49 protein-coding genes and 1 tRNA gene (1 of these 50 running past the window's edge) are annotated in these 57,671 nt (G+C 56.8%); 26 read left to right on the top strand and 24 right to left on the bottom strand.

The genetic code is table 11. The features are described 5' to 3' along the window. Window positions 1–206: 206 nt before the first annotated feature. Window positions 207–1,406 carry an HhoA/HhoB/HtrA family serine endopeptidase gene (locus ACWIUF_RS13420; protein WP_448572938.1) on the bottom strand — a complete coding sequence of 400 codons (1,200 nt, stop codon included), beginning with the start codon at window positions 1,404–1,406 and terminating at the stop codon, window positions 207–209. A 126-nt stretch (window positions 1,407–1,532) separates the two neighbouring features. Between ACWIUF_RS13420 and ACWIUF_RS13425 the strand changes: the two genes are divergently transcribed. Both ACWIUF_RS13425 and ACWIUF_RS13430 read left to right on the top strand, forming a co-directional pair. Further along, window positions 1,533–2,450, top strand: a complete 918-nt coding sequence (locus ACWIUF_RS13425; RefSeq protein WP_448572939.1) for a LysM peptidoglycan-binding domain-containing M23 family metallopeptidase — start codon at window positions 1,533–1,535, stop codon at window positions 2,448–2,450. A gap of 63 nt (window positions 2,451–2,513) precedes the next feature. Then, window positions 2,514–3,392, top strand: coding sequence for an NAD(P)-dependent oxidoreductase (locus tag ACWIUF_RS13430; protein ID WP_448572940.1), 879 nt, complete (start codon window positions 2,514–2,516; stop codon window positions 3,390–3,392). A gap of 335 nt (window positions 3,393–3,727) precedes the next feature. Here ACWIUF_RS13430 and ACWIUF_RS13435 read toward each other — a convergent pair whose 3' ends face one another. Beyond that, complete coding sequence (locus ACWIUF_RS13435; RefSeq protein WP_448572941.1) at window positions 3,728–4,978, bottom strand: MFS transporter; 1,251 nt, start codon at window positions 4,976–4,978, stop codon at window positions 3,728–3,730. Window positions 4,979–5,567: 589 nt separating this feature from the next. Here ACWIUF_RS13435 and ACWIUF_RS13440 point away from each other — a divergent pair. Then, window positions 5,568–6,848, top strand: a complete 1,281-nt coding sequence (locus ACWIUF_RS13440) for an aminotransferase class I/II-fold pyridoxal phosphate-dependent enzyme (RefSeq protein WP_448572943.1) — start codon at window positions 5,568–5,570, stop codon at window positions 6,846–6,848. Window positions 6,849–7,045: 197 nt separating this feature from the next. Here ACWIUF_RS13440 and ACWIUF_RS13445 read toward each other — a convergent pair whose 3' ends face one another. Together ACWIUF_RS13445 and ACWIUF_RS13450 are read right to left on the bottom strand one after the other, a co-directional pair. Continuing rightward, a complete protein-coding gene (locus ACWIUF_RS13445) occupies window positions 7,046–7,660 on the bottom strand; it encodes a rhomboid family intramembrane serine protease (protein WP_448572944.1) in 615 nt (204 codons plus the stop codon). Between the two features lie 245 nt (window positions 7,661–7,905). After that, window positions 7,906–8,139: a hypothetical protein gene (locus ACWIUF_RS13450; protein ID WP_448572945.1), complete on the bottom strand. Its 234-nt coding sequence runs from the start codon at window positions 8,137–8,139 to the stop codon at window positions 7,906–7,908. A gap of 137 nt (window positions 8,140–8,276) precedes the next feature. On the opposite strand from ACWIUF_RS13450, the gene ACWIUF_RS13455 reads away from it, so the two are divergent. The 6 genes from ACWIUF_RS13455 (at window position 8,277) to ACWIUF_RS13480 (ending at window position 16,404) form a co-directional block, all read left to right on the top strand. Continuing rightward, window positions 8,277–8,738: a tRNA (cytidine(34)-2'-O)-methyltransferase gene (locus ACWIUF_RS13455; protein ID WP_448572947.1), complete on the top strand. Its 462-nt coding sequence runs from the start codon at window positions 8,277–8,279 to the stop codon at window positions 8,736–8,738. Window positions 8,739–9,507: 769 nt separating this feature from the next. Continuing rightward, window positions 9,508–12,096, top strand: a complete 2,589-nt coding sequence (locus ACWIUF_RS13460) for a LysM peptidoglycan-binding domain-containing protein (protein WP_448572948.1) — start codon at window positions 9,508–9,510, stop codon at window positions 12,094–12,096. A gap of 126 nt (window positions 12,097–12,222) precedes the next feature. Beyond that, complete coding sequence (locus ACWIUF_RS13465) at window positions 12,223–13,161, top strand: histone deacetylase family protein (RefSeq protein WP_448572949.1); 939 nt, start codon at window positions 12,223–12,225, stop codon at window positions 13,159–13,161. Between the two features lie 231 nt (window positions 13,162–13,392). Then, window positions 13,393–15,054 carry a DUF3352 domain-containing protein gene (locus ACWIUF_RS13470; protein ID WP_448572950.1) on the top strand — a complete coding sequence of 554 codons (1,662 nt, stop codon included), beginning with the start codon at window positions 13,393–13,395 and terminating at the stop codon, window positions 15,052–15,054. Between the two features lie 18 nt (window positions 15,055–15,072). Further along, entirely contained in the window at window positions 15,073–16,044 is a 972-nt protein-coding gene (locus tag ACWIUF_RS13475; protein ID WP_448572951.1) for an ABC transporter permease, read from the top strand. Window positions 16,045–16,203: 159 nt separating this feature from the next. After that, window positions 16,204–16,404, top strand: coding sequence for a hypothetical protein (locus ACWIUF_RS13480; protein WP_448572952.1), 201 nt, complete (start codon window positions 16,204–16,206; stop codon window positions 16,402–16,404). A gap of 322 nt (window positions 16,405–16,726) precedes the next feature. Here the strand turns inward: ACWIUF_RS13480 and ACWIUF_RS13485 are convergent, their stop codons facing one another. Next, complete coding sequence (locus ACWIUF_RS13485; protein WP_448572953.1) at window positions 16,727–17,146, bottom strand: slr1601 family putative cell division protein; 420 nt, start codon at window positions 17,144–17,146, stop codon at window positions 16,727–16,729. Between the two features lie 511 nt (window positions 17,147–17,657). Between ACWIUF_RS13485 and ACWIUF_RS13490 the strand changes: the two genes are divergently transcribed. Then, entirely contained in the window at window positions 17,658–18,671 is a 1,014-nt protein-coding gene (locus tag ACWIUF_RS13490; protein ID WP_448572954.1) for an HD-GYP domain-containing protein, read from the top strand. 184 nt (window positions 18,672–18,855) lie between these two features. On the opposite strand, the gene ACWIUF_RS13495 is transcribed toward ACWIUF_RS13490, so the two are convergent. Genes ACWIUF_RS13495 through ACWIUF_RS13505 form a run of 3 tightly spaced genes read right to left on the bottom strand, consistent with a single transcriptional unit; the run spans window position 18,856 to window position 20,597 of the window. Continuing rightward, on the bottom strand, window positions 18,856–19,839 hold the full coding sequence (locus tag ACWIUF_RS13495; RefSeq protein WP_448572955.1) for a carbohydrate kinase family protein: 984 nt from the start codon (window positions 19,837–19,839) through the stop codon (window positions 18,856–18,858). Between the two features lie 48 nt (window positions 19,840–19,887). Next, window positions 19,888–20,292, bottom strand: a complete 405-nt coding sequence (locus tag ACWIUF_RS13500; protein ID WP_448572956.1) for a DUF3593 domain-containing protein — start codon at window positions 20,290–20,292, stop codon at window positions 19,888–19,890. Further along, window positions 20,289–20,597 carry a DUF2499 domain-containing protein gene (locus tag ACWIUF_RS13505; protein ID WP_448572957.1) on the bottom strand — a complete coding sequence of 103 codons (309 nt, stop codon included), beginning with the start codon at window positions 20,595–20,597 and terminating at the stop codon, window positions 20,289–20,291. The genes ACWIUF_RS13500 and ACWIUF_RS13505 overlap by 4 nt, the downstream gene beginning before the upstream one ends. 147 nt (window positions 20,598–20,744) lie before the next feature. Between ACWIUF_RS13505 and ACWIUF_RS13510 the strand changes: the two genes are divergently transcribed. Beyond that, entirely contained in the window at window positions 20,745–20,882 is a 138-nt protein-coding gene (locus tag ACWIUF_RS13510) for a hypothetical protein (protein WP_448572958.1), read from the top strand. A gap of 112 nt (window positions 20,883–20,994) precedes the next feature. Then, entirely contained in the window at window positions 20,995–21,702 is a 708-nt protein-coding gene (gene rpiA, locus ACWIUF_RS13515) for a ribose-5-phosphate isomerase RpiA (protein ID WP_448572959.1), read from the top strand. A 512-nt stretch (window positions 21,703–22,214) separates the two neighbouring features. Here the strand turns inward: rpiA and ACWIUF_RS13520 are convergent. The 3 genes from ACWIUF_RS13520 to argJ form a co-directional block, all read right to left on the bottom strand. Then, window positions 22,215–22,850 carry a peroxiredoxin gene (locus ACWIUF_RS13520; RefSeq protein ID WP_448572960.1) on the bottom strand — a complete coding sequence of 212 codons (636 nt, stop codon included), beginning with the start codon at window positions 22,848–22,850 and terminating at the stop codon, window positions 22,215–22,217. A gap of 111 nt (window positions 22,851–22,961) precedes the next feature. Next, the gene (locus ACWIUF_RS13525) at window positions 22,962–23,429 is read right to left on the bottom strand and encodes an HD domain-containing protein (protein ID WP_448572961.1); all 468 of its coding nucleotides are present in this window, start codon (window positions 23,427–23,429) and stop codon (window positions 22,962–22,964) included. A gap of 139 nt (window positions 23,430–23,568) precedes the next feature. Continuing rightward, the gene (gene argJ / locus ACWIUF_RS13530) at window positions 23,569–24,810 is read right to left on the bottom strand and encodes a bifunctional ornithine acetyltransferase/N-acetylglutamate synthase (RefSeq protein ID WP_448572963.1); all 1,242 of its coding nucleotides are present in this window, start codon (window positions 24,808–24,810) and stop codon (window positions 23,569–23,571) included. A gap of 636 nt (window positions 24,811–25,446) precedes the next feature. Between argJ and ACWIUF_RS13535 the strand changes: the two genes are divergently transcribed. The 4 genes from ACWIUF_RS13535 to grxD all read left to right on the top strand — a co-directional run bounded on the left by ACWIUF_RS13535 (window position 25,447) and on the right by grxD (window position 28,924). Next, complete coding sequence (locus tag ACWIUF_RS13535; RefSeq protein WP_448572964.1) at window positions 25,447–26,556, top strand: hypothetical protein; 1,110 nt, start codon at window positions 25,447–25,449, stop codon at window positions 26,554–26,556. A gap of 446 nt (window positions 26,557–27,002) precedes the next feature. After that, complete coding sequence (locus tag ACWIUF_RS13540) at window positions 27,003–28,043, top strand: hypothetical protein (RefSeq protein WP_448572965.1); 1,041 nt, start codon at window positions 27,003–27,005, stop codon at window positions 28,041–28,043. Window positions 28,044–28,134: 91 nt separating this feature from the next. After that, window positions 28,135–28,395 carry a BolA family protein gene (locus ACWIUF_RS13545; protein ID WP_448572966.1) on the top strand — a complete coding sequence of 87 codons (261 nt, stop codon included), beginning with the start codon at window positions 28,135–28,137 and terminating at the stop codon, window positions 28,393–28,395. Between the two features lie 205 nt (window positions 28,396–28,600). Continuing rightward, window positions 28,601–28,924 carry a Grx4 family monothiol glutaredoxin gene (gene grxD / locus ACWIUF_RS13550; RefSeq protein WP_448572967.1) on the top strand — a complete coding sequence of 108 codons (324 nt, stop codon included), beginning with the start codon at window positions 28,601–28,603 and terminating at the stop codon, window positions 28,922–28,924. A 16-nt stretch (window positions 28,925–28,940) separates the two neighbouring features. Here grxD and ACWIUF_RS13555 read toward each other — a convergent pair whose 3' ends face one another. Both ACWIUF_RS13555 and ACWIUF_RS13560 read right to left on the bottom strand, forming a co-directional pair. Further along, on the bottom strand, window positions 28,941–30,359 hold the full coding sequence (locus ACWIUF_RS13555; protein ID WP_448572968.1) for an AtzE family amidohydrolase: 1,419 nt from the start codon (window positions 30,357–30,359) through the stop codon (window positions 28,941–28,943). Beyond that, window positions 30,356–30,616 carry a DUF4089 domain-containing protein gene (locus tag ACWIUF_RS13560; protein WP_448572969.1) on the bottom strand — a complete coding sequence of 87 codons (261 nt, stop codon included), beginning with the start codon at window positions 30,614–30,616 and terminating at the stop codon, window positions 30,356–30,358. The genes ACWIUF_RS13555 and ACWIUF_RS13560 overlap by 4 nt, the downstream gene beginning before the upstream one ends. Before the next feature lie 333 nt (window positions 30,617–30,949). Here ACWIUF_RS13560 and ACWIUF_RS13565 point away from each other — a divergent pair, with 333 nt between their 5' ends. Then, a complete protein-coding gene (locus ACWIUF_RS13565; RefSeq protein WP_448572970.1) occupies window positions 30,950–35,860 on the top strand; it encodes a translocation/assembly module TamB domain-containing protein in 4,911 nt (1,636 codons plus the stop codon). A 143-nt stretch (window positions 35,861–36,003) separates the two neighbouring features. Here ACWIUF_RS13565 and ACWIUF_RS13570 read toward each other — a convergent pair whose 3' ends face one another. Next, complete coding sequence (locus ACWIUF_RS13570) at window positions 36,004–38,451, bottom strand: GAF domain-containing protein (RefSeq protein WP_448572971.1); 2,448 nt, start codon at window positions 38,449–38,451, stop codon at window positions 36,004–36,006. 641 nt (window positions 38,452–39,092) lie between these two features. Between ACWIUF_RS13570 and ACWIUF_RS13575 the strand changes: the two genes are divergently transcribed. Together ACWIUF_RS13575 and ACWIUF_RS13580 are read left to right on the top strand one after the other, a co-directional pair. Further along, complete coding sequence (locus ACWIUF_RS13575; protein WP_448572972.1) at window positions 39,093–39,662, top strand: NYN domain-containing protein; 570 nt, start codon at window positions 39,093–39,095, stop codon at window positions 39,660–39,662. Window positions 39,663–39,825: 163 nt separating this feature from the next. After that, window positions 39,826–39,897, top strand: a tRNA-Asn gene (locus tag ACWIUF_RS13580). A gap of 241 nt (window positions 39,898–40,138) precedes the next feature. Here the strand turns inward: ACWIUF_RS13580 and ACWIUF_RS13585 are convergent. Beyond that, window positions 40,139–40,879 carry a response regulator transcription factor gene (locus ACWIUF_RS13585; protein WP_448572973.1) on the bottom strand — a complete coding sequence of 247 codons (741 nt, stop codon included), beginning with the start codon at window positions 40,877–40,879 and terminating at the stop codon, window positions 40,139–40,141. Between the two features lie 245 nt (window positions 40,880–41,124). Between ACWIUF_RS13585 and ACWIUF_RS13590 the strand changes: the two genes are divergently transcribed. After that, on the top strand, window positions 41,125–41,250 hold the full coding sequence (locus ACWIUF_RS13590; RefSeq protein WP_448572974.1) for a hypothetical protein: 126 nt from the start codon (window positions 41,125–41,127) through the stop codon (window positions 41,248–41,250). A 17-nt stretch (window positions 41,251–41,267) separates the two neighbouring features. On the opposite strand, the gene ACWIUF_RS13595 is transcribed toward ACWIUF_RS13590, so the two are convergent. The 4 genes from ACWIUF_RS13595 to serA form a co-directional block, all read right to left on the bottom strand. Beyond that, complete coding sequence (locus tag ACWIUF_RS13595; protein WP_448572975.1) at window positions 41,268–42,380, bottom strand: YheT family hydrolase; 1,113 nt, start codon at window positions 42,378–42,380, stop codon at window positions 41,268–41,270. A 76-nt stretch (window positions 42,381–42,456) separates the two neighbouring features. Then, on the bottom strand, window positions 42,457–42,942 hold the full coding sequence (locus ACWIUF_RS13600) for a plastocyanin/azurin family copper-binding protein (RefSeq protein ID WP_448572976.1): 486 nt from the start codon (window positions 42,940–42,942) through the stop codon (window positions 42,457–42,459). Window positions 42,943–43,071: 129 nt separating this feature from the next. Beyond that, window positions 43,072–43,887, bottom strand: coding sequence for an MOSC domain-containing protein (locus ACWIUF_RS13605; RefSeq protein WP_448572977.1), 816 nt, complete (start codon window positions 43,885–43,887; stop codon window positions 43,072–43,074). Between the two features lie 12 nt (window positions 43,888–43,899). Beyond that, window positions 43,900–45,483, bottom strand: a complete 1,584-nt coding sequence (serA, locus tag ACWIUF_RS13610) for a phosphoglycerate dehydrogenase (protein WP_448572978.1) — start codon at window positions 45,481–45,483, stop codon at window positions 43,900–43,902. A 208-nt stretch (window positions 45,484–45,691) separates the two neighbouring features. On the opposite strand from serA, the gene dprA reads away from it, so the two are divergent. Continuing rightward, window positions 45,692–46,912: a DNA-processing protein DprA gene (gene dprA / locus ACWIUF_RS13615; protein ID WP_448572979.1), complete on the top strand. Its 1,221-nt coding sequence runs from the start codon at window positions 45,692–45,694 to the stop codon at window positions 46,910–46,912. Between the two features lie 3 nt (window positions 46,913–46,915). On the opposite strand, the gene ACWIUF_RS13620 is transcribed toward dprA, so the two are convergent. Continuing rightward, window positions 46,916–47,440: a peptidylprolyl isomerase gene (locus tag ACWIUF_RS13620; RefSeq protein ID WP_448572981.1), complete on the bottom strand. Its 525-nt coding sequence runs from the start codon at window positions 47,438–47,440 to the stop codon at window positions 46,916–46,918. Between the two features lie 346 nt (window positions 47,441–47,786). Here ACWIUF_RS13620 and ACWIUF_RS13625 point away from each other — a divergent pair, with 346 nt between their 5' ends. After that, window positions 47,787–48,965, top strand: a complete 1,179-nt coding sequence (locus ACWIUF_RS13625; protein ID WP_448572982.1) for a histidine kinase — start codon at window positions 47,787–47,789, stop codon at window positions 48,963–48,965. Window positions 48,966–49,022: 57 nt separating this feature from the next. Next, window positions 49,023–49,754, top strand: coding sequence for a M15 family metallopeptidase (locus ACWIUF_RS13630; RefSeq protein WP_448572983.1), 732 nt, complete (start codon window positions 49,023–49,025; stop codon window positions 49,752–49,754). Between the two features lie 268 nt (window positions 49,755–50,022). On the opposite strand, the gene ACWIUF_RS13635 is transcribed toward ACWIUF_RS13630, so the two are convergent. Together ACWIUF_RS13635 and ACWIUF_RS13640 are read right to left on the bottom strand one after the other, a co-directional pair. Further along, window positions 50,023–50,313, bottom strand: coding sequence for a small RNA NsiR4-regulated ssr1528 family protein (locus ACWIUF_RS13635; RefSeq protein ID WP_448572984.1), 291 nt, complete (start codon window positions 50,311–50,313; stop codon window positions 50,023–50,025). Window positions 50,314–50,432: 119 nt separating this feature from the next. Continuing rightward, on the bottom strand, window positions 50,433–50,732 hold the full coding sequence (locus ACWIUF_RS13640) for a YggT family protein (protein ID WP_448572985.1): 300 nt from the start codon (window positions 50,730–50,732) through the stop codon (window positions 50,433–50,435). A gap of 371 nt (window positions 50,733–51,103) precedes the next feature. Here ACWIUF_RS13640 and rfbB point away from each other — a divergent pair, with 371 nt between their 5' ends. The 3 genes from rfbB to ACWIUF_RS13655 all read left to right on the top strand — a co-directional run bounded on the left by rfbB (window position 51,104) and on the right by ACWIUF_RS13655 (window position 55,115). Continuing rightward, window positions 51,104–52,183 (top strand): dTDP-glucose 4,6-dehydratase, encoded by a 1,080-nt coding sequence (rfbB, locus tag ACWIUF_RS13645; RefSeq protein ID WP_448572986.1) that lies wholly within the window; start codon window positions 51,104–51,106, stop codon window positions 52,181–52,183. Window positions 52,184–52,398: 215 nt separating this feature from the next. Then, on the top strand, window positions 52,399–53,436 hold the full coding sequence (gene glpX, locus ACWIUF_RS13650; RefSeq protein WP_448572987.1) for a class II fructose-bisphosphatase: 1,038 nt from the start codon (window positions 52,399–52,401) through the stop codon (window positions 53,434–53,436). A gap of 323 nt (window positions 53,437–53,759) precedes the next feature. After that, window positions 53,760–55,115, top strand: a complete 1,356-nt coding sequence (locus tag ACWIUF_RS13655; RefSeq protein ID WP_448572988.1) for a glutamyl-tRNA reductase — start codon at window positions 53,760–53,762, stop codon at window positions 55,113–55,115. Between the two features lie 257 nt (window positions 55,116–55,372). On the opposite strand, the gene ACWIUF_RS13660 is transcribed toward ACWIUF_RS13655, so the two are convergent. Both ACWIUF_RS13660 and atpA read right to left on the bottom strand, forming a co-directional pair. Beyond that, window positions 55,373–56,323, bottom strand: coding sequence for a F0F1 ATP synthase subunit gamma (locus tag ACWIUF_RS13660; RefSeq protein WP_448572989.1), 951 nt, complete (start codon window positions 56,321–56,323; stop codon window positions 55,373–55,375). Between the two features lie 263 nt (window positions 56,324–56,586). Next, window positions 56,587–57,671, bottom strand: partial view of a F0F1 ATP synthase subunit alpha gene (gene atpA, locus ACWIUF_RS13665; protein ID WP_448572991.1) — the 3' portion only. The gene runs 433 nt beyond the window's last position; 1,085 of the gene's 1,518 nt are visible here — the last part of the coding sequence; its start codon lies off the right edge, out of view; it ends in the stop codon at window positions 56,587–56,589.

Below are 57,671 nucleotides of genomic sequence, written 5' to 3' on the forward strand. Positions count from 1 at the left end.
CGGGATGTAGCAGCGGCTCAGGTAGTGAGGCAGCGCGGGATTGCAGCGGTGGGGCACATCGTCAAGAAGCTTGGTGAGGGCAATGTCTAAGACACCCTGTGAGCCAAGAATCCCCGCGCCTTTAGGCCGGGGAGTTGTCAACCAACCCAAATGTCCTTAGGGATGCTTGGGTTTATTTTTGGGACGCTGGGGAGTAGGCCAGACCCTTAGGGCGCGATCGGATAGGCCCCCGGCTTAACTCGCAGTTCGTGAACTTTGCCTTGGCGGTTGACTTCCACTAGTAAGGTACTGCCAACCCTACTTCCCTCAACAATTGCCTGAACTTCTGCAGCGGAAGCTACGGGGTTTCCCTCCAGCCGCTGAATAATATCCCCTGCCCGTAATCCAGCCTGGGCGGCGGGCGATGGGGTGAGGACTTGCACAATCAATACGCCCCGATCTTGCCCGATCGTCACCCCCAGATCCCCGTCCTTGTTCAATTCCTTGCGGAGTTCCGGGGTCAGATCCACCATCTGGATACCCAGGAAGGGATGCTCTACCCGGCCTTTGTTGAACAGTTGTTCCGCAATGCGCTCGGCGGTTTCGATCGGGATGGCAAAACCCAGTCCCTGGGCATTGGCACGGATGGCGGTGTTGATGCCAATCACCTCCCCGCGATCGTTGAGTAACGGTCCCCCCGAATTGCCGGGATTAATGGCGGCATCGGTTTGGATGAAGCTCACCCGTTTTTCGGGAATGCCCACCTGGGAACTCGATCGTCCGATCGCGCTAATAATCCCCGCCGTCACCGTGCTATCTAACCCCAAGGGATTGCCGATGGCGATCGCCCACTGGCCGGGCGCGAGGTTATCCGATCGGCCTAGGGGAGCCACGGGTAACTCTCTAGCGTCGATGCGAATGACGGCAATATCGGTGACGGGATCTGTCCCAATCACCCGCCCCTCAAACTGGCGACCATCTTTCAACGAAACCCGCACGGTTTTGGCCCCATCGACAACGTGGGCATTGGTAATCAGCCGCCCATCGGCGCTTAGGATAAACCCAGAGCCAGTCCCCCGTTCCACTCGCTCACCAGAGGGCGGCAGCATATTGCCAAAGAAGCGGCGCAGGAGCGGATCATTGAGCGCTTCGGGGAGGTCGCTGGCCACTTGCCGGGTGGCATCAATCCGGACCACGGTTGGCCCCACCCGCTCCACCGCCTCTGCAATAAAATTAGGGTTATTGCGCTCGATCACCCGCACCTCGCGTTCTGCTGGTTGGGCCATTGGCAGCGATTGCAATACGACCGGGATCGTGTGTGCGGCAGGCGGGGTTGCGGGCCAAAAGCGACTTACCCCTACCCCCACCCCCCCGCCGATCAGCAAGAGGGTTACATAAATCCCCAGTTGTCCGATTGATCGCCCCATAGTTCCCTAGCCCAATCTATAACGGCATCATCCAGTGCTACTGTTCCCACTGTAATCAAAAAAACTTCCGGATTTGTGCCCCTTGCGTCTCAAAACTTGACCGAAAACCTTGCGAAATGTAAACCCATGCGATCGCGTTCCCCTAACATCGACTTCTACTTTTGCCGCCCGTGGTTATTGGGCCTGCTGACGCTAGGCACCGTGGGGTGGGGGGCAGGCGGGGCTGCTCAACCGGCCTCACCCTGTCCACCCGCCGCCCTGGATCGGTTAAGCTTGCATCGAGTGGTACCGGGGGAGACGATCGCCAGTCTGGCCCAGCAGTATCAACTCAGGCCGGAAACCTTGCTTGGTCTGAACCCCGGTCTACGACAGGGGGGGGCGATCGTAGGGCAGGAGATTGTCATTCCCCCCCATGATGGGGTTCGGATTGCCGTTGCCCCTGGGACAACCTGGCAACAACTGGCGCAAACCTATACGATCCGGGCAGATGTGTTGTTTGAAGCTAATGGCTGTGTGGCCACCCCCACGGTTGTCTTTATCCCAGGGGTCACCTGGTCACCGGCATTGGCGACATCGGCGGAGGTATCCCCCCGCCCGCTGGTGGCAGAGACACAACTGTTTAGCGTCCTGACCCACTATCCCTTACCCAATAATCCCGCCACGGTGTTGACCCCCTATGGTTGGCAACGGTCACCGGGAACGGCAACCCCCAAATTTCAGAGTGGGGTGCAACTGCGGGCGGCTCCCGCAACCCCCATTGCAGCGGCGGGGGCCGGGACGGTTGCCTTTGCTGGCCGGGAAGCGGGCTATGGTAATCTCGTCGTGATCAACCATGTCCTGGGGTTACAAACCCGCTATGCCTCCCTGGGGACGATCGTGGTGACAGCCGGTCAAGCGGTCCAGGCGGGGGAAATCCTTGGTTACTTAAGTCCACTGATAGATCTGAACGAACCGTCGGCGCTCCTGTTTGAAGTGCGTCGGAATTTGGCAGCGGGCTGGGTAGCTCAGGACCCCATGCCATACCTGGCTGAGACCGTTCGCTAGCCTCAGCATCCTGGCTCAAGTCTACACACAGTCACCCAATGATTTCTAGGGAAGGCAAATGCGATGAAGGTGGGTTTTATTGGCCTGGGGACAATGGGGGCACCGATGGCGCTCAACTTGCTCAAGGCAGGGCATACCGTAACGGTCCACAACCGTACCCGCGATCGCGAACTCGCCGTCGCTGCTGCTGGGGCGAACCGCGCCGCTTCTCCCAGTGAGGCGGCCAGAGGCGCCGAGGTGATCATTACCTGTGTCAGCGATAGTCCCGATGTGGAAGCCGTCATTCTGGGGGAAAACGGTGTGATTCATGGCGCACAACCGGGCGCGATCGTGATTGATATGTCCACGATTAGCCCGATCGTCACCCGTGCCATTGCCGCCCAATTGGCTACTCAGGGGATCAAAATGCTGGATGCGCCCGTGTCCGGTGGGTCGGAAGGGGCACAAAACGGCACACTGTCCATCATGATTGGGGGCGATGCCGAAACCGTGGCCCAAGCCCTACCCGCACTCCAGGCAATGGGCAAAACCATTACCCATGTTGGCGGCCTCGGGGCCGGACAGCTCACCAAGGCGATCAACCAGGTGATTGTCGCTGGCACCTATTTAGCGGTCGCGGAAGGGATGGCCCTAGGGCTGAAGGCGGGGCTGGATCTGGAGCAGGTGGTGCAGGCGGTGGGCAGTGGGGCGGCAGGCTCGTGGGGGCTAACCCACCGCTCGCAGAATATGATCACCAATACCTATCCCCTGGGTTTCCGAGTACGCTTGCATCACAAGGATCTGAAAATTGCCCTGGAAGCGGCGCGGGAATTGGGGGTGGTATTGCCCGTGGCGGCCTATGTGGATCAAATTGAAACGGGACTCATTGCCCGTGGCTATGGCGATGAGGATGTGTCCGCGATCGCCCGCAGTATTCGGGAACAGTCAGGCATCGCGGGATAGCCGACAATTAGACCGGGTCGGCGCATGATGACCATGCCCGTGTTTGAGGACAACGAAAACACCCGCTCAACCCATTCGCTAAACAGGGTATCCATAAATTTCATGTGAGGACAGCAATTATTATCAGTACCCGCAACATGAGCAAGACGGAATGCCCAGCCGATGGATGCCAATACAGTCGTTCCCTTGCTAATGAAGTGCTGTCAAGCCTAGCGAACAAGGGGCTTAAGCCCCTTGTCTGGACCTTACCGAGTAGGGAAGTGCTGTAACCTCAGGAGCATCGCCAAGGCAAATATGTAAGTCCGACAGCGTGGCGTGCAAGTAGAAACGATTCGTCACCCTTTGGTTACGACAGAAGCTGACTTGGGCGGTCCCCCAGGCGGCTGGGCACGGTGGGATAACCCACTCAAAAGGGCGATCGCGATCGCGACGCCGCCCCCCACATAGAACACCGCCGTCCCCGCCTGTTGCCAAACTGGCCCCAACAGGAGTGGTGAGATAAATTGGCCCAGGGAAGAGCAGCCAGTGCCGATCGCCAATACCCCCGCCCGTTGCCGATCGGGGGCCAGATCTGACAGCCGACTATAGAGGTTCGGCATGATAATGCCAAAGCCTACCCCAAACAGCAGGGCGGTTAGCAAAATCCAGGGCACGATGGTCAAGGCCGGAATCGTCACCAGGGTGAGAGCCATCAGGGCAAAGCCAAGGGCGATCGCCTTTGTGGACCCCACACGACTGGCCAACCGACTTGCCCCCACCCCCGAGATCACCGCTGCGCCGACCGCCCGTGACGCCAGGATCAGACCATTGAGCAACGTATCCGCCCCGATCGCGGCCCTGAAATGGAGGGGCGCATAAATAATCACGATGTAAAACAGGACCGAAGCCAAACCCAGCCCTAGGAATAGAACCAGCACCTCCGGTCGTTGCAAGGTTTGCCACAATTCCTGGGTTTGACCTAAACGCACCGCTGCCGCTTGGGGTTCCTCCGGTTCTCGCAGGATCAATAACGCAGCTACCGCCACTGGAATCCCCAACCCGTAGAGGGCGAAGGCCCACTGCCAGCCCCAGGTGCGCCCGATCCCACCGCTTAAGATCGGGAAAATAATCGTCGCCACCGACAGGACACTGGTGGCATAGCCCATCAGCTTGGTGCGGGACTCGCCCTCATAAAGACTGCCCAACACCCCAATACTGGCCGCTGCAATCCCGGCACTGGCCATTCCCACCAAGGCACGCGATAACAGCAAACCGGCAAAATCGGTCATATAGGCCCCAATCGCGCCAAACAGGGCATAGGCCAATAGGGCGGGCACCAACACCTTCACCTTGCCAATACGATCGGCCAGAATCCCCCAGACCGGGCTAAACAGGGCCGTGGTGAGCGTGTGCATACTGACGAGCAGCCCAGCCCAGCGGGGGTCCACCTGGAGGGTTGCCACAATCTCCGGAAAGAGGGGAGCGACGATCGTGCCCGTAACACTGGTCAAACCACCCGCCGCCAGCATTAGGAGGAGGATTGGGCGCTGTTCCGGTTTAATAAAATCGAAAGGTCCCTGGGGACGAAGCGTTCTAGGATCTGTCATACAGGTGTGTGTCAAGGACCGGGCAAATGGCTCTGCGCAGGAACTGTCTGCGACTATACCTTAGCGGCTGCTGAGGTCGCCCGTTTTGATCAGAGCGCGCTCAACCGTCACCGGGGATGCCGGGAGGCATTGATGCAAGGTGGGGTCCCCAGCGCGTGGGCATTGAGTCGGACAGGGAACTTGGACAGGGAACAAAGTGACACCCCGCACCATCTCAATTGACGACCCGTCCCGCTATTGGCAATGCTCGCCACCTTGAGAGTGGGAGAGTGCCCCCTGCGCCATTGCAAGGGATGACCGGCCCCCCTGATCACAGCCGCCCTAGCAGGGCTATCGGCACAATACCGGATGGGTGTGCCCGTTATCCTGGTTAGGGTTGCCAACGAACTTGCAGACCGATACAGCGCCCCCTAACGACGCTACGGGGTGACTAACCCGGCGATCTTTGCCTTGCAGCGGGTAATAATCGGGCAATACGAACAGTTTATGCAACAATCTAAACAGTTTGCGGCACCGCCAAACGGGAGTACTGAGGGACACCATCCTGTCGCTGAATCGGCTGTCTAAACATCGGTCAATGGAGTAGATCGTGGAAGTAATCAAGGAGTACATGCAGGCCATCTATAAGCATGGTCTCTATCCGGACGAATACATTTGTCACCACAAGCAGGGGAGTTGGGTTGAGATTGAGGCTGTCCCTGGTGGGCAGCGTTCTAAGGTTTTAAGCTTTTGCAGCAACGACGTTTTAGGACTGGTGCAATCAGATGCCGTCAAACAAGCCGCGATCGCGGCCATTCTCCAATATGGCACCTCGAATAGCTCCTGTTCCTCCCTCAGTGGCCGCATTGACCTGCACCGGCAACTAGAACAAGAAATTTCCGCCTTTAAGCATCTACCCCATACCCAACTGTTCCTCAACGCTTGGATGGCTATGCAGGCCCTCATTGATGCCTACTGCCACCTAGCTATCCCCGTTCCTGGCTTCCAAAATACCCGCGAAGCCCTGATTATGACGGATGTGCTTAACCACGGCTGCATTGTCTCGGCGGTGGCTAATGCGGATAACCGATCGGGCAAAATGTTCAGCCATAGCCCCAATGTGCGGGTGAAAGCCTATCGCCACTGTGATGTGGAAGACCTCAGCCGGAAGCTGCGGCGCTATGCCAAGCCCAACGATCGCATCCTGGTGGTGTCCGACGCTGTGTTCTCAATGGATGGCGATTTGGCTCCGCTACCGCAAATGGTGGAGGTGTTGGAGCATTATCCCGGCAGTGTGTTGGTGATGGATGAGGCCCACGCCAGTGGTGCGATTGGCCCCAATGGGGGGGGAATTTATGAACATTTCGGTATGACCCCCCAACAGGTCCTCGATCGCGGCGTTGTACCGTTGATTATGACCACCTTCTCCAAGTTTGCGGCCTCAGCCGGGGCGGCAATTAGTAGCCACCTGCCAGAGTTAATCGATCTGCTGGAAGCTTCGCCCACCTCGATCGGGACCATTTCCCTGCCGCCGCCCACCACTGCCGCTGCCCTGGAAAGCATTCGCCAGGTCCGCCAACACCCGGAACTGGTACAAACCCTCCAGGCCAATACCCAATACCTGCGATCGCGGCTGGTGGAGCAGGGGTTTAACGCGATCGGTGAGACAAATGTCATCCCGGTCTTGCTGCCCCCGGAACTTGCCCCCAAGCCCTTTGCCCGTCACTTGTTGGAGCATCATGGGATTTGGATCTCGCCGATTTGGTTTATTGCCAAACCGCGCCTACGGATTACCGCAACCGCCCTCCATACCCAGGCCGAGATAGAGCAATTGGTGGAAGGGATGGTGGCAACCCGTGAAGCCTTTTATAAGTCAATGATTAGTGCCTAACGATTGCAGGGGATGCAAACGATTGATAGATACGGCGGCTGGCACGATATCGATCAACGGTCAGCCCACGATTCCCTCTGGACCCGCGAACGATTCCCTCTGGACCCGCGATAAGGCGATCGGTATCCCCCAGCAGCCCTGGCCGTGAGCGATCGCTCACCCAAGCGCAGATGCCCGGAGTATCTGGCCACCGATCGCTACGATCGCCGTCGAGACGATCGCGGACTCAACACATAGGCCGCAATGCCCCCGCCAATCAAACCAAAGAGGTGACCCTGCCAGGAAACCCCATAGCTCAGGGGCAAAATCCCCCAGAGCATCCCGCCATAGAGGACAATCACCACCACGGAAAAGGCGATCGCGGGCAGACTGCGATCGAAATATCCCCGCATAATCAAATAACCCAGATAGCCAAACACCAGACCACTGGCCCCAATATGAATCGACGTTGGCGCACCGATCAGCCAGGTGCCGAGGCCGCTGACAATCCAAATAATGAAGGTTACAGGCCAAAAATCACGGGTTTCCCGCCACATGACCAACCAGCCAAGGGTCATGACCAACCAGCCAAGGGTGAGGAAGGGGAGAGTATTCGAGATCAGATGCAGCAAGCTCCCATGTAAAAAGGGGGCAAAAATAATCCCCCGTAATCCCGCCAGATGATGGGGGTGAATACCGAGGAGATTCAGACGTCCGCCAAAGAAGAGCCAGTTGGCAAAAAAAACGAGCCACATCAAACCAACAAACCCCCCCAGGATCAAGCCTTGTACCTTCAGCTCTCGCCATAGGGCCTGTGTTTCATTTTGCGTCATAGTCAGTACCGCTCAATAACCAGCATCGGCTCAGGCAGGGATGCCTAGGCTCCAAGGATCACGGCTACTGCGGTTGGGCTGGATGCCGTTGGCGATCAGGTCATTGCCCAGAGCCAGGGGAACCCAACCTCCCCCGCAATCCCGCCCTGTCCCCTGCCGCCCCCTAGGGCTTAGGGGAGTTCAGGATTGCTGCCTTGAAGGTCTATGTTGATATCTGTTGATATCTATATATCAAGGATAGTCATTCAGACCCGACATAGGGAGTCGGCGAGGACGGGTTTGGCTTCGCCGGTTTGACATCCGCCTATGCCATCTGACGCATCACGATTAACTAGCCCGATGTTGGGCAACATCCCATTCATGGGCATAGCCTGCAGCGCCGTGTCTTGAGAAATCGCCCGCAAAATCTTGCCCGCAAAGCCACGTAGCCCAGTACTGCTGAGGATATCAGCGCCTGCAAGATAGGGCAGGGTTAACACGTCTATCCGGATCTGTCCCTAAAAGTTTAAAATATTTAATTGTTCCGCGTCCTGGGGGAATAATTAAAAAACAATATCAGTGGCGCTCCCAATCCCCCCTAGAATACTGACTGGCTAATTTTGCAGAAACTGGCGCTATGCCTCAGGTTGCTCTGATTTATCCCCAGATTCCCCCCAATACCGGTAATATTGCCCGCACCTGTGCAGCAACGAAGACCGCCCTGCATTTGGTTGGCCCCCTTGGCTTTGAGATCAGCGATCGCACCTTAAAGCGGGCCGGCCTGGACTACTGGCCCTACGTCGAAGTCCATTACCACGAAAGCCTTGCAGCCTTTCAAGCCTGCCATGCCCAACAGGGTGGACGCTGGATTGGCTTTGCCACCCAAGGGCAACACAACTATACCCACTTCCGCTTTCAGGCCGATGACTGGCTGCTGTTTGGCAGCGAGACGGCAGGTCTGCCCACGGCTGTCCTCGCTGCCTGTCAGGCGACCGTGTATATCCCCATGTCCCAAACACAGGTCCGTAGTCTCAACCTCTCCGTAAGTGCGGCCTTAGGGTTGTTTGAAGCACGTCGCCAACTGGGGTATTTAGATTAGCCGATTGGGCAATAAGGTCCGAGCCAAGTTGCGGCGACTTTAGGGGGGCGATCGGTCGGATGGCGTCTATCCGGTCCTCGCAACCCTGAGGCCACTTGTCCGAAAATATGAGCCACCGATCGCCGAAATACAGATAGCTAGGCTACAAAAATGATCCTTTCTAATAAGAGATTCCTATAGCTAAAGCCGCAACTCAGGCATTCGCTATCGATAGATTTTTGTCATTATCCTTCCCGTTTCTGTCCGGACGTTCCCGATTGAGGGTGAATAGTTTTGGCACGGGTGGCTGCTGAATCCCAGCTATAGCAACTATTAGCAGGCGATCGTCCAGAGCGTTGTGGCGACGATCAACCACGAGAGGGTGTGCACCAATGGGGATATCGGCAGGGATTAATACGGATGCAATTTTGCCCGACTTGCCTTAGAGTTCGCCTTTACAAGGGTGATCTGCCCGCTTTTGAGCTACAGAAATCAGCAGAGAACAGCGATTTCTCAGGCAATCTGGCTGTCATTAAACAGTCCAATCAGATTTTGATAAGTTTCTGAATCTTGTCTAAATCAGAAAAGCAGGGTAAGCTTTCGTGAGTGTAATTACCGTCAATGACGCTGATCGCTAACTGGTTGTGATCTTTGTCATTGATCTGCAACTGCCCGAAGTACCCGAATTCAGTCCGAAGTACCCAAGACAGTTCATGCTGGTCGTTTAGGAGGTCGTTCCTTGACACGAGGATTTTCAGAAGGGGTTAAGCCGTTATGCGTCCCTGCCGCTATGCCCAGCGCAGCAGCGGGGCACGTAGATCAGGCGAACACGGTGGACCGTGCCACTGTGCTCCCCGACGTAAACTCTAAAGGGGAAGTTTCGGCCCTTGAGCAACTCAAGCAGGCACTCCCCGACCTTGGCCGCAATCGTCGTGCCCACACATCTGCCGCGATGCTCGGGCTAGCGCTTTCCGTCGGGATTTCTGACTTTTTGCTCCATTCCCAACGGGGTCAAGCCCTCGCCGTTGAGCCAAATTCTGCTACTACGAGTGAGGCCGCTGTTCCCGTCCTGCCGACCGCTGCCGACTTGGCGGCTACTGTCTCTGAGGTTGAGCCAAGCGAAGCCCCGATCACGACTTTCTCCTCTGAGACTGAGGTTAAAGCCACTGTCCTGGAGCATATTGTTCAGGAAGGTCAGACGCTTTGGGATATTGCACGGCTCTATCGGGTTGATGCGGCGGCGATCGCGGCTTCTAACCATTTGCCCCCGGAAACTGTCCTACGGGTGGGCCAAATTCTGCGCATTCCCTCGATCAACGGGATTGTGCATGAATTGCAGGCTGGTGAAACCCTGGAGGCTGTCTCCCGGACCTATCAGGTTGCACCCCAGCAATTGGCTGCCCCAGGTGAAGGCCAAGGGACCCCAAACCCCGTTGTGGTGCCGGGGAACGTCAATGACCTGCTCAAGGCCAAGCAAGAGGTGGCCCTTAACCGCCTGAAAGAGAAGCGGGAATCCCTCAAGCAGAGCTTAGAAACCCTGCAAACAGCCCCTGCGCCGGAGACAACCGCACCGGAGACAACCGCGCCAGCGTCTCCCTTGACGGTGAGTGCAGCCCTGGAGTCGAGCCAGCCTTTTCCAACCCCAACTGCTCTAGCCGAAAGGGCGGGTACTGGGGCCGCTAGTAGCGCGGCAACGCCCCCAACCGCCGTGCCTACGGTTCCTCCCCTGCTGCAAGCGGGGGTTTCCCAAGATAAGCCCCTACAGATTGCTGCAATTCCCAACCTGCGTACGGTGCCTTATCAAGTGCAGGTAGGCGATACCCTCAACGAAATTGCCAATCGCTATGGTACTTCCCAGGCGGAATTGATTAACCTCAATCGACTGCGTGATCCCAATGTGCTTTGGGCGGGTCAAACGCTCCAAGTTCCCCACGCTGCTGCCCAGATGGCAGATCAAGCCGCCGTTGTCGCGCTCCGGCTAGAAGACACGGAGGTGCGATCGGAGGTAGAACTACCATCGCCTTTGAGTACCCCCCCGGCAGCCGCCTCTCCGGCGGCGCCCCAAGCCGTCGCCAGTATTACCCCAGGGGGCAATACGTATCGGGTGAATCCTGGGGATACCTTGGATGGGATTGCCCGGAATTATGGGGTTTCGCGTGACCTCTTGGTGGCGGTTAACCAAATCAGTGACCCCAACCGCATTGAGGTTGATCAGGTACTGCGTATCCCCCAGGCGAATCGTAGCCCGGTGGCAGCTATGGGTGGTGGACTGCCTGTGGTGACGGGTGTGCCAGTGGAGACCCGCAATTTCCCAGCGACCTCGCCAATGGCGTCTAACCCGACGGTATTCCCTAACCTCGTGAGTCCTGCTGGGACTACGACTGTACCCACTACCAGTGGTCCGAACTCGGATATTCCGGTGATCACAGGTATACCAGTCCCAGAGGTGGATCAGGCGTCGGCGATTGCCTTTGCGCCGATTGGTACCCGGCAACCCCAAGCCCCACCCGTTGAAGCCGCGCCTAGCTTTGAGCCGCAACGACAGTACAGTCCCTATGTGGAGCGGCTGAAGGCTGAGGTTATGCAACTGCGATCGCGCTATTCCAGTTGGACCCCTAGCCAGACAACGGCCACCAGCCCAACCCCAGTCACGGCGGATGAAGCCGTGGCCGCGACGATCGCTCCGACGCTTAGCCCGACGGCGATTGCCCCAGCCACCTCGGCGGCCCCAACGCGATCGGGTGCCCGTGTGAATCCTGACTGGCAAGGGGTCGAAAACTACAACGCGGGGATTTACCGTCGCTGGCAATCGGGCCAAACGGCTCGTGTGGAAGCCCCCAAGGTAGCTCCAGTCCCCAGTGAACAATTGATTGCGGCAGCTCCCTTGACCTCTGAGGCCTATGACCCGATTATTCAGCAATCCCTAGGTCGGACGGTTTCTCCGGATCTCCCGGCCCTATCCAATCCCGATTCCTATCTCCCCGACGCGGCCCCGGTCTTTAACGGCTATAGTTGGCCTGCACGTGGGGTGCTGACCTCTGGGTTTGGTTGGCGCTGGGGTCGGATGCACAAGGGGATTGACATCGCCGCGCCGATCGGGACGCCGATCGTGGCCGCCGCCGGTGGCGTGGTGGTGACGGCGGGTTGGAATTCCGGTGGCTATGGTAATCTGGTGGAGATTCAGCACCCCGACGGTAGCCTGACCCTCTATGCCCATAACAACCGCATTCTGGTCCGTCCGGGGCAGCAGGTGGAGCAAGGTCAGCAAATTGCTGAGATGGGCAGTACGGGCTTTAGTACGGGTCCACACCTCCACTTTGAGATCCATCCGGCAGGTCGGGGAGCCGTTAACCCGATCGCGTTCCTGCCGAGTCGTTAAGGGATCTCGCGCTTAACCATTTCATTTTTTGTTTCTCCGCTAGTCTAATTCGCTACAAATTGTGTGGGGGAGCCGATTGGCTCCCTTTTTTCATGCGATGATGCAGAGGAGAGGTGCGCTTAGGCTATGTTCCCAGTTATCTACTCAGACGCGTTTCTTGAGCACAAAACGGGGCGGTTGCATCCTGAATCGCCCGATCGTCTGGTGGCAATTGTGGCGGGTCTACGGGCAGCCCCCTGGGCGGATCAGCTCCAGTGGCGATCGCCCACGCCGATCGCTGAGCGTGACCTGAGTGTGATTCAGAAAGTTCATACCCGTTCCTATCTAGAACGGTTGAGCCAATTGGCGGCGATGGGGGGGGGGCTGTTAGACAGTGATACGGTGGTTTCTCCCCGCAGTTATGACGTGGCCCAACTGGCGGTGAGTGCCTGGTTGGATGGGGTGGATGGGGTGCTTGCAACGGGTGAACCCGCTTTTGCGTTAGTCCGTCCGCCGGGGCATCATGCCCTCTGGAATCAGGGGATGGGGTTTTGTTTATTGGCCAATGCGGCGATCGCGGCCTACTATGCGCTGCAACAACCGGGTGTGGCGCGGGTGGCGATTCTGGATTGGGATGTTCATCACGGCAATGGCACCCAAGCGATCGTGGAAGATCACCCCCAAATTGCCTATTGTTCTCTGCACCAGTTTCCCTGCTATCCGGGAACAGGCAAAGCCACCGATCGGGGAAAATACCAAAATGTCTTGAATATCCCCTTGCCGCCGGGGAGTACGATCGCCGATTATTTGCCCCCCCTCCAACAGCAGGCAATCCCATTTTTACAAGCCTTTCAGCCGGATTTGCTGCTGGTCAGTGCCGGATATGACGCCAACCATCATGATCCCCTGGCAAGCCTGTGCCTACAACCGGCTGACTTTGGGGGATTGACCCATGATTGCCTGCAAGTGACCCGGCGGATTTTATTTGGTTTGGAGGGGGGCTATGATTTGGACACACTAACCGCCTCGGTATTGGCCACAATCGCGGCGTGTCTACCGTTGGCGACGCCCCCTTCTGGGGGGTAAGCCGAGCGTTGACCCGTTGACCCACAACTATTGGGGGTCCAAAACAGGACATCCGTTTCACGGGGTATATTGGCAGAAAGACTGGCCTGCCTGGACAGTGGTCATCGAACACTTTGGGGCTGAAACCCCGTCCTGCTAGGACGGCTTTACGTCTCACAGCCTAGCGAGTATAACGTGAGCGATGTCAATGGCTGACCACACCGGCGTGCATATCCCATCCCCAGAAATCTCATGGATAGACCGAAACGGAAAAAACAGCCCCCCCTGATTCTGACCTTGGGTACGCCGTTGCTGCTCATTGTGGGTGGCATCACCGCTTACTGGGCCTTGGCAAGCCGCCAAACGCATCTGGCTGCTGTTCCCGTGGGGGCTAATGTGATTCCACGATCGGCCCCCCTCACGGTTACCCTTAGCACTGATCCGGCTCAGTGGCAGCCATTTCAGGAATTTGGGACGCCCCGCTCCCGTGCATTGGTCCAGGATGCCCTGAGGCAGTGGCGCGATCGCTGGCTGACCCGTAATGGCTACACCTACGAACGGGATATCCAACCCTGGCTGGGGGATGCCTTTACCCTAGCGGTGCTGCCCCGGACTGCGCCGGTCCTGAGTGCGAGCCAGCCCAGTCCCGCCTACTCCTTTTTAGCCGTGTTACCGATCGCCGATCCAGCCTTAGCCAAACAGGTGTTGAGCAAACCCCAGTCCCCCGCGAATCGTCCTTGGGTGGAGCGTGCCTATCGGGGCTTTGCGATCTTTGAAACCCCCGGTGACCCAGCCCAAACCCTCTCGCTCACGGTTCTGGATAACCGCTATGTGGTAATTACCACCGATCCGAAGGTGACGGAGCGGGCGATCGATGCCTATCGGGGCGATCATAGCCTCACCCAGACGCCGGGGTATCGACGAGCCTTTGCCAGCATTGAGGTAGACAAGCCCTTCGCCCAGCTTTACCTCAACGTGCCGGAGGCTGCCACCCTCAGCCTCAGTCAGGCTCCCAAGTCCTTCCCCTCCCAAGCCTTAACCCAATTACAGCAGCAACAGGGGATGGCTGTGACAGCCCAGTGGCGGGATAACGGCATGGCACTCCAGGGTATCTCCTGGCTCAAACCCGATAGCAGCGTTAAAAAACGGGTCACCAATACCGGTAACAACATGGCTGCTCGCCTGCCCGACAGTACGTTCATGATGCTCACGGGGGGTAATCTGCAACACCTCTGGCAGGACTACATCCAGGCGGCAGAGGCCAACCCCAACTCTCCGATCAACCCCGATAGCCTGCGGGTTGGGGTCAAATCGATTACGGGTATGGATCTGGAGCAGGATTGGCTGCGCTGGATGGGCGGGGAATTTGCCCTCGCCTTACTCAGACCCCCAACCAGCGATCGCCCCCAATTTGCGGCAGGCTTAACCCTGATGGTACAGGCCAGCGATCGTCGAGCGGCGGAGACCGCCCTGCAAACCCTCGATCGTCAGGTTCAGGAGCGCTATCGCTTTCGGGTTGAAACCGTCGAAGTCAACCGTCAACCCGTCACCCAGTGGACACCGCCCGTTGCTGTCAGCGGTCTTACCGTCACCCACGGTTGGCTAGAGGGCAACACGGTCTTTTTGACCCTGGGTCCCCAATTGGCCAGTCAATTGGTCCCCCGCCCCACCCAACCCCTCAGCCAATCGGAAGCCTATCAGAGCACCGTTCCCATGCAGCTCAATCCCAGTAACGGCCATTTCTACTTGAACCTCAGCCCACCCGTGCCTACCCGGTCCCTCTCCCTACCCTGGGCCAGTGATCGCCAACCCTTGCTAGAGGGCTTGCAGGCGATCGGTGTCACTGCTGCTGTCAATGACCAACGCACCACCCGTTACGATATTTTTGTCAAACTGAATCGGGGAACACCTTAGCCACGCTAGCGAGGAGAGATGGGACCGGAACTGATCACAATTCTGGCGACAGCGATCGCCACGTCAACGCCCCTAATTTTTGCTTGTATGGGGGAAACCCTGACAGAGCGGGCGGGGGTGATCAACCTCTCCCTGGAGGGGACGATGCTCCTGAGTGCCATGACGGGTTTTGCGATTGCCAAATACAGTCATAGCCTCCTGTTGGGATTTCTGGGGGCGGCGATCGTGGGGATGCTGGTCGCTTTAGTGGTTGCCTATGGGGCCATTACCCTGCACCAGTCTCAGGTGGCGATCGGCTTTGTGTTGACCTTGCTGTGCGGCGACTTGTCTTCCTTCCTGGGGAACCCTGTAGTGCGAGTTCCCGGTCCCACCGTACCGCACTTTCCCCTACCGGGCTTGCAACAGCTTCCGATCGTCGGCCCTCTGTTTTTCCAAGCCGATCTGTTGGTCTATAGCAGCTATCTGCTGATCGGTTTTTGCTGGTTTTATCTATATCGCACCCGCAGTGGGTTAACCCTACGGGCGATCGGGGAACAACCAGCAGCAGCATTTGCCCGGGGGATACCCGTCATCCGCTGGCGCTATGTCTATACCCTGCTGGGTGGTGCCCTGGTCGGTATTGCTGGGGCAGCGTTTTCCCTGGATTTCAAAGCTGGCTGGAGCCATCGCCATACGGCGGGCTATGGCTGGATTGCCCTAGCGATCGTGATCTTTGGCGGGTGGCAGCCCCTACGCGTGGCCCTCGGTGCCTACCTCTTTGGCATCCTACAATCCTTGGCCAGCGTTGCCCAGGCCATCATGACTGGTGTGCCCACCCAAGTCTTTAGTGTGGCTCCCTTCGTTTTAATGATTGTGGCCTTAGTCGTAACGTCTGGAAATTGGCTCGATCGTCTCTCAAACCGGTTACCCACTGCCCTCAGACACTCCCTAGGCCAGCTCCTACCAATGAATCCGCCCGCCGCCCTCGGTAAAATATTTGAGCCAGACTGAAGGATTCAGAACTTTACAATAACCATTACCAAACATGTCAAACCGCAACATTTCATTGCAGAATATCACTAACTCTCTGGACCCTGAACTTTCCTGGAAAGAACTTTTTATACTGGTGGGATAACTGATCTGTACTTGCCTCTAGGAGGGGCTGGTCCAATGGTTCACACCTACGAAGTCTTCGTTGACATGAAGGAATATCTCGAACAAGCCTGCAACCATTCACGGTTGATGTCTGCACGTTACGAGGTGGATGCAGAATCACGGGAGCAGGCTGATCGCATGGCGCGGGGACAGGCCACTGGCGACTATCCCAAAGCTACGGAATATGATGTACGGGTAACCCGTTTACTTCTCTAGAAATTGACCCACTCGCTACACGAATTTTGGCAACCTACCGCTCTATCTAGGTAGTTTTCCATTATCAAGCTCAGCAACAAACTTCGATATTGCTGTCTACTTGGCTCAGTTTAGCCCTGTTCTGGATAAGGCTTAATGATACCACTCAGATAAGAGGGGCTAAGTGCCCAGCCGCGTGACTGCCCGCCAGAAAATCGATGTGACTGAAATTTTCTGAATTTAAGCTATTAAACCTCAATCCACTAGACAACTAACGCGATCGCAGGGCGCAGAGCGCCCTATTTTTTGCGTCCAATCCTGTACCCGCATTACGGCAAACGCCTTAATTGAGGGGCAGCGGTGACTCCTCAGGCATTGGCGAGGGTTTGGGTTCAAGAAACACAACGCGACGTTGGCTGGGGTCAACCCGGTGTCCCTGCTCCTGCATCACACTCTTGGCTTGTTGGGGATCAAAGTAGCGATCGAAGTCTGCTTGCAAATGCTCAACGCGGGTCTTGGTCAATGTGGCTTCTGCCTGAATTTCCTGCAATTCCCGTTGTTGGTTCCGAATTTGGGGTAGCAGGTGCAGCAACGCCGCTACGCATCCCAAAATGAATAGTGCATTCATGCCAAATTTGATCGCGACCTCGATCGTCTGTGGACGATAGGCGGGGTGGAATGCGTGGGCGCGACGGCGGCGATCGGCCCGCCGACTCAGGCGATCAGACGGGGCAATTGCCGTTGGCGATGGAGGGGCAAACATGGGGAGTTAATTCAGCAGGTCAGTGTAGAACAATGAAAATAGGCAATTGGATTGTAGGCGATCGCTCCGTTTACGGCTAGATCTTCGCCGATGATTCCCGAATCTGCGGCTAGCCACCGCTCTTCCCCCCCAGCGCACCTTGCCCCCCTGCCTCATCCATGATCAGCCTGATCAGAGAGGGCGTACTGGGGGTGAGATAACCCCAATGAGACATCCGTGAAAAGACGGTTTTACCAATCCGCTAAAATTGAAGATACTAATAGGCAAGCAAGGATGATCATCCTGCTCATCAACCCGTCTTAGGATGACAGCAATGTCGGCCTGCATGAACGAACGACTCAATAGCAATGGGTTGAGTTTGGCTGTTAAGGGTTGCCCATAATCCACCCAGACTAGGGCAGGGATCTGAATCAGGGGCAGTGAGGCTACGGTGTCCAATGGGTCCAGTTCAATGGGTATCTCTAGTCCGTAACTTTTCACTCAATATCGTAGGGAGTAAGCAAGTCCCCCCATGAATGCTTCTGTCTCTGACACACCTAAAATTTTAGTCGTTGATGATAATCCCTATGGACGGGCAACGGCTGCGGCCCTGTTGTCGGTGGAAGGGTATGAGGTGTTTGAAGCCGAAGATGGGATCGCTGCCCTAGAGCAGACGACAGCGGTCAATCCCGATCTCATCCTGTTGGATATTATGATGCCCGGTCTGGACGGCTTTGAAGTGTGCTCCCGGCTGAAGGGAGATGAACATACCCGTCTAATTCCCGTGATCATCATTACCGCCCTGAATGATCAGAACTCTCGCCTCCGGGGTATTGAAGCGGGCGCTGACGATTTTCTTAATAAGCCCTTCGATCGCTTGGAGTTGTCGGCACGGGTGAAGTCCCTGATCCGCCAAAAGCGCCTGAATGAGGATTTGGAACATGCCGAGCAGGTTCTGTTCTCGATCGCCCGCACGGTCGAAAGTCGTGATCCGGGTACGGGCGACCACTGCGAACGGTTGGTAGACCTGGGTGAAGCATTTGGTGAATTCCTGGGTCTGACGCGGGCTGAAATCCGTGATCTTGCCTGGGGCGGGTATTTGCATGACATTGGCAAGGTGGGTATCCCCGATGCGGTTTTACTGAAGAAGGGCAAACTAACCGACGAGGAATGGCAGATTATGAGACAGCATGTCCTCATTGGCGAGAAGATCTGCCAACCGCTGCGGACAATGCGGGGGGTTCTGCCCATTATCCGCCACCACCACGAGCGTTGGGATGGTACGGGGTACCCGGATGGCCTCGTGGGGAATGAGATTCCCTTCCTGGCGCAGATCTTTCAGATGATCGATATCTACGACGCCCTGGTGAGTGAGCGTCCCTACAAACCGGCCTTTACCCCGGAACAAGCCCTAGAAATTTTTGCGCAGGAAACGGAGCGGGGCTGGCGCAATCCCGAATTAGTGGCCAAGTTTGCTGAGTTTATTCGGCAGACAACCGCCAACAGCTTACCCCACTTGGGGCCTACTGCGACGGCAGTCAGTTAGCAGCGGACGGGGCTGGCACCAGCCTAGATGGTTTAGGTTGGTTGCTTAAGAGCCTATTTGCAGCGTCTAGAGGCGGTTGCCTTGACGACTAAAGTTGTCACTACGAACAACGCAGCCCCTGGTCGAAGGGACCGAAGCTCAGGTCTTGTCGTGGTGCTATTAGCGGGGACTTCCCTTTAAACTTCTAAGGCGCAACCTGTTGCCGCAGGAAGGCTTGCACCGCGATCGCCGTTGGCTGGGCGGCAATGGCACCAGCCTGGGTGGTCGTCAGGGCACCCACACTATTGGCATAGGCGACTGTGGCCCGGATATCCTCAGCGGTGGTCAGGCATTGGCCCTGGCTTTGGTAAAGTTGGTGGATAAACCCGGCCACAAAGCCATCCCCCGCCCCGGTGGTATCGACTACGGGGACGCTGAAAGCCGGATAGTCATCCTGGTGGCCGTGAATCCAGTACCGACACCCCTGCTCCCCCTGGGTGAGCAAAACCCCCTGTAGATTTGGCAATTGCTCGGCGATCGCGGCGGGATTGTCGGTTTGGTATAACCAAGCCGCCTCTTCCTCCGCTAGCTTCAGGAAGGTTACTTGGGCGATTGCGGCGCGGATGAGGGGCACGGCGGCTTGGGGGTTGGGCCAAAACTGGGGTCGCCAATTGACGTCCATCAGCACCGTTAGCTGGTGCGCTTGGGCGAGTTCCAGGGCACGCAGAACTGCTTGGCGACTGTCGGGATAGGCCAGCATGAGGGTTCCCAGGACCAGGTATTGCGCCTGAGCAAAAAGGGACACGGGCAGGGACTCCGCTTGTAGGGCCGTATCCGCAAAGTCTGTGGTCGCGTAAGCGTCGCCAAACCCCGCAAATTGACGATCGCCCGCCTGCGATCGCAGGACATACACCTGACGCGTGGGTCGAGTGGGGTGACGCTGGACTCCGGTTAGATCCACCCCGGCGGTGGTCAGGATTTGCACTAAAACTTCCCCACCCACATCGGCACCAATACAGCCCACAAAACCAGCGGGCGTTCCCAACTTGACTAAACCAGAGGCCACATTCGCCGGTGCGCCCCCCGCATAGGCCGTCCAGCTTGTCACCGCCGACAGGGCCACACCGGGCTGATCAGCCAGGTAATCAAAGAGCACTTCACCCAGACAAAGAACGGGGGGATAGGACAAAACCAGCTTACTCCTGCGGGGAAGATCAGGGGGAAGGGGGGCTAGCGCTTAGGAGGTTTCTCGGTTGTGGGCACGTTGAGCCAGAACGGCCTGACGAAACCCCAACACGATCAGAATATTAGCCAGGGTGAGAAAGACCTCAGCACTGCCATGTAACCAGTCTACGTTCGCCAGGGCTTGCTGGTAGACCACCCTGGCGTAAATCCCCGCCGGAATGGTCACGCCGACAAAAACCAGTGTGGTATAAAACCCAATTAACGCTAAACGGGGAGCCTGTCGCGATCGGGTCAAAAACCAGAGAAATCCCAGGTAGGGAAACAGGGAAAGGGCAAATAAAGTGTCCTTAGAAGGCAGGGATATGTGGGCAAGGAGTAAGCTCCCAGACCAGGAGACCAGGGGCAGGGGATCTGGCAGCAGCCCAGGGCTGATCAGGTTTGGGACCACGACGGTCATGGTTTTAACTCCGGCTGACGATTTTTCCAGAGAACCCAAGCCGCCACCATGAGGGCCACATTCCCTAGGACGGTGGTGCTGGCCTGGAGGGTAACCAACCATTCCAGGGTAGGGGTATTGTCAAAAAAATGCCAGGTACAGGCACACATTGCACTCACAAGCGCAGGCAGCATGGCCAGGGACAGGAGTCGCCAAGCCCGATTGCCGCTGAGGTCGGCGTATAACCAAATGAGCCAGATGGCGGCAGTCCATTCAATCACGCTTGAGATATGAATAATCCAAGTGGGGATGGAAAGTACATGCATAAGCACACAATAACCACACGATTGGGATGCTAGAGGCAATCTTCCCAGTGTATCGCTAGGGTGTTAGGGTTGTGCAAATCCCTGCACTGGGTCGGCGCTTTTTAGACGGATTGACTAGGAATTGACGCACGCTGGAGTATTTCCTAGATGCCTATCCCCATCGGCAAGCGTGGGGGCAACCATTTGGAGCAGCAGGACAGTTGGCGGGCTACAACACCGTCACCCAAGGTTATAGCGAGGGCATTACCCAACCTGAAAAAAATCCTGGCCCTGCGCTTGGGGTAAGATGATTCGCCCAACGCCCGTGGTAGAGTCTCTGGGTGGCTGCGCCTTCTGGACGATCGCGCAGTCTGGATAATGACTCAATAAGAGACGACGCATTTTAGAGAGGTGCAACATGACGACGACTGACCCTGTGGTCTTAATGAAACAAGCCGTGGGTAAAGCCGCTGCCGATCGTGTCCAGTCGGGCATGGTGGTGGGGTTGGGCACGGGTTCGACGACCGCCTACGCCATTCAATACATTGGTGAGCGTTTGCGGGGGGGGGATCTCCAGGATATTAAAGGCATTCCCACCTCTTTCCAGGCGATCGTATTGGCAAAACAATACGGTATCCCCCTGACAACCTTGGATGAGGTGGACAAAATTGATCTGGCGATCGATGGGGCGGATGAGGTCGATCCCAACAAAAACCTGATCAAGGGGGGCGGGGCGGCCCATACCCGCGAAAAGATTGTTGATGCCCTAGCGGAGTATTTTATTGTGGTGGTGGACAGCACTAAGATTGTCGATCGCCTGGGTTCCACCTTCCTGCTGCCCGTGGAAGTGTTACCCCTCGCCATGACCCCCGTGATGCGGGCGATTACCCAATTGGGGGGCAAGCCAGAACTGCGGATGGGGGTGAAGAAGGCTGGCCCCGTAATTACTGATCAGGGGAACTTTGTCATTGATGTTAAGTTCGATCGTATTGATGACCCGGCGGCCCTGGAAAAGGCGTTAAACAATATCCCTGGGGTATTAGAAAATGGCTTGTTTGTGGGCGTGACTGACCTGGTGTTAATTGGTGAGGTCAAAGACGGCCAACCGATCGTGCGAGAAATGTAATCGCCGCGTCAATCAAAAGGGACAGGTTGACCGAAAAGACGGGATACAAGCCCCGTCCTTGACCCTGCCTGTGGCCACACAGACATCTCGGTGAACCTGTCCCCACAGGGAAGGCGTTGTTTTTGGGTATAACCCACAGATACAAGCTAGTGCAGCCCATCATTACATAATTAACGATGCAACGTTTGTCGTTCAGGCTTTAGCCTGCAATGCCTCAAGTCGTGACACCAACGTTGCAAAAGTTTATGTTGACTGTACTACAGCACTTCCATACTTGGTGAGGTACAGACAAGGGGCTTAAGCCCCTTGTTTACAAGGCTTGACCGTACTTCATGAGAGAGGGAACGGCTGTAGTGCTCTGCCATGCCTAAAGTGATGGGTTGCAGATAGGTTCCAAGACCCTTCGATAGACTCAGGATAAACAGGACTTATCCGTTTTCCCTAGGGAGACGCTACGCGAACGGACTGAGCCGGTCGTAGCCCTAATCTTCAGCTTGATGCGGCCCTCGGCCCTACTTGTTGGGTTGGGGTGTCATCCGCAGATAGGGCTTGATTTCCGTTACGCCCTTCGGGAACTTCTGCTTGGCCTCATCCGTGGGAATCGACGGAGCCACCACGACATCGTCGCCATCCTTCCAATTCACCGGTGTTGCAACGCTGTACTTATCCGTCAGTTGTAGCGAATCAATCACCCGCAGGATTTCCTCAAAGTTACGACCCGTGCTGGGAGGATAGGTAATCGTCAGGCGCAGCTTGTGTTCAGGATCAATCACAAATACCGTCCGCACCGTCAGCTTGGCATTCGCATTGGGATGGATCATGCCATACAGGTCAGAAACCTTCTTATCCGCATCCGCCAGGATGGGGTAATTCACCGTGGTGTTTTGGGTTTCGTTGATGTCGCCAATCCAGCCCTTGTGCGACTCGACATCATCCACACTGAGGGCGATGACCTTGACATTCCGCTTCTCGAATTCCGGCATCAACTTGGCTACTTCGCCCAATTCGGTGGTGCAAACGGGGGTATAGTCCGCCGGGTGTGAAAAGAGGACGACCCAGCTATCGCCTGCCCAGTCGTAGAGGTTGATTTCGCCAACATTAGAAGCTTGGGTGAAGTTGGGAACAACGTCACCGAGTTGAAGAGCCATAGTTGTTTTCCTACTAAATACTTCAGAGTTCAATCGAGTCTACCTAGCCATCTTGCCACATACCCCAGTTTCCCCGTCGGATTTTAGATGTTTCTTAATGCGGACTTCCCCCTACCCCCTAACTCGGTGATTGCCCCCGTTGGTCAGCCTGCGCCACGCCCGGTGGTATTTCTCCAGCCGCTCTAAATCCTTGGGGTTGAGTTGGCCCAGCCGCTGGAGATTCATATTGTCTTCCAGGTCGGCGATCTTCACTTGCCGCGCGATCGGGTTTTGGCTGATCCGATCGATGAAGGCATCGTAGCTTTCTAGCGATCGGCGGGTTAGGCAGTCAACCGCCGCCAACACCGCTTCCGGGAAACCCGCGTCCCGTAACTGTTCTAGGGTCCAACCCGTATCCTCAACTACGTCATGCAGGACGGCAGCCATCATCGCCGTCTCCGAGTCCATCCCCAGCAGTAGCCGCAGGGGATGGAGCAGGTAGGGCGCCCCCGCCTTATCGTGTTGGTCCCGGTGGGCCAGGGCCGCGATCGCGACGGCATCCGCCAGGGTGGCGATTTTTTGGGGGGGTGTTTGAGTCATCGTCATGAGGCATCGTCATGAGGTCGGTTTCCCCTTGCGCGCGATCGCCCTCCAGCGTCAGGGATGGGCCATGCGGAACGGGGGGCTATTGAATATCTGGTGAATATTATTGAATATCTGGTGAATATCTGGAAGCGCGTCAGGTGGTGTATTCAGCGTTGATTTTCACGTAGTCATAGCTGAGGTCACAGCCCCAGGCCCGTCCATAACCGGGACCACTGCCCACACTCACCTGGATCAGGACCGTATCCGCCACCAGGTAGGCCCCTTCAGCGGCTTGGCGCAGGTATTGGCTAGCGGCATCGCGATCGTAGGGCAAGGGTTGCCCCTGATCCATCATCAAGAAATCCCCCAGTTGAATCCGGAGATGCTCTTGGGCAAAGGGCACCCCCGCCCGTCCTGCCGCCGCCGCAATCCGGCCCCAGTTAGGATCACGGCCAAAAATGGCAGATTTCACCAGGGAGGAACCGACGATCGTCCGGGCAATCTGGTTAGCAGCGGCCTCGGTATCGGTACCCCGCACCTGGACTTCGATCAAACAGGTCGCCCCTTCGCCATCGCGGGCGATCGCCTTGGCTAAATGGGTACACACAGCGGTGAGCATCCCCTCCAGGGTTGCGGCTTCTGGCCCCCCATCGGTAATGGCGGGGGTGCGGGATTGACCATTGGCGAGGGCGAGGACCGTATCGTTGGTGCTGGTGTCGCCATCAACGGTGATCTGGTTAAAGCTGCGATCGACAGCCCGCTGGAGCATCTCCTGCCACAGGTGGGGAGCCACCGCCGCATCACAGGTAATAAAGGACAACATCGTCGCCATATTGGGGTGAATCATCCCCGATCCCTTGGCAATGCCCCCAATGCGCACCGGGCGATCGCCGATCGTCGTTTCCAGGGCGATCGTCTTCGGCACCAAATCCGTGGTGGTAATGGCACGGGCGGCAGCATCCGATCCCGTGGCTGAGGCGGCAGCAACCAGTTGCGGAATCCCCGCCCGGAGAATATCCATCTTGATCCGCTGGCCAATCACCCCCGTCGAAGCCACTAACACCGACTCCGGGGGAATGTGCAGGGCTTCGGCCACCCATTTCGCACTTTCGACTGCATCCTCCCAGCCCTGGGTACCCGTTGCCGCATTGGCCTGTCCGGCGTTGCAGAGAATGGCACGGGCACTGGCTTTGGCCTGAAGGCGTTGTCGGCAGTAGTCCACACAGGCGGCGCGAACTTGACAGGTGGTAAAGACACCCGCCGCGATCGCGTCACTTTCCGAAAAAATCAGGGCCAAGTCTGGTTGTCCGGAGGGCTTTAAGCCTGCGGTAATGCCAGCAGCCTGATATCCTTTGGGAGCCGTAACGCCCCCGGAAATTTCCCGCCATTCTGCCATAGTGCTGTCAACCTTTGCGGAGGTTTGGAGGTTTACCGCATCCTGTGCTGACGAGGGATTGCGGGGCCAGTTGTTGGCGAACCCAGAACCCACAGCAACATGAAGCTGCGTTATTATAGCAAGTCTGCTTGGCGACCCTGGGCAGGCGACCCGAACCCCCACAGTTAGCGGCGCGATCGGGGTCCCCCGCCGCCCCGCAGGCAGAATCCTGGGCCTCTCCACAAAAACTTCACTACCCAACGATATAAAAAAGGAGAGCCACCTCGGTGACTCCCCCAATCATCAGGGTGCATTTACATATCACATTATTACACGATGGGGGTGAGGGGTGCTACCCCCCAGGGAAGATTTTTTAAGTAATTTCGCTGCCAAGGGTATGGACACTAGGGTCGGTGGCTCTATAGCACATTATTACATTTAGGTAGTGAAGGGTGTTACCCCTTGTTGGAAAGCGTTTTCCGTAGCCAGTCGGTTTACCCGACAAGGGGTTAAAACGGCGTGGCCGCTGGCGAGGGCTGGTGGTGGTGTCTCTCAAACCGTGATTTTCAGCAGAGCGATGGGAATACTGAGGTCAGGGACCCCGTGGTTTAGCGGGATAGCCCAGTTAGTCATTGCCTGGAAATTGGGGGGCATCACATGGGCCGACTCTCTTGCTTACTCAAACTCAGCCTCATAACGCTGCTGGGCGTGGGGGGGATCGTCTGGTTGCTCAATCTTCCCTATCCGACGATTCGGCGACCGGTGGCCCGTGCGGCCCCGTGGGTGTTGACTCCTAGTTTTATCCGCATGGATTACGACTACCGGCAGGCGATCGCCAATCTTGAACAGGCGGAACAACTCATTAACCAGGCAACCAGTCCCCAGGATTTAGCCCTGGGGGAGCAAAAACTTCAGGCGGCCCAAACGCATCTGGATGCCCTACCGGCCTGGTTCTTAGACTCTGCCCCTCGGCGTGATTGCTCCCTAGTGCAGTGTAGATGGCAATTTACGTTGGATGAGTTTAAGGCAGCTCGGACTCGGGCTGGGCAGCTACAGGCTAAGGTATTCCAAGAAACCAATGCCCAAGCTGTGTTAACGCAGGGGGACCAACAGGTGCGTCAAGCCAAACAAGCCTATCAACAGGCCAGCACCCCGGAAGCTCGCCAACAGGCGATCGCCCAGTGGCAAGCCGGGATCGATCAACTGACCGAGATTCCCCCCACAACCCTAGCGGCCCGCATGGCGCAGCCCAAACTCATCGCCTACAAACGGGATGTGACTGCCCTGTCCGGCGGTGCCCCCGCGACGACGATCACCCGCAGTAATCCCCGCATTGCGGCGGCGGGTGAATTTGCCCGGTTAGCGGCCCAGTCGTCCCAACAGCCTCCCTATACCACCCAGGAATGGCAGGCGATCGTAGAGCTTTGGCAGCAGGCGATCGCTCGCCTCAAAGAAGTTCCGGCTAACGATGCGGGCTATCTGGACGCACAAACCAAACTGGCCGAGTATCAGCGCAATTTAGGGATGATTCAGACGTGGCAACAAGCCGAAAAAGAGTCGGTACAAGCTTTGCAACGGGCTAAGGATCTAACGGCTCAATGGGTTGCAGCGGCGGAACGGGCGAGTGCTGCCCAGCAACAAGGTAGCCTGCAAGCCATCATTAACCAGCTTGAACAAGTGAAACCAGGTACAACTGCTTACGAGGAAGCAACCTTACTGCTGGCCTCTGCCCATAACCGTTTAAAACAACTACAGCAGCAATCCTAAAATCGGAACCCCCCAGCACCCGATCGCGTCACCGAAGAATACTGCCCTAGGGCGGCTTTTAAGCGTGTAGAATAAGACTCTAGCGGCTAGGGTAATCAACCGCTCTAAAAACCCCAGGCTACTTAACGGGTAGCGACTGCACCTTGGCAATTGAATCTAGGGGGTTCTACTTCATTGTTCTAGACCTGCTGGAAGTAGGCAAAAGATTCACGGGGGCTAGACGACTCAGGACTGGGCAATATTGCCAGCCTGCAAACAAACTTTAGAGTAATCTAACTACGGTGGGGCACACCGAAAGTAACGCTTGGGGAGAGACCCACCTCTATTTAGGACTTCGCAAGGAATCCTAGGTAAGTGGACTCGGTGAACCAAGAATCCCCGTGCCTTTAGGCCGGGGAGTGTCAAAATCTGACCTGATCCCCATCCGTTAGCACCCGAACTAATCCATGACCACCGCTCAACGTTGGCCGCGCCCGAGTTTGCTATCGCTACCCATTGCCGCAATCTTGCTGGGTATGGGGGCTGTGACCGGGCAAGCTCAGGAAATCAATGTCCCTGGCCTGGAACCCGTCCCGGAAATCACTAGCCCCAACGAATTACGCCCGCTCTCCCAGGCCAGCAGCCTCCTCAGCCTGGAAGGGGGACGGCGGCTAGTCAATGAGGCCAATAGTGCTGTTGCCGCCCAGAACTACAGCCTCGCCACCACCAAACTGCAAGAAGCCCGTCAGGTCTACAACCAGATCTCTAACTTCTATCAGCAACTCGCGGCGAGCTTCACCGGGATTGACAACCGCATTTCCGCGACCCAACGGCAACGGGCACTGGATACGGCCCAACTGCGCGATGACGCCACGTATCAGTTAGCGATCGTCCACCGTGCCCAAAACCAACCGGAACTGGCCATCCCCCTGTTAATCCAGATTATTCGCAGCCAACAGCCAACCCGCGATTTAGGCACACGGGCCTATCAACAGTTATTTGAATTAGGCTTTGTCGAGCAACCCTTCCCCCGTTCCCCTGAGGGTGAGGAGGCCCCAAGCCGCCCCCTGCCCCAGTCTACCAATCTCTTAAGTTTAGAAGGGGGGCAACGGTTAATGACAGAAGCGACTGGCGCGATCGCTGCCCAGAACTACAGCCTTGCCACCACCAAGCTCCAGGAAGCCCGTCAAGTTTACAACCAGTTGTCCAACTTCTATCAGGATCTCGCTGCCAGCTTTACGGGCATCGACAATGCTATTGCCGCCGCCAACCGTCAGCGGGCCTTAGATACGGCCCAACTGCGGGATGAGGCCACCTATCAACTAGCGATCGTCCACCGCGCCCAGAACCAACCGGAATTGGCGGTACCCCTGTTAGTGCAGATTATCGGCAGTCAACAGCCCACGCGGGATTTGGGTAAACGCGCCTATCAACAGTTATTTGAGTTGGGATTCGCTGATACCACCTTCCCACGTCCCGGTGGCGAGGGTAACGCGTCCCGGCGTTGATGACGCAATCCCATATCCCATCGCTATCCTTTGATAAGCGGGGATCTTTACATTCCAGCCGGTGTTCATTGGTGAGCAAGGAGAGAACAGCATGGTAACCCCCCAGGAAGTCACGGCCATGATCCAGGCGCAACTGCCCGACGCAGAAATCGCCGTGCAAGATCTCACGGGCGGTGGCGATCACTACCAGGTGACGGTGGTTTCTAGCCAATTTGCGGGGAAAGGACTTGTGCAACAGCATCAGATGGTTTACGGCGCACTCCAACAGGCCATGTCTACGGAAGCGATTCATGCCCTGGCCCTCAAGACCTATACCCCCGAAACCTGGGCAATGGCCAGTCGTGCCTCCTAGTCGACTGCCAAGTTTACTTTAGTGGGTTAGGTCAAACGCCGTGTGACTGAATAAAGCCAGTGCACGGGTTGGGTCTCGCCAGCTTGGCCCCAACTGAATAGCCTCCCATTTTAGGGATGAGTGACCAATCGCTATTAATACTGGGGTGAGTCGGTTTAGAATCTTGGGTAACGCAAACACAGACAACACACAGACAACACGCCCTATGACACCAGAACTCAAACAACGGATTGACGACCTTGTGCAGCACAACAAGATCATGGTCTTCATGAAAGGGACTAAATTGATGCCCCAGTGTGGGTTCTCGAATAATGTGGTGCAAATCCTCAATGTGCTGGGTGTGCCCTTTGAAACGATCGATGTTCTCGCCGATCCCGATATCCGTCAGGGCATTAAGGAATACTCTAACTGGCCAACCATCCCCCAGGTCTACATTAACGGTGAGTTTGTGGGTGGCTCCGACATCCTGATTGAGCTATATCAGCAGGGTGAACTCCAGCAAATGGTGGAGGTCGCCTTGGCCTCCTAAGGGCCTTAAGGGCCTGCTAAATAATCGGACAGGGGGCGGCCACCAAGCCCGTGCTTTCCAGGTAGGCCGCTGCCCGGAGCAGCAAGGCTTCCTGGTAGGGGGCAGCAATGATCTGTACCCCGACGGGCAGTTGGTTGGGGGTGAGGATGGGGACGGAAATAATGGGCAGGCCAATAAAGGAGAGGGGTTGGGTGAACAGTCCTAGGTTCGGTCGCACCGGCATGGCCTCACCATCGAGGAGCATGGTGGCTTGACCCAGTAGGGGGGCCGGACAGGGAGTCGTGGGTGCCAGGATGAGGTCCACCGCTTGGAAAATCTCCCGCACCCGATCGCGGTACCATTGGCGGAAGCGCTGGGCTTGCAGGTACCAGTGACCGGGAATGAGTAATCCGGCTAAAAACCGATCGCGGGTCGCCGGATCAAAATCCTGGGGACGCTGCCGAAGATTTTCCGCGTGTAAATTAGCTCCCTCGGTGGCCGTAATCAGGTAGGCCGCCGCCCTAGCCCGGTGGACTTCGGGGAGGGTGACCGAGCGGGTTGCCCCCAGTGCTTGGGCAACCTGGGCAACTGCTGTGAGCACTTGGGGTTCGGCCTGGGCTTGAAAATAGCCCCTAGCGACGGCGATCCGCAGTCCCGCAATCCCTTGGGAGAGTTGGGGCAGGCAGGGGTTCGGGGGCCGCCGGGTACAGACAGGGTCCTGTTCATCTGGTCCCTGGAGTAGATCAAAGCTCAGGGCCAGATCCCGCACCGATCGGGCAAAGGGACCGATATGGTCCAAACTATGGCAAAAGGGGAAAGTGCCTGCCCGTGAGAGGCGGCCATAGGTGGGCTTCAAACCCCAGACGCCGCAGAGGGCTGCCGGAACGCGGATCGAACCATTGGTATCCGACCCCAAACTGAGGGGGACTAAGCCCGCCGCCACCGCCGCTGCCGAGCCGCCAGAAGACCCGCCCGCACTCCGCTGCCGATCGTGGGGGTTGCGTGTAGGACCGTAGTGGGCGTTTTCCGTTACAAACCCGTAGGCGTATTCATCCATATTCAGGGCACCGATCAGGATCGCGCCCGCTTCCTTGAGCCGAGCGACCGCAGTGGCATCTTGGGTGGCCGGGGGCAATTCGGTGTTGATTTTCGATCCTGCTAGGGTGGTCACGCCCGCGATCGCGAACAAATCCTTCACCGCAAAGGGCACCCCTGCCAGGGGACCCGCGTCGTTACCAGCCGCAAGCTGGCGATCTAGGGCGATCGCAGCCGCCAAGGCCCGCTCCCCCAGTTGGGTTGTAAAGCAATTTAAATCCGGGTCGAGGGCTTGGATACGCTCCAGGGTGGCCGTGATGATGGCTTCAGCCGTGACTTGGCGCGATCGTACAGCGGCAGCGATCCCCACCGCATCTCCCTGGATAAGCGTGGTTACCGCATCAGCAACCTGACCCGTCATGGCTGAAACACCGGGGCAATCGCCGCCGTAGTTGGCAGGGGAAAGTCCAGGACTAGTTGGGCGATCGTCGTTATCCGGTCAAAATTCACAATGACCTCCGGTCGGTGCTCCGGTTGGAGGGGCAGATTCAGGACCTGGGCAGCCTGGTCCACATAGGTTTCAATAGCGGCGCAGCCAGTGGGCATAGCGGCAACTCGGTAACAGAGTGTATCGTCTTTCCCTTGATAGGCGATCGCCGTCCATTGGATCGGTAACAATAGGAACGATTCGCCGTGTTCTAAGCTGTTACTTAATCATCCCAGAGCAGTCCACATTTGGACCTTCCCCAGGGAGACTGGGTGCAGCCCTCCTAACGCTCCTCCAAGTTGCCCGATCGTCAGGGCATAGATCATGAGGCAACCCATAGCCGCAATCCCGATCTGCCTAGATAATAAATTGGGTTTACCCTGGGTGTGCGGCTCCCATCGGGTTTCGCCGCTGGTCAGTTCCTTCACTGTCCAGCGCCGTGGACATCCCCTAGCGACTGAACCTCAGCTATCCCAGTCGGATGAAATCTGTGCGCTTGAATTATTGCAACTGCCTGGAGAGCGATGGCCCCTCTGCCTAATCCCAACGAGAATTTGACCAAGACACCGCCCCCTAGCCCGGAGTCGCCCGCCCAGGGCCAAGGCCGATCGTCCCTGGCGCGACGGTTGGGTTTAGGGGTTGGTCTGTTCCTGCTGCTGGCGGCAGGGGGCGGCGCAATGTGGACTTGGCTATTTGTGCGGGATCAGTTGGTCCCGTTGGTACAAACCAGCCTGGGCAATATCCTCAACCGTCCCGTGGCAGTGGGCGAACTAGAGCAATTTGGCCTAACGGGGGTGCGGTTTGGACCATCGGCCATCCCCCCCACGGCCACTGATCCCGATCAGATGACGATCCAGGCGATCGCCGTGGGTTTCAACCCCCTCCAAGCGATCCTTACCCGCACCGTCACCTTTGATATTACGATCATCCAACCCAGTGCGACGGTCGTCCAATCGGAGTCTGGAGAATGGCTAGAGACGGAGCTGACCTTAGGTCCCCCCGGTTTTTTGACCTTTGAAGTGGGCCAAGTCCGCCTCCAGGATGGAACCCTCACCCTGGTTCCCCAGCCTGCCTCACCCCAGCTTTCCCCTACCCCCGTTGTCCTGAGCCATCTCCAAGCGGAGGCTGCCCTCCGTAAACTGGCTGCCTTCCCTGACCAAGCGGACGAGGGCAATGTCCCCCAACACCTGCGTTTCCAAGCCCAGGGGCGTACGGCCTCCGATGGCCTCCTGCAAGCGACGGGGGAAGTGACTCTACCCGGTCCCGATGTAACACCGGCGTATACCGTCACCGCCGCCGTGCGATCGCTCACTGTCACCGATGTCAGCCCCCTGGTGACGATGCCCCTCCAGCTTCAGCACGGTCAGGTGGAGGGGCAGGTCACGATCGCGAGCCAACCCGATAGCCGTTTACCCCACCTCGAGGGCAGTGTTCGGTTGCAAGATGTGGTGGGTACGATCGCGCCGGTCCCCCAGCCCGTGTCCATTACCAGTGGCCAGATCCGGGTCAAAGGCTCCCAACTCAGTTTCCACAAGCTGGACGGCAAGTATGGGGCGGTACCGGTACAGGTCAACGGTAAGCTCGATCTTCATGGCGACTACGATCTACGGGCTGAAATCCCTGCTATTGCGATCGCCACCGCCCTGAAAACGGCCCAGGTTGCCCCCCTGCCCGTGGGGATTGAGGGGACTGCGCAAGCCACGGTAACGATAACGGGGCCGCTCCTACAACCCGTGATTGCCGGCGCGATCGCGACTACCCAGCCCACTCGGGTCGATCGCGTTGTCTTTGAGCAGATCAGCGGTAGTTTTAAGCTCAATGGTCCCAATCTCCTGCTGTCGGATCTTAAAGCAAAGCCATTGGTGGGGGGGACGATCGCGGGACAGGGGCAGGTAAAACTGACCGATCCCCAGGGAATGGTTCTGGATTTGACGGCCCAGGATATCCCCGCCGATACCTTTGCCCGTCTCTACGGCAGTCCCGCCCTGCCCTTCAACCTGGGGCCAATGATGGCCCAGATTCAAGTGTTTGGCCCCCTGGCCCAGGTGCAAACGGTGGTCAACTGGCAGGCCCCCCAAGCGACCTATCCGGCCCAAGGGGCGTTGACGATCGCAGGGGGGGTAATTCGGCTCCAAAAGGCCCTGGCTCAAATTGACGGCGGACAACTGGCGGTGCAAGCGGAGATTGCCAATGGCCGCTGGCAGGCGATTGTGGATGGCCAGCAATTGCCCCTGGCCCGACTCCAACCGACCAATGGGGATCTGGCCCTACAAGGGGTCCTGGAGGGGCAGATCCAACTGGCTGGGAGCCTGGAAGCCGCAGGCTTAGCGACCACCCAGGCCACGGCCCAATTGCAACTGCCCCAGGGCGTTACGATCCAGCGCCCCCAAGGGGCGACGCAAGTTTCGCAGCCCATTACCGCGCAGTTGGCTTGGGATGGGGAACAGGTCCTTGTGCAAACGGTTAACGCGGGCCAAATTCAAGCCAATGGCACCCTCCAGGTGGATACCCGTTCGGCAGCCACGCCGAGTATTCAAAACTTGACCCTGAATCTGGCGGTCGATCGCTACGATTTGCAAACCCTGCAAGCCTGGTTGCCCGCTACCCTCCCGGTGCCGGTGGAAACAACGGGTTGGGCCAGCTTTTCCGGCCAACTCCGGGGTACCCCTAGCCAGCTTGCCCTAGTGGGCGATCTCCAGCTAGAGCAACTGGTCGTCAACCAGTGGACCTTTGCCCCCCGTTTGGCTGGCCCGATCCACTTTGCCCCCGATCAGGGCTTGGAGTTGGCCTTGCGGGGCGATCAGGATCAGATCCAATTGACCCTCACGCCAGACTATCGCCCCAGTACCTTCCTGATCCAGCGCCAGGACACCCACCTGGCCGGTACCCCCCTGGGGGATGATACACTCCGGGTGACCCTGGCCAATTTACCCCTGGGGATTTTTAACTTTACGCCCGCCGCTGCCATTGGGCTAGGGGCCATGACTGGCTCTGCTTCCGGAGAGGCGATCCTGAACCTGCACCAGTGGGAAACCACGGGCACGATCGCGATCGCTGACCCTGCCCTGGGCTATCTTCAGGCCGATGCCTTCCGGGGAGAGTTTCGCTATGGGAATGGCGTCGCTTCATTGCAAAATGGGGTCTTGACCGAGGGCCAAACCCAGGTTCAGGTCACGGCCCACTTCAATCCTGCCGAACCAGCCCCCTTTCAGGCTAATATCCACGTTCCTGATGCCCGCACCCAGGACCTGCTGCGGATGCTCCAGTGGTTTGAGCTTAGTGATATTGGCCGGGGCTTCCGTCCGCCCGACTATGTGAGCGCGGCCACCGTGCGCCCGGTGCCGATCGAGGCCAGCCAGATGTCGATTCTGGCGCAAATGCAGCGTCTGGCCGAGTTACAGGTTCTCCAGGAACAGCAAGCGGCGGCATTGGCGGCGCAACCGTTGCCCCCCCTAATTGAACTGAATGGCCACTTCCGGGGGGATATCCACCTGGCCGGGTCCCTGGCAACGGGACCCACGATCGACTTTCAGTTTCAGGGGGCGGATTGGCAGTGGGGGAACTACACGGCAGATGAGGTCTTGGTCCAGGGCAAATTTGCCGATGGGGTGGTGAGCTTCCTACCGATTCGGTTGACCGCAGATGAAGCCCTTTTGACCTTCACGGGCCAATTGGGGATAACGGGCCAAAGTGGCCAGTTCCGGGCGGAAAATATCCCAATTGATCTGGTGCGCGCTGCGATCGCCCTGCCGTTTGACATGACAGGTCAATTGAATGCCCAGGCCGCGATCGCGGGTACCCTGGCCAATCCCCAGGCACGCGGGGAAATGACCCTGGTGAATGGCACGCTCAATCAAGCTCCGATCGAACAGGCCCTAGGGAGTTTTAGCTATGCCGACGCCCGCCTCGACTTTGGGGCCACAATGGCCATGACGGGACCCGATCCCATCCAGGTGATCGGCAGCATTCCCTATCAACTGCCCTTTGCAAGCACGGCTCCCAATAGCGATGAAATTAAACTGGATGTGGATGTCCAGGATAGTGGCTTGGCCCTGCTGAATGTCCTGTCGCGATCGCAGCTGAACCTCGTGGCGGGGCAGGGTAACCTCAACCTCCAGGTGCGCGGCACCCTGGCTGACCCGATCGCGACGGGGAGTGCGACCTTGGAAGCGGTGACCCTCACCTCAGCGGCGCTACCGGAGCCGATTACCGATGTTCACGGGACAGCAACGTTTGATCGCGATCGTATTCGGGTTGAAACCCTGAAAGGCCGCTTTGGCGGGGGACAAATCCTGGCGCAAGGGGTGATCCCGATTGCCCATCCCCTCCCGGAAACCGATCCCGACTGGGAAAATCCAGTGACGATAGATCTCCAGCGGTTGCGGCTGAAGCTACAACCCTATGAAGGCGATCTCACGGGACAAGTTCAGGTGACGGGTAGTGCCTTTACCCCTGCCCTCGAAGGGGAACTGACCCTAGCCGATGGGCAAATCCGGCTGGTTGCCCCCACCGAGTCACCCCTATCAACTTCAGTAGCAGCCACCCCGGCAGTCGCCACAACCCGTTTGGGCCAGCCGCCGCCCCAATCCCCGATCGCTTTAAATAACCTTCAGATTTCCCTGGGTCGCAATATTCAGATTGTGCGGCAGCCCCTATTGAACTTTGTTGCCACGGGGGACCTTACGATTAACGGTAACCTAACAGATATTGAACCCAGCGGGACAATTCGGTTGCGCAGTGGCCAAGTCAACCTTTTTACAACCGAATTTGTGTTGGCCCGCAGCCGTGACAATACGGCGACCTTCAGTCCTGATCAGGGGCTTGATCCGTATCTGGATATTCAATTAACGACGATCGTACCGGAGGTGACTCGGACGCCCATTCCCACATCTACAGTGCCAGAGGTCAACGATGCCCCGGCTACTAACCTGGGGGCATTGCGGACTATCCGAGTCCAGGCCCAAGTGATGGGATTAGCCAGTGAGCTAGCCGATACCAGCGGCGACTCGGAAATTTTGACCCTGACCAGTACTCCCCTGCGCAATGAGGCGGAAATTGTGGCGCTCCTGGGGGGGAGTTTTATCAATTCGATCGCGCAAGGGGAAAGTAGTTTAGTCTTGGCTAATTTAGCAGGGTCAGCCCTGCTCACGAATATCCAATCCCAAATTGGAAATGCCCTGGGCCTAACGGATTTCCGGCTTTTCCCCGTCCTTACCCCCAATCGGGAATCACGAAGTAGTACTCTTGGCCTAGGGGCAGAGATTGGGATCGAGTTACCGGGTAATCTTTCGATTTCTGCCCTGCGGGTTTTAACAGACGATCAAATTGGCCAGTTTAGCCTCCGCTATCGGATCAACGATGAGATGTTGTTCCGGGGTTCGACGGATTTGTCGGGCAATAGTCAGGCGTTGTTGGAGTATGAATCGCGATTTTAGGAGAGGTACGATACCGTTTGCGAATTCGCCAATAGTCTGGGACTTCTGGCCTAGTTGATTGTCCTACTCACGGGGGTAAGCACCTTGATAAATTGCTTGCCCACCCATCGCCACAGCCCCACAAGCCTGATTACGCCTCAATCCTATTCCCGACTCCCCACCCCTGACTCCTGGGCAGGCATCTGGCTATGCGATCGCACGGTGAACGCTTGAAACGCATGTTCCACGCCCTTGAGGTGTAACGCATGGCCCTGGAGAAGATCACTAGAATCGAGAAAGCCCGCCACCCGCGCCGAGACCAAAATCGTTCCGGGTGTCGCCGCCTCCTGGAGCCGCGCCGCAATATTGACCGCCGGCCCGATCGCTGTATAGTCTGCCCGCACCGCACTGCCGAACATCCCCACCACCACACTCCCCTGGTGAATGCCACACCGGAACTGGATCGACCCGATCCCCTGGCTCACCCACCGCTCATTCAAAGCCAGGAGGTTGGCCTGCATTTGCCGTGCCGTTGCGATCGCGCAGCGGGCCTGTTCCGCCGCAGGCAACTCCTCCGGTGCCCCAAATAGGGCCAAAATGCCATCCCCTAGGAACTTATCCACCGTTCCCCGGTTGGCAAAAATGGCCTCCACCATGCCCTCCAGATATTCATTCAGCAACGCCGCCACCCGCCGCGACTTCAGCCGACCCGCCAACCGGGTAAAGCCGACAATATCACTAAATAAAATCGTCACCAACCGGGGTTCTGGACTCAAATCCAGCGACAAATCGCCAACAGCGGCCTTTTTGACCAGGGAGGCAGGCAAGAACCGCCGCAGGACCGATTCCGTTAGGTAGGTATTGAGTTCGGCCACCCGTTGATACAACCGGGACTGTTGCACCGCGATCGCCGCCTGGGTTGCCACCGCCAGCGCCAATTCCACCTCGCTAGGTAGCCAATGCCGGGGCGATGCCACCTGCCGTAGGGAAATACTGCCAATAATCTTGCCATCCGTGACGAGGGGGACAATCAACAACGATCGGGTTTGGGGATGGGGCACCATGTCCGGCAACTGGAACTCCGGATGTTTCTGCACATCATCGATCACCACCGGTTCCTGGTGGAGCAGCAACTCCTGAAGGGCGGGATTACTTTCGATCGGCACACTGGATTGGGGCAAGGACGAAGACACGGGGCGGGCGGTAGCCGTGTTAGCCAGCCGTTCCTCCCATTGCCGATGATTGATTGCCATCAAGCGTTCATCCTCTGACTGCGGATACCCAATGCCCACCTCACCCAGTTCCCCCGTGGCCAGGGGTGAGATCCGATGGGTTGATGCCGAGGCCACCCCATCCCCAGCCCCTGGGGTAGGTCCACCCACCCCCGACTCCCGTGTATACAACCCCACGCACTGGACAAACTGATCGCCTTCCGACCACAGTGAAAGGGCGCAACTATCCACCCGGAGCGCTTCCCCCAACTGCTGGGTAATGGCCGCAAAAATTTGTTGGGGGTCCAAACTAGAGCGAATGGCTGTCGTAATGGTATTCACCAGCGATTCCCGCTGTGCCAGCGCCCGCACCCGTTCATAGGATTGGGCCTGCGCCAAGGCCAACGCCGCCTGATCGGCAACTGTACTAATCAGCGTGACATCGGCTTCATCCCAAAAGCGCGGCTGGCCACACTGGTGTAACCCCAAAACCGCCATGAGTTCCTGGCGACAGATCAAGGGCACCAACAAACTGGCGTGAATATCCATTGCCTCGTAGATCCGCCGCAACTCCTGGCCCGCTACGGGATCGCCGCCGCTGAGCGGGACCGCCATCTGACACGCCGCCTCTAGTTCATCGAGATTGTGAATCCGTTGGACTTCCCGTGTTGCCCATACGGTTTGTTGTAAGGGTGATTCAGCGATCGCGGGCGGGATGCCGGGAGGGGCTGCTGGCAGGGGATCGAGGAAGGCGGCCTCCAGGGTGGCGAATGTGGTTGCGGCGGATTTCTCCTGCCCCCGCTGATAAAGAAAGGTCTCAGCTTGGAGCTGATTGTCCTGACAAGGGCGCAGTAAACAGTAGTCCACATCAAAGGACTGGCCGACCGCCTCGACGATCGTTTGGAGGATTTGGCGATAATCCAGGGCACTGCGAATCGTATTGGTCAGCGTATTCAGCAGTGACTCCTGGCGCAGGGTTCGGGCTAATTCTTGGGTCCGCGCCCGCAGCACATTGTGGGTATCAACCGCCTGCTTCACTACCCCCTTCAGCTCCTGATCATCCCAGGGCTTGGTGACATACTTAAAGACCCGGCCCGCATTAATGGCATCCACCAGATCCTCCACATCGGTATAGCCCGTGAGGATAATCCGGATCGTATCGGGGTATTTGGTCGCCGTCAGGCTGAGGAACTCTGTCCCACTCATCATCGGCATCCGCTGGTCGGAAATGATCACCGCCACGTTGCCCTCTTGTTCAAGGATTTCCAACGCCTTGGGGCCACTTTCTGCCCGTAATACTTGATACTCACGGCGGAAGGTGCGGTACAGCAAATCCAGGTTGTCAGGCTCATCATCGACAACCAGTAACTTCGGTTTTTGGGTGTTTGCTGGGGACCTCATGCACCGCTCTCCTGCTGCCAGGGCAGTCTTGACTAATCACGTTGCCACCTCCTGTTGCCAGTTTTCAGGGGGAAGGGACTTTAAGGAGGGGAATAGATGTTATTTATCTGAAAAAACGGGTCTGCTCAGGCTGTTATGATCATGGTGAATACACAGAATCGCTAGGGCTAGAAACAAGTTCCCCCGGTTATCGCAGCTTTGCTGGTGCACCCCAGATAAATTTTAATCTGAGTCTTCCCTGACTGGCAGGTGCCATGTGCTCACCCGCCGGCTCACCCACGACGATCGTTAAAACTTGATTTGTTATGACATTCTGGGGTTGAACCCCTCTGTCCGGACAGACCGGGGCGACACCCGGCCTTGCTAGCCACCTCGGTTGGGCACCCATCTTAAAATTGTTCCGAGGCGCAAGAACTCCTTCATTATCATTTAATATTCTGATATCGGTGTCGATCGTAGATCATGCCGGTTAGTTTGAATGCATCCTTTGGAGCATCTTAGGAGGTGTGGGGGATCGGGCACTGACTTGGGGCATTGAGGTTAGCCCTTAGCATACCAACCTTTCCCTCAAGCTGGTGTGACAGAGATCCTTGGCGAGTGACTTAGCGCAATTTCCCACCCATTTTGGGGCCTGCTGAACGATGCGACCTTCTTCCCCACAAGCCGTGCTGCTCGTGGATGGTTATAACATTATTGGTACGTGGCCCAGTCTCCAAGCCTTGCGAGATGGGAAAAATCTGCGATCGGCCCGTCAGCAGCTTGTAGATACTTTGATCAATTATGCAGCGTTCCGGGGCTACGAAACCCAATTAGTGTTTGATGCCCAATATGCGGATGCGGCCCAGGGACGGCATCGACACCACCGCCACGAGAAAATAACCCATACCCTATCGGTCTACTACACCAAGTTTGGGGAAACGGCAGACTCTTTTATTGAGAAGTCCTGCTCCCGCTTTCGGCAGGATATCCGGCGCTTTGAGCAACGGTTGATTGTGGCAACCTCCGATCGTGCCCAGCAGTTAACGGTGGTGGGGTATGGGGCCGAATGTATGTCTGCGGCGCAACTAGCGGCTGATGTTGATCTTGCCCGCCAGCAACAAGCCAGCAAGCAACGGCAAACGCGACGATCGACGAATCGCTTGCTCGCTAACCGCCTTGATCCCCAGGTCCGTCAACATTTGGCCCGTCTGCGCCAGGGTGATGGGGGCTAGTCCTCGGTAATCCGTCGCTGCTGCCAGGGGCTTCGTCGCGGGTGCCAGACCCCTCGGCGATCCGAGGAAACCCCTTTTGCGCCGCCTTGCAGCGATTTAGTATTTTTTTGCCCTTAGCCCTTGCCAAAGGTTCCTACTTGTCGCTAGTATGGATTTCGCACGATCCTCAGTAGCTCAGTGGTAGAGCGGTCGGCTGTTAACCGATTGGTCGTAGGTTCGAATCCTACCTGGGGAGTTAAATTTTGAACAGATTGACCGTCAGGGTCTCATCCCCCATCAGGCGAAATTCAGACCTGCACATAACGGGCACGAGCCGACGATCGCCAACGTAGGAGCAGAACGAGAATCTTCATAGACCTGCCCTCGAACCTGTGGACGGGGTGTCCCCGATTGTCGATGCCCCCTCCCCCTCCCAGCAAGACGCAGCCTGCCCCTACTCGCATCGGGGCAATTGGGACGGATAGGGAGGGAATTGCCTAGGACGACAAGGATTGGGCCTCCGCGATCGCTTGGACATCGGTAGGCAGTTCCAAACAGTAGCCCGCACCGTAAACGGTTTTGATATAACGAGGGTGACGGGGATCGGGTTCGAGTTTGGTGCGCAAGTGGCGGATATGGACCCGAATCGTTTCGATGTCATCATCGGGATCATAGCCCCAAACTTCCTTGAGGATTTCACTAGGGGCCACCGTTTGCCCATGCCGTTGCAGCAGGCAATGGAGAAGTTCAAACTCTAGATGGGTGAGCTTGACGGTTTCTTCAAACCAGATGGCTTCAAAGCGCTCTGGGATGAGGGTAAGGGGACCGTAGTTAAGGATTTCACTGTGTTTGGCGGCTTGGGGGAGGCGATCCGTCCGACGTAACAGTGCCCGAATGCGGGCTAGCATTTCTTCCACTTCAAAGGGCTTGGTCAGGTAGTCATCGGCACCCGCATTAAACCCTTCCACCTTATCCTGGGTTTGATCGAGGGCCGTCAGCATCAGGACCGGAATATCGGCAGTGCGCTCATCCCGGCGCAGGCGTTGACAGACGGTTAACCCATCTACCTTGGGGAGCATCAAATCCAACATGATCAGGTCTGGGACCAATTGCACGGCCAAAGCCTGCCCCTTAATGCCATCATCGGCGCGACTGACATCATAACCAGCCATTTCCAGGTTGACAGCTACGAGTTCTGAAATTGCAGGATCATCATCAATGACCAGTATCCGGGTCATGCCAATTCACTTACCTGTTGCTAGGGTTTACTTGCTCATTCAGAGCTGGGGATGGATAACCGCAAAATACAGCCAATCGCTGGTTTCGCACCAGGGTGATACCCCAGGGCCGTGGCTTAAAGATGCAAATGGCAAGGTCTTGGACTGAGTCGTGCCACCACAGATTGCTGATAGCAGCGGTTCCAAAGATTAGACATGCCTTGAGGGAGTGCCTTAAGTTTTATCACAAACCCTAAATAAAATCTATGCAAAAGTACGGTATGCGTAATTTATATCAAGATTTTTTTCGCTACATTACGGATATTGTGCCCTCGCCGATCACCTGTCCCCTCAGGCAATCGCGCAAGGCGCGATTGCTGAGTTGGCAATAGTCCTGTATCAATTATAACTATTGAAAATGACACCATTCGAGGACCCGGTTCCAGGCCCACCAGGGATCGCGATCGCCACTGACCTGTTGACTGGCACGACTACTCAGATAGCCTACATGCCCCCCATAGCGGGTAAGGCACAGGTGCAGGGCGGGGTTGCGATCGCACACCGCTTGCAGGTCAGGCACGATCGTGGGATCAAACAGGGGATCGTCCACCGCATAAAGGATCAACGTGGGCAACTGCACGTGGGGTAAAAATGGGAGGGGACTGCTGGCGGCGTAGTAGTCCTCCACACTGGCAAACCCCAGGCGGGGAATGACCAATTCCTGGTCAAAGCCCCAAATGCTTTGGGCACGGGCAATAGCAGCCGGGTCCAACATCCCCGGATGGGCGGTGGCGAGGTCTTCGGCAAGGCGATGCAACGAGCGGGCGATCGCTCGCTCGACGTAACGTCCTAGGGGATGGCGCATCAGGTATTGCAGCGATCGTTGGGAATCCAAACTGGGGCACACCACCGCTGCCCCACCCAAATCTTCAGGGTACAAACCAAGGGCACGACTGGTAGGACTGAGATCCTGCGCAGCCTTCACGCCCCAAAGGGCCAACTGGCCGCCGAGGGAATAGCCCACAAACCAAAAGGGAGGCGGACACCCTAGGGCTTTCGCTTGGGCGGCAATGCGCACGAAATCCTCCCCCTCGTACAGACCATCAGAGGTGAGGGTGGGGGACAGTTGCGCCGTTTGCCCGTGTGCCCGCCAGTCGAACAGGACAACGGCCCGCCCCTGCGCAAAGGCTTTGCGGCCTAGAATTTTCAAATACCACTGATCCTCAAGGCTGCCGGTAATGCCATAGGTGGCGACGATCGTCCCCTGGGGGCACGGGGGAATGGCCACTCGCCCAAAGATCGGGACCGCCTGAGCGCCGCGAAAGTAGGCATCCTGGTAGTTTGGCTCCGGTTCTTGAACCTGGGTTTGCCAACGTTTCCCTAGCCAGAGGGCCGTATAGAGGGTCATGGCAAGGCCCTGGCGCAGGGCTAAGGGGGGCCAGTAGCGCTGGCTAAAGGCCACGGCTAGTGACTGGCCGGTCAGGTAGTTGGCGGATTCGGTCGCGCTCGTTATCGTTGGCATGGATAAGGACACGGGGCGGTTATCGGGCCGTTATTGGGCGGTTATCGGGCCGTTATGGAGCAATCGTTAGGAGCAATTATGAGGCCGTTACCGTAATCGTGCCCGTCATCCCGGCTTCCGTGTGGCCGGGAATCGTACAGCGCAGGGTATAGCGACCCGGTTTCTGGGGGATGAAGACCCATGCCGCCGTGGCACTGGGTTTTAGCTCCAGTTCGTGAATCGCCCCTTTGATTTCCACTTTGCCCGCTTCGACCTTTTGGCTCCAGATGGCATCGGCGAAATCCTTGGCGGTGAAGTAGTGCTTTTGGGGGCTGGGGTTGGTCAGGACCAGTTTGTAGCGCTGACCAGCCGTGAATTCTAGCGCATTGGGGAAAAACTTCAGGGCTCCGGCCTCATTCCCCAGACTGACCTCAATGGGGATCGGGGGCTGGGCGATCGGGTTATTGCTCGGAGCCGCGATCGCGGGGGATCGTCCCAACCCAGCCCACGCCAGCACCATTCCTAAAACCAGGATCAGGATGCGGCGGTGGCAACCTTGACAGTACCTCTGGATCATTTGCATTGCTGACTTGCCTCACATTCGCCATTGCGCACTAGACGGGTCGGTAACCCACCTCACCTCTTTAATTTCAGAGGTATTCAGAGGCAGCTTTATTCAGAGGCAGCCGAGGCAGCTAACCGACACGGTCTGTTACGCTTCTTTTAACGTTACCGCATCCCCAATCCGCAAAATTTTTCCGGCTTCGGTGGAGGCAATGCGGGTATTCACCGCCAGCCGATAGAAATGGTTAAAGCGGGATCGGGCCACAGTCTCAGGTAAGGTGGCCGATCGCTGGGCAATAAACTGCTGCTTAAAGTCGGGTAAAACTTCCCCCGTGAGGGGGTTACGCGTCGGCACAATGCAGCGTTGGCAGGGGTTAATCCCTTGCAGGTGGACTGGACCAATTTGGAAATCCACCGGGCGATCGGGATCATCGCGATAGAGGTGATCTTCCCAAAAGGCTGGGACTGCGGCAATCTCCAGATTTGTCCGAAATCGCTGGCGTACCTCCAGGAGTGAGAGGGCTGTCGCCGCATACCAACGGGTAACTTCAATGAGGGTGGTCGTACTCACCACCGTGGGGCCGTAAGCTTGGGGATCGTCGGGGAACCCCTGGTGTTGATTTTGTTGCAGGGTGACGGTCATTCCTAAAAAGTCACTCAACCAGGTGGCCAAGTGCGATCGCTCGGTATCTAGGTGAAAGGTCGATGCTTGGTCGGTGTCCTGAACCCGCAAAGTAGTAGTACGAGACATGAGGTCAAAAGTGGCTCGGATGCGGTGTAACTGGGGGTAGCGTTTGCCATTGACCCAGTGCCCTGCGGTGTCCACGATCGCAAACTCGCGATCGTGGCGCAACGTCCCCCCCGGTGATAGGGCCACCTTCGTAACTTCCACCCCATCCAGCGATTTGATCGGGTAGACAATAATATGACTGAGAACAGGCGATTTGCCTTGGGGTAGGTTCACGTGACAACACGGCTAAAGCCTAACAGTATACGCATCACGGATGCCCGGCACCTTGAGGATTTCAGCAACAATCCCTTCCGGTAAGGGATCATCGATACTCAGGACCATCACCGCATCCCCCCGCACAATTTTGCGACCCACCTGCATACTGGCAATATTGACGTTAAAGCTCCCCAGCAGGGACCCAATTTTACCAATAATCCCTGGCATATCGCGGTGGCGGGTGAACACCATAAAGCGGCTGGGGGCAACACTCACGGGGAAACCATCAATGCTGGTAATCCGGACTTCGCTATCGCCCAGCAGTGCCCCGGTGACCGTATGCTCGCCCAGGGACCCGGTAGCCGTCAGGCGCAAGGAACCTGAATAGTCCCGCACCGACTCATCCCGGGTTTCGACGACGCGAATCCCCCGTTCCCGCGCTTCTAAGGTGGCGTTGACGTAATTCACCCGTTCTTGCAGGGCTGGGGAGAGCAGTCCCTTGAGGGAGGCAACCACGATCGGCTGGGTTTGGGTACTGGCCAATTCACCTTGGAGTGAGACATTTAGCGACTCAACCCGACCGCCAACCAGTTGCCCCACCAGGTTGCCCAGGGTTTCCGCCAGTTCTAGATAGGGTCGCATTTTCTCCAGAATGTCGGGATAGAGGCCGGGAATATTCACCGCCGAACGAGCCGGTAGCCCCAGCAGGACATCCCGAATCTGTTCGGCAACGTCAACAGACACATTAGTTTGGGCTTCCGCCGTGGAGGCTCCCAGATGGGGGGTTAGAACAATTTGCTTCCCGATCGCCCGCAGGGGTGAGTCGGCTTCCAAGGGTTCATTTTCAAACACATCCAGGGCTGCCCCCGCGATTTGACCGTCCGCGATCGCCTTGGCCAGGGCGGCTTCATCGATCACGCCCCCCCGCGCACAGTTGATAATCCGGGCCGTCGGCTTCATCTTGGCTAGGACTTCCGCATTGATTAAATGGGCAGTTTCCTTCGTCTTGGGAACGTGCAAGGTAATAAAATCCGATTCCTGGAACAGGAGTTCCAAATCCACCAGCCGACAGCCGATCTGCTCCGCCCGTTCCCGTGAGATGAAGGGATCATAGGCCAAGAGTTTCATTTCCATTGCCTTGGCGATCGTGGCGACATGGGAGCCGATTTTACCGAGACCCACAATCCCCAGGGTTTTCTTGTACACTTCCGTCCCAATGAATTGATTGCGCTGCCAGTCCCCCCGTTTCACCGAAGCGTTGGCATCGGGGATATGGCGGGCTAGGGAGAGCATCATGGCCACCGCATGTTCCGCAGCGGCGATCGTATTGCCCTCCGGCGAATTCACCACCACAATGCCTTGCCGGGTAGCCGCTTCCACATCAACATTATCTACCCCAACCCCGGCCCGACCAATGATCTTGAGTTGGGTACCGGCTTCAATCATGTCCTTAGTGACCCGCGTCCCTGACCGGATCATCAGCGCATCGTACTCTGGCATGATCCGCACCAGTTCCTCCGGCGGCAGGCCGACCTTCACATCCACCTGGGCAACTTGTTGCAGGATATCAATTCCGGCTTGATCAATGGAGTCAGAAACAAGGACCTTGGGCATGGGTTCAACAACGATTAAGGAGTAGAGGCTAACCCCACGGGCTGACAAGGGGTTGAGGCAAGGGGCTGATCCCGTCCAACCGTGGGATCAGAAGTAATCAGAAGTAGGCGCGATCGACAATGACAGCGATTACCAAGACAGCCACACGACTACCGATACATCATTTTACTGTGTTGCGGTCCTGTGTTGCGGTCCTGTGTGGGGCATCATGTTGCTCATTCGTGCCCATTGGGGATGGGGATTATTGACCGATCGCTGGTACTGGAGTGGGGGACTGGGGCAAGATAGATCAACCCCAGATAAGACATCTACCCCCCCGATGAGCGAACGCGCCCTTTGGTTGGCTTGGTCCCGAATTGAGGGCCTAGGCACTACCCTCATCCGCCGTTTAGAGCAAGAATTTGGTTCGTTAGCCGCTGCTTGGGAGGCCGATCGCGTTGCCCTAGGCCGTGTTGAGGGCATTGGTCCCCAATTGCTGGACCGGATTGCGATCGCCCGTCGAGATCTCGATCCGGTCACCCTCCTTGCCGAGCATCAACGCCAGAATCCCCACTTTTGGCTCCCGATCGATCCCGATTATCCCCGCCTGTTGCTGCAAATCCCTAGCCCGCCCAGTGTTCTGTATACCCAGGGGCCGGTTGATCCCGCAGAAGTGGCTGGGCAAGTGCCGCTGATCGCGATCGTGGGCACCCGTGAACCCTCGGAGTATGGACGACGCTGGACCCGACGCATTGCCACGGCCCTCACGCGGCAGGGGGTTGTGATTGTCTCCGGTATGGCAGAGGGCATTGATACAGAAGCCCATACGGCGTGTTTGGACGCAGGCGGTCGCACGATCGCAGTGCTGGGTACCGGCGTCGATCAAATTTATCCTCGCCGCAACCGGGAACTCTATCACCGCATCCTCAAGCAGGGCTGGGTCACCAGTGAATACCCGGCAGGCACCCAACCCGATCGCCTGAATTTTCCTCGCCGTAATCGCATCATTGCGGGATTAGTCCGGGCCGTGTTGGTTATGGAAGCCCCGGCTCGGTCCGGAGCGTTGATCACGGCTTACCAAGCCAATGAGTTTGGTCGGGAGGTCTATGTACTGCCCGGATCGTTGGATAATCCGCGATCGCACGGCTGTCTGGGCCTACTCCACCGGGGTGCCCAAGTCATCCTGAACGAGGGCAAACTCCTGGAACAATTGGGCGCAATCCCAACCTTAGACAGACCTCCCATCCCTGCACCTAGTCCCCCACCCCCGCACCTGGCACCCCACTTGGCCAAGGTATTAGCTGCCGTTACCACTGAGGCCGCATCCCTGGATCAAATTGTGCTGGCTACAGGCATGGAGACGGGCATTGTCAGTAGTGCGCTCATGCAGTTGGAAATGTTGGATTTGGTCACCCAATTACCAGGACTGCGGTACCAGCAAGCCCATTAGCCTCTACAGTTGGCCGCAATCGGCGATGACCACGGGCTGGCTGGTGCGACCGCTAGCACTACCCACCTGCTCCATCTGGCGGACCACCTCCATGCCCTCGATGACACGGCCAAAGACCACGTGTTTACCATCCAGCCAGGGGGTGGCCACAGTGGTGAGAAAAAATTGGGAGCCGTTGGTATTGGGACCCGCATTCGCCATACTCAGCAGCCCCGGTCCCGTGTGCTTGAGTTGAAAATTCTCATCCGGGAAGGTCCGTCCGTAGATGGACTCGCCACCCGTGCCGTTGCCCCTGGTGAAATCGCCCCCTTGGCACATGAAGTCGGGAATAATGCGGTGGAAGGCCGATCCCTTAAAGTGCAGCGGTTTACCAGCGGTCCCCATGCCCTTCTCCCCCGTACACAGGGCACGGAAATTTTCAGCCGTCTGGGGGGCGACATCGGCGCGTAACTCCATCACAATGCGTCCAGCGGGCTGGTTACCGATCGTGATATCAAAAAAAACCTGGGGATTGGTTGCGTCAGTCATACCATCTTCCAATAGATTGCCAATAGATTGCCGATAGATTGCCGATAGATTGCCGGTATTGACCGGCGGGTTGCCAAGAGCGGGTTAGGGTTACGGAATACAAGGCGTAGCTAGCGTGATACCCATGACTTTCGCCTGGATGGACCAGTGGACCGTTCCCCGTCATCTGCGGCTATTGTGCCATTGGCTGGACACAGATACCAAACGTCCCCCGTTGGGCGCGTTCCCGATCGCCCTTGGCTTGGGGCAAGACGCCTCACAATTTGCGGTAAAGATAAAAAAAAAGTAAAAAAGTAATAAGGTGAATCTTGCCAACGGTTTATCCCTGTCAAATCCTGGAATCTACATGCAGGCTCCTTCTATCCCCCCATCCCCTAATGCGGAGGCACCCCTCCAACTCCTGCTATTTGTAGATAAACGACCCAATTCGAGGGAGCAGATTCGGCAGATTCGCAGCTATCTCAAGGAGCTTGACGCCCGCTTCGACTACGACCTCCAGGTGATTGATGTTAGTGAACAGCCCTACTTGGCAGAGCACTTTAAGCTGGTCATTACCCCTGCCCTGATCAAAATCCACCCTGAACCCCGCCAAACCTTGACCGGCAATAACCTGGTCGTGCAGATTGGCAACTGCTGGCCTCGGTGGCAACGATCGGTGGAAGATTATCTCACCGCCTGCCAAGCGCAAGCCACTCCCCTAGAGGCAGCCCCCAATGCCGCCTGTGTGCCATCGATCCTCAATGCGGCTGAGTTAATGCGCTTGTCCGATGAGATCTTCCGTCTGAAACAAGAGCAGGAGGAATTGAAGGAGCAGCTTCAGTTTAAGGATCGCATTATTGCCATGCTGGCCCACGATCTGCGCAATCCCCTGACGGCTGCCGCGATCGCGGTTGAAACCTTGGAACTGAGTCAAGATCCCAACGATGTGCGGGCTTCGCGTCTGACACCGGCCCTGATGAGTCAGTTACTTAAACATGCCCGGACCCAAATCCGCGAGATCGATCGCATGATCACTGACATTTTGCAAGCTGCGCGGGGCAATACGGCAGAGATTCGTGTGCAACCCCAAGTGCTGAATCTAGGACAATTATGTGCCTCTGTCTTTGAACAATTTAAAGAAAAGCTGCAACTGAAAGCCCAACGTTTAGAAACCGATATTCCTAGTGATTTACCGTTGGTGTATGCCGATCGCGAATGGGTACGACAAGTACTATTGAACCTCCTGGATAATGCGAGTAAATATACCCCCGAATCCGGGACAATCCAAGTTTCGATCCTACACCGAACAACCCAGAAGGTACAGGTGAGTGTTTGTGATAATGGGCCAGGCATTCCGGAAGCCGATCGTGAACGAATCTTCCAAGAAAAGGTGCGCCTCAAACGGGATGAAGAGCAGGAAGGTTATGGGTTAGGGCTATCCCTCTGTCAACGGGTAATTCGTGCCCACTATGGCCAAATTTGGGTGGATTCAGTCACTAACCAAGGCAGTTGTTTCCACTTCACCCTGCCAGTTCATCGCAACTAAGAAATTGTGATTTTGATTGACCTATTTGATGGGTAATGGTATGCCATCCGAATCCGTATGAGACCCTATTTAACTGTTCCCATTCAAGATTGTGGTGAACCCTTGGTTGAAATTGATCCGATGATCGCCCGGATTACCCCCCACCCCTATCAACGTCTTGGCGCTCCCTATGACCATCATTCGCCCTTTTACTTGCGCCAATCTGTCCACGAGCGCCTTCTCGCCGCCCAGGTCCACCTCACAGCCCGCCAGCCCGGTTGGCGGCTGCAGGTTTTTGATGCCTACCGGCCCCTAGCAGTCCAGCAATTTATGGTGGACTATACCTGTGCCCAGATGGCTAGGGCGCAGGGACTCGATCCCTGTCACCTCACCCCCGCCCAGCAGCAGGCAATTGCCACCCAGGTAGCGCAATTTTGGGTGACCCCCAATCCTGATCCGGCCTGTCCGCCGCCCCACAGCACTGGCGCAGCCGTAGATCTTACCCTTCTAGATGCGGTCGGCAATGCGGTGGCAATGGGTAGCGCGATCGATGAACTCTCCCCACGTTCATATCCCGACTACTTTTGCGACAATCCCGAGCCCCAAGCCCAGGCATGGCACCGATCGCGCCAACTGCTGCGGGAAGTGATGCTTGCCGCTGGTTTTTGCCAACACCGTTACGAATGGTGGCACTTTTCCTATGGTGATCAGATGTGGGCTTGGTTGACAGCGGCGACTGATCCGAGCCAGCCCCCCATTGCCCGTTATGGTCGTCTTGTGCCCAAGCACGACAACCCTGCGCACCGGTAGGATTGACGGCTGGCTAACCCACCTACTTCCCCTGCCAAATGCCCAATTCCCCTGGCAAAACTATCCGGATCGATAGCTGGGTTTCTCGTATAGAGAGGTGGTAGATGCACCCTGATTACCAGCTCCTGACGACCCGTCGGGGGCTTTTTATTGGGGTTGGCGACGTTGCGGGCGTTGGCCAGTCTGGGTCTTGGGCTGCTTGGAAGTGCCGTCGCTGGGTTGGGGATACCCTATCCCTGCCGCCAGCATCGGCCCCCGGTCAATCCAGTCAACCGTAATAAAAGGCAATTTCCTTTGCCTTGAGGGGTGCGAAGTCAGCCTCCACTAGCATTTGATCTAATTCAGCTTGGGGGATGTGTTTGGCACCAATCCGGACAATGCGCGATCGCATTGTGTTGGAAACCCCACTCCGCTGCCGCTGACCTTCTAGGGCCATGACCTTTTGGTAAAGGGCCAGTTTAGCCGGGGGAATCGGGGTGCCATCGAAGTCAATCCCCTGCGCGATCGCCCGATCGATCGCGTCCGCCCCGGTGGTGTTGCCTGAGGCATGATCAGTCATAGTCTGGAATTAGGAAAACAAACAGCCCTCCAATTCTAGGGGATTGGTAGGTCGATCGGGCCATCATGCCATCACAGTTATTGGCACCACCCCCTGAGTCCCATCGCCCCTAGGTCAGGCTAGAAGCCGTAGCGACCATAGGCCATTTGACTCGCCAGGGTGTTAATCAGCGTGGTGAGGATCGGATTCAGCAGGAAAATTGCCAGCATGGGTGAAAAGTCTAGCCCCCCCAACGGTGGGATAATTGCTCGAAATAGGTTCAGGTAAGGGTCCGTCAACTGGCTCAGGATCGAAAAGGGGGGGTTGTACCAATTCACGTTTGGGAACCAGCTTAGGAGAATCCGAATAATCAACAAGACCAGGTAAAATTGCAGTGCCGTTGACAGGGTGTCAAAAAGTAAGGGCAGAGGAGAATTCATAGGGACAACCGTTTTATGCAAAAGTCGCCAAGTCGGCTACAGCGTTCCCATTTAGTTTAACCAATCCCTCCCCCGATAGAACAGCGCCTTTCTGGAACTGTATGCTGCGGATAGCCAGATGGCATTTGCCCCAACGGCTGCCGAGTGGTCTGTCAGTCGTAAACTTGAGGGTTGTAGATAGGCGCTAAGATCCTTCGACAGAAGCTCTCAGGATGGCCGGAACTCATTCGTTTCTCCTAGGGAGACGCGACGCGAACGGGCTGAGCGGGTCGAGAACACTGATCCTAAGCATGGCAGCCCACTAGGCCCGTTTGGACAATCCAAGTTATTTGCAGCTATTTTCAACGTCTTCTCATGCTGAGCCGCACATTATGACCCCTGCCCGTTCTCCCCGTTGCCTCTTGATCACTGGTGGTGCTGGTTTTATTGGTGCCAATTTTGTTCACTACTGGCACCGTCACTACCCGGACGATCGTCTGGTGGTCCTGGATGCCCTCACCTATGCGGGTAACCGCCACAGCCTTGCCCCTTTGGAAACTGCTCCTAATTTTCGCTTTGTCCTCGGCAATATTTGCGATCGGGAGCTCGTGGAGCAAGTCCTGCGACAGGAGCAAATTGATACCGTTGCCCACTTTGCGGCAGAGTCCCACGTCGATCGCTCGATTTTGGGACCCGCTGCTTTTGTCCAAACCAACGTCGTCGGGACCTTTACCCTGCTTGAAGCTTTCCGGCAACACTGGCGCAGTTTGGGGCAACCCGACACCTACCGCTTCCTCCACGTCTCTACAGATGAGGTCTATGGGAGCCTAGGTCCCGATGATCCAGCCTTTACCGAAGTCACCCCCTATGCCCCCAATAGCCCCTATTCCGCCTCGAAAGCAGGCAGTGACCACCTCGCACGGGCCTACTTCCATACCTATCAACTGCCTACCCTCATTACCAATTGCTCCAATAACTACGGTCCTTTCCACTTTCCAGAGAAGCTGATTCCCCTCTGCTGCATTAACATTTTGTTGGGGAAACCATTGCCGATTTATGGGGATGGTCAAAACGTGCGCGACTGGTTGTATGTCCAGGACCACTGCCGTGCCCTAGAAACGGTCATCCACCAGGGCCAGCCTGGAGAAACCTACAACATTGGGGGCTGTAACGAGGTCAAAAACCTGGATCTGGTGCAGATGTTGTGTGATCTGATGGATGAGTTGGCCCCAGCGTTGCCCGTGCGCCCCAGTCGCCAATTGATCACGTTCGTCAAAGATCGACCGGGCCACGATCGCCGTTATGCCATCAACGCCACCAAACTACGCACAGAACTGGGCTGGGAACCCACCGTGACCGTGGCTGAGGGACTGCGCCAGACGGTGCGATGGTTTCTCGATAACCGGGCTTGGTGGCAACCGCTCCTATCGGCGGAGTACCAGGACTACTACCAGCAGGTCTATGCCCGGTAGCCATGCCCACGCGGCATAACCGCCACAAAACTTAACAGCAGTGACGTCAGCAAATAATTTTCTCTGGGTATCCCCGCTTTGGTAGACTTGGAAACTGGGATCGTAAAGGATACCTGACCGAATCATGGTCTTGCTAATTTGCCAGTTGGGTTGCAGCTTGGCGAGTTCACAATGACGCAAAAAGACGCAAAATTTGCCTTGGGGAGGTAGGCTCTGTGGAAAATACCATTGGCTTAGAGATTATTGAAGTCGTTGAAAAAGCGGCGATCGCCTCGGCCCGTTGGATGGGTAAGGGTGAGAAAAATACCGCTGACCAGGTGGCGGTAGAGGCCATGCGGGAGCGGATGAACCAAATTTACATGCGTGGTCGCATTGTGATTGGGGAAGGGGAGCGGGATGAAGCCCCGATGCTCTATATCGGTGAAGAGGTGGGCATTTGCACGAAACCTGATGCCAAGAACTACTGCAACCCCGATGAATTGGTGGAAATTGACATCGCGGTTGACCCTTGCGAAGGTACCAACCTGGTAGCCTATGGCCAGCCCGGTTCAATGGCGGTCCTAGCAATTTCGGAAAAGGGGGGTCTCTTCGCTGCACCCGACTTCTACATGCGTAAGTTGGCAGCGCCAGCAGTGGCTCGCAATCATGTGGATATCCGCAAATCAGCCACGGAAAACCTGAAAATCCTGGCCGATTGTATGGATCGCTCGGTGGAGGAACTGGTGGTGGTGGTTATGGATCGGCCTCGCCATAAGGAATTGATCCAGGAAATTCGGCAGGCGGGGGCACGGGTGCGTTTGATTAGTGACGGCGACGTATCAGCCGCCATCTGCTGTGCATTTTCTGGCACCAATATCCATTGTCTGATGGGTATTGGGGCGGCGCCGGAAGGGGTGATTTCAGCGGCAGCGATGCGCTGTTTAGGAGGACACTTCCAAGGTCAACTGATCTATGATCCTGACGTGGTCAAGACCGGTCTGATCGGTGAGAGCAAGGAAGGTAATATTGCTCGCCTGAAGGAAATGGGGATTGATGATCCCGATCGCGTTTACAACGCGGAAGAACTGGCCTCTGGGGAAACCGTCCTCTTTGCGGCCTGCGGGATTACGCCCGGTGTGCTGATGGAAGGGGTGCGTTACTTCCACGGGGGGGCACGGACCCAGAGCTTGGTCATCTCCAGCCAGTCGAAGACCGCCCGCTTTGTGGATACGATCCACATGTTTGAAGAGCCGAAGTACCTCCAGTTGCACTAAGCAACGACTGGGGGGTTAACGCCCTCAGCCCAGCCTAACCTAGTGGGATAGCGATATGGGCTGTCCCACAGGCCAACTGGATCACGACTTCTGTCTGAATGATCTAAATTACGAGCACTTCTCCAGGGGCCTGCCATGCCATAAATCCGGGCTTGGAGGTTAGTGTACCGTTGTCATCACCTGAAACCGAAGCTGCCTGTGGGTGTGTTTCCACCCGGATAGCCTGAAGCCTGACGGGCGCAGCCTTGCCTAGCAACAACTTGATACACTGGAATAATTCCCCCCTCTCGTTAGCAACACGTTATTAACCTGTTATTAACCTAATGAATATTGCGGTCATTGGCCTCAGCCACAAAACAGCAACGGTTGAAGTACGAGAAAAACTCAGCATTTCTGAACTCCAGATGCAGGCGGCGATCGCCCAGATCAAAGCTTGCCCCCACATTGATGAAGTCGCGATCCTGAGCACGTGCAATCGTCTTGAGATTTACTGTGTTGCCTCCGAAACGGATCTCGGCTTACGGGAAGTCATGCAGTTTTTGGCTGAACATAGTCAGATCCCCTTAAACGATCTGCGCCGCCACTTGTTCATTCTCTTGCATGAAGATGCCGTGATGCGCTTAATGCGAGTAGCGGGCGGGCTGGATAGCTTGGTGTTAGGGGAAGGCCAAATCCTCTCCCAGGTGAAGCAGGCCCACAAACTGGGGCAGCAATACCAGGGCATCGATCGCATCCTTAACCGGTTGTTCAAGCAGGCAATTACGGCGGGTAAGCGGGTACGCACGGAAACCGAGATTGGGACTGGTGCAGTTTCAATTAGTTCGGCAGCGGTGGAATTGGCCCAACTTAAGGTGCAGGAACATGCGGCCTGGGCGGAGCGCGACGGTCACCAGGCCAACACTGCCGTTCTGACCAAATCTTTAGAGGACCATCGGGTCACGATCGTGGGTGCGGGTAAAATGGCTCGGTTGCTGGTGCAACACTTGGTGTCTAAGGGGGTCAAAGAGATTACGATTTTGAATCGATCGCGTCCCCGTGCGGATGAACTGGTGCGTCAGTTTTCGGGCAATGGGACAACCGTCACGGCTCTATTGATGGAGGATTTGCTGCCCGCACTCCAACGCTCTGACATTGTCTTTACCAGTACGTCGGCCACTGCTCCCATTATTGATCGCGCCTTGTTGATGTCGGTCTTGACACCCCAGCAAGCCCTCATGCTGATCGACATTTCTGTGCCCCGTAACGTCCACGCCGATGTGGAAACCCTGGGGCAGGTAAAGTCATTCAACGTGGATGATCTTAAAGAAGTCGTCGCGCAAAACTACGAAAGTCGGCGACAAATGGCCCAGCAGGCGGAAGTGCTCCTGGAAGAGGAAGCCGAAGCTTTTAATGCCTGGTGGCAAACCCTGGAAACAGTACCCACCATTAGCAGTCTGCGGGATAAGGTCGAAAGTATCCGGGAGCAGGAACTCGAGAAAGCCCTCTCACGGTTAGGGTCAGAGTTTGCTGAAAAACACCAGGAGGTGATTGAAGCCTTAACGCGGGGGATTGTGAATAAGATTCTCCACGATCCAATGGTGCAGTTACGGGCACAACAAGATATCGAAATGCGGCGACAGGCGATCGAAACTCTGCGGCTTTTGTTTAACCTAGATGCCGAAGCGATCTCCCAGGGTTAATGCTCTAACCTGTGACCTGCGGGTACCCCTGTCAGATTTAGAGATGGGGGCTTAGCTACTTTGCTGTAAGCAGGCATCTAACAGCGAGGGTCTGAAAATCCAGTTTGGTAAAAGCACCGCTGCGACTCACTCGCTCGCTGAAGAGGGCAATCACAAAAAACTTAGGGCAAGTATTCGACCTGCCCTAAGCTGCAATGGTTGGATATGAGCTGCAATGGTTGGATATGCCTTAATGCGTAGTTGCGGTCACCGACATCCTAAGACTTCAGCGCGTTCGCTCCCCCAACCACCTCCAGGATTTCCTGCGTAATGGAGGCTTGACGAGCCTTGTTATAGGACAGGGTGAGGGTCCCAATCAGTTGCGAGGCATTATCACTCGCATTGCTCATCGCCGTCATCCGGGCCGCTAGTTCACTCGCCGCCGACTCCTGCATCGCCCGCAGAATTTGATTACTCAGGTACAGGGGCAGTAAGGCATTCAGGATTTGTACCGGGTCCTGTTCAAAAATCATGTCCCGGGGTAGGTTCGGAGCCTGGGAGGTCACCCGTTCCCGTTCCACTTGAAACTGTCCCCCTCGCGTCGTCAAGCGGAAAATTTCATCGTCAGCGGTGGCTAAGCCTTGGGGATCTAAAGGCAATAGGGTTTGGACCGTCGCCCGGGAACTGATCAGCGAAACAAAGCGCGTATAGATCAATTCCACGCGATCGACATTCTCCGACAAGTATTCCGAAAGCACCTCATCCTGGATTGTTGTGGCTTCCTCCGCCGTGGGAATTTGTTCCAAATTGGCAAAAGTGACGCTAATCGGCTGTTCCCGACGTTGGAAGTATTGAATGGCCTTCCGACCAATCAAAATATACGAATATTCGATCCCTTGGGCTTGCAGTTCCTTCGCCCGCATTTCCGCCCGTCGAATGACATTCGTGTTGTAGGCCCCACACAGACCCCGATCGCCGGAAATCACAATCAGCGCCACTCGGCGCACTTCCCGCTCCCGGAAGAGGGGCAGGCTCACATCTTCAAACTTTAGACGGGCCTGTAGACCGCCCAATACCTGCGCTAGGCGATCGGCAAAGGGACGGGTTGCCAGCACTTGCTCCTGGGCACGCCGCACCTTTGCTGCCGCCACCAGACGCATTGCTTCAGTAATTTTTTGGGTATTTTTGACAGACTTAATGCGATCGCGAATCGCTTTGAGATTAGGCATATTCCTCCAGGCTCTTTTGGCTAATCGGCAGTAATCAAGGGTTCAGCAAGGTCTACGGGGGAGGGCTGTTTTGAGTTTCGAGTTTTGAGTTCTGAGTTTTGAGTTCTGGGTTTTGGCTTTTGAGTGCTGGGAGACAGCCGGGACGGCTATCCCACAAGCGGTTTCTCAATCCAGACAGCCGGGACGGCTATCCCACGAGTCTGGCTTCTTCCCTCTCTTCTCTCTTCTCCCTCCTCTCCTCCCCCGTAAACCGATGCCCGCAACTAAACCGAGGCCATGAAGGTTTGCTTCGCTTCCGTGATCCCTTCCTTCAGGAGGGCTTCTGCCTCATCGCTCAGGACCTTCTGGCTTCCCAAGACCTCAACATACTTGGCCTTCGCCGTCCGCAGGTACTCCCGCAGGGACTTGAGGAACGCCGACACCTTGTCCAGCGGAATGTCATCCAGGTAGCCGTTAATCCCGGCGTAGATGATGGCGACTTGTTCCGCCAGGGGCAGGGGTGAGGATTGGGCCTGCTTCAGCAGTTCCCGCAGCCGTTGGCCCCGGGCTAGTTGGGCTTGGGTGGCCTTATCCAAGTCAGACGCAAATTGGGAGAACGCTTCCAGTTCATCAAACTGGGCCAGTTCCAGCTTGATCTTCCCAGCCACCTTCTTCATCGCCTTGGTTTGGGCCGCTGACCCCACCCGCGAGACGGAAATCCCAGGGTTCACAGCCGGACGAATCCCGGCGTTAAACAGGTCGGACGACAGGAAGATTTGGCCGTCGGTAATCGAAATCACGTTGGTGGGAATGTAGGCCGATACGTCACCGGCTTGGGTTTCCACGATCGGCAGGGCTGTCATGCTACCGCCACCGAGTTCATCGTTGAGCTTGGCTGCCCGCTCCAGTAAGCGCGAGTGCAGATAGAACACGTCACCGGGGTAGGCTTCCCGACCGGGGGGACGCCGCAGCAGCAGGGCCATCTGGCGATAGGCTTGGGCTTGCTTGGACAAGTCATCGTAGATCACCAGCGTGTGCTTGCCCTTGTACATGAAGTACTCGGCCATTGTCGCGCCGCTATAGGGAGCTAGGTATTGCAGGGTCGCGGGGTCGTTGGCGTTGGCCGCCACCACGATCGTGTAGTCCATCGCGCCCCGCTCTTGCAGGGTGCCCACAATTTGAGCCACGGTCGAGGCTTTCTGCCCGATCGCCACATAGACGCAGATCACGTCTTCCTTGGCCTGGTTGAGGATTGTATCCACTGCGATCGCGGTCTTCCCGGTTTGGCGGTCACCAATGATCAACTCCCGCTGTCCCCGACCAATGGGAATCATGGCATCGATCGCCGTAATCCCCGTTTGCAGCGGCT

Source organism: Trichothermofontia sp., from assembly GCF_053493415.1.

Coding starts and splice junctions, on each gene's coding strand:
- ACWIUF_RS13420 (WP_448572938.1), bottom strand. CDS start 1,406: ATGGGGCGATCAATCGGACAACTGGGGATTTATGTAACCCTCTTGCTG.
- ACWIUF_RS13425 (WP_448572939.1), top strand. CDS start 1,533: ATGCGATCGCGTTCCCCTAACATCGACTTCTACTTTTGCCGCCCGTGG.
- ACWIUF_RS13430 (WP_448572940.1), top strand. CDS start 2,514: ATGAAGGTGGGTTTTATTGGCCTGGGGACAATGGGGGCACCGATGGCG.
- ACWIUF_RS13435 (WP_448572941.1), bottom strand. CDS start 4,978: ATGACAGATCCTAGAACGCTTCGTCCCCAGGGACCTTTCGATTTTATT.
- ACWIUF_RS13445 (WP_448572944.1), bottom strand. CDS start 7,660: ATGACGCAAAATGAAACACAGGCCCTATGGCGAGAGCTGAAGGTACAA.
- ACWIUF_RS13455 (WP_448572947.1), top strand. CDS start 8,277: ATGCCTCAGGTTGCTCTGATTTATCCCCAGATTCCCCCCAATACCGGT.
- ACWIUF_RS13460 (WP_448572948.1), top strand. CDS start 9,508: ATGCCCAGCGCAGCAGCGGGGCACGTAGATCAGGCGAACACGGTGGAC.
- ACWIUF_RS13465 (WP_448572949.1), top strand. CDS start 12,223: ATGTTCCCAGTTATCTACTCAGACGCGTTTCTTGAGCACAAAACGGGG.
- ACWIUF_RS13470 (WP_448572950.1), top strand. CDS start 13,393: ATGGATAGACCGAAACGGAAAAAACAGCCCCCCCTGATTCTGACCTTG.
- ACWIUF_RS13475 (WP_448572951.1), top strand. CDS start 15,073: ATGGGACCGGAACTGATCACAATTCTGGCGACAGCGATCGCCACGTCA.
- ACWIUF_RS13480 (WP_448572952.1), top strand. CDS start 16,204: ATGGTTCACACCTACGAAGTCTTCGTTGACATGAAGGAATATCTCGAA.
- ACWIUF_RS13485 (WP_448572953.1), bottom strand. CDS start 17,146: ATGTTTGCCCCTCCATCGCCAACGGCAATTGCCCCGTCTGATCGCCTG.
- ACWIUF_RS13490 (WP_448572954.1), top strand. CDS start 17,658: ATGAATGCTTCTGTCTCTGACACACCTAAAATTTTAGTCGTTGATGAT.
- ACWIUF_RS13500 (WP_448572956.1), bottom strand. CDS start 20,292: ATGACCGTCGTGGTCCCAAACCTGATCAGCCCTGGGCTGCTGCCAGAT.
- ACWIUF_RS13505 (WP_448572957.1), bottom strand. CDS start 20,597: ATGCATGTACTTTCCATCCCCACTTGGATTATTCATATCTCAAGCGTG.
- ACWIUF_RS13510 (WP_448572958.1), top strand. CDS start 20,745: ATGCCTATCCCCATCGGCAAGCGTGGGGGCAACCATTTGGAGCAGCAG.
- rpiA (WP_448572959.1), top strand. CDS start 20,995: ATGACGACGACTGACCCTGTGGTCTTAATGAAACAAGCCGTGGGTAAA.
- ACWIUF_RS13520 (WP_448572960.1), bottom strand. CDS start 22,850: ATGGCTCTTCAACTCGGTGACGTTGTTCCCAACTTCACCCAAGCTTCT.
- ACWIUF_RS13525 (WP_448572961.1), bottom strand. CDS start 23,429: ATGACTCAAACACCCCCCCAAAAAATCGCCACCCTGGCGGATGCCGTC.
- argJ (WP_448572963.1), bottom strand. CDS start 24,810: ATGGCAGAATGGCGGGAAATTTCCGGGGGCGTTACGGCTCCCAAAGGA.
- ACWIUF_RS13535 (WP_448572964.1), top strand. CDS start 25,447: ATGGGCCGACTCTCTTGCTTACTCAAACTCAGCCTCATAACGCTGCTG.
- ACWIUF_RS13540 (WP_448572965.1), top strand. CDS start 27,003: ATGACCACCGCTCAACGTTGGCCGCGCCCGAGTTTGCTATCGCTACCC.
- ACWIUF_RS13545 (WP_448572966.1), top strand. CDS start 28,135: ATGGTAACCCCCCAGGAAGTCACGGCCATGATCCAGGCGCAACTGCCC.
- grxD (WP_448572967.1), top strand. CDS start 28,601: ATGACACCAGAACTCAAACAACGGATTGACGACCTTGTGCAGCACAAC.
- ACWIUF_RS13555 (WP_448572968.1), bottom strand. CDS start 30,359: ATGACGGGTCAGGTTGCTGATGCGGTAACCACGCTTATCCAGGGAGAT.
- ACWIUF_RS13565 (WP_448572970.1), top strand. CDS start 30,950: ATGGCCCCTCTGCCTAATCCCAACGAGAATTTGACCAAGACACCGCCC.
- ACWIUF_RS13570 (WP_448572971.1), bottom strand. CDS start 38,451: ATGAGGTCCCCAGCAAACACCCAAAAACCGAAGTTACTGGTTGTCGAT.
- ACWIUF_RS13575 (WP_448572972.1), top strand. CDS start 39,093: ATGCGACCTTCTTCCCCACAAGCCGTGCTGCTCGTGGATGGTTATAAC.
- ACWIUF_RS13585 (WP_448572973.1), bottom strand. CDS start 40,879: ATGACCCGGATACTGGTCATTGATGATGATCCTGCAATTTCAGAACTC.
- ACWIUF_RS13590 (WP_448572974.1), top strand. CDS start 41,125: ATGCAAAAGTACGGTATGCGTAATTTATATCAAGATTTTTTTCGCTAC.
- ACWIUF_RS13595 (WP_448572975.1), bottom strand. CDS start 42,380: ATGCCAACGATAACGAGCGCGACCGAATCCGCCAACTACCTGACCGGC.
- ACWIUF_RS13600 (WP_448572976.1), bottom strand. CDS start 42,942: ATGCAAATGATCCAGAGGTACTGTCAAGGTTGCCACCGCCGCATCCTG.
- serA (WP_448572978.1), bottom strand. CDS start 45,483: ATGCCCAAGGTCCTTGTTTCTGACTCCATTGATCAAGCCGGAATTGAT.
- dprA (WP_448572979.1), top strand. CDS start 45,692: ATGTTGCTCATTCGTGCCCATTGGGGATGGGGATTATTGACCGATCGC.
- ACWIUF_RS13620 (WP_448572981.1), bottom strand. CDS start 47,440: ATGACTGACGCAACCAATCCCCAGGTTTTTTTTGATATCACGATCGGT.
- ACWIUF_RS13625 (WP_448572982.1), top strand. CDS start 47,787: ATGCAGGCTCCTTCTATCCCCCCATCCCCTAATGCGGAGGCACCCCTC.
- ACWIUF_RS13630 (WP_448572983.1), top strand. CDS start 49,023: ATGAGACCCTATTTAACTGTTCCCATTCAAGATTGTGGTGAACCCTTG.
- ACWIUF_RS13635 (WP_448572984.1), bottom strand. CDS start 50,313: ATGACTGATCATGCCTCAGGCAACACCACCGGGGCGGACGCGATCGAT.
- ACWIUF_RS13640 (WP_448572985.1), bottom strand. CDS start 50,732: ATGAATTCTCCTCTGCCCTTACTTTTTGACACCCTGTCAACGGCACTG.
- rfbB (WP_448572986.1), top strand. CDS start 51,104: ATGACCCCTGCCCGTTCTCCCCGTTGCCTCTTGATCACTGGTGGTGCT.
- ACWIUF_RS13655 (WP_448572988.1), top strand. CDS start 53,760: ATGAATATTGCGGTCATTGGCCTCAGCCACAAAACAGCAACGGTTGAA.
- ACWIUF_RS13660 (WP_448572989.1), bottom strand. CDS start 56,323: ATGCCTAATCTCAAAGCGATTCGCGATCGCATTAAGTCTGTCAAAAAT.